Raw genomic sequence first — 57,671 nt, forward strand, 5'->3', positions numbered from 1 at the left:
ATGGTAGCGGCATCCTTTTTCTTGCTTTTTTTGCCAGTAAAAGATATAGCGGACAGCAGGAAATAGCTCCTTAAAAAGTGAATTGTAAAGTAAGAAAAGTTAATTTAATTGTCTAAAAAAAAGCTCCAAATCATTACAACTTGGAGCTTTTTTATATTTGAAATTGAACGATGTTCTTAATATAAACTTGGAAATTTAGATGGATTTGCCTCATTCATCATGCTGTATACTTTTTCGTAAATATCTTCGGCAGAAGGTTTAGAAAAGTAATCTCCATCGGTTCCGTAAGCTGGTCGGTGGGCTTTTGCAGTTAATGTTTGTGGTTTACTATCCAAATGAACATAAGCGTCTTGTTGCTCGATGATTTGTTGTAAAATATAAGCCGAAGCTCCACCAGGTAAATCTTCGTCGATTACTAAAAGACGATTTGTTTTGGCGATACTTTTTACAATATCCTGATTGATATCAAATGGAAGCAATGACTGTACGTCGATAACCTCACAATCAATACCTGTTTCAAGTAACTCATTCGCCACTTGTTCTACTATTCGTAAAGTCGATCCGTATGAAACTAGCGTAATGTCTTTACCTTCTTTTAGGGTTTCAATAACTCCAATTGGTGTTTTGAATTCGCCGTAATTTGTAGGTGTTTTTTCTTTTAATCTATAACCATTTAAACATTCGATTACTAGAGCCGGCTCATCACATTCTAATAATGCGTTATAGAATCCTGCTGCTTGGGTCATGTTTCTAGGAACTAGTACATGAATTCCACGAATTGCATTTATAATCATTCCCATTGGTGAGCCAGAGTGCCAGATACCTTCTAAACGGTGTCCGCGTGTTCGGATTATTAATGGAGCTTTTTGTTTTCCAACAGTTCTATATTGTAATGTAGCCAAGTCATCGCTCATGATTTGGATAGCATATAGTAAATAATCTAAATATTGAATTTCGGCAATAGGGCGTAATCCTCTTAGAGCCATTCCTATTCCCTGACCAATAATGGTTGCTTCACGAATACCTACATCGGCAACACGAAGTTCTCCGTATTTTTCCTGCATTCCTTCTAATCCTTGGTTTACATCACCAATGTTTCCAACATCTTCTCCAAAGATTAATGTTTCAGGATATTTTGTAAATAAGGCATCAAAATTATCTCTTACAATCATTCTTCCGTCCACATCTATGTTATTTGCAGCATATTCGGGTAGAACTTTTTGTACAGAGGATATACTTAAATTAGATTCTGAGAATAAATTACTGCTGAATCTTTCTTGTGTTGTTGCTATGTAAGTTGTAATCCAGTTTGATAATTCGGCTTTACAGTCTTCATTTATAATTAAACGCAATACTTTTCTCGCCACAGATAACATTTCCTTTTTTAGAGGAGATTTTATAGCAGCTAATTCGCTTGTTAATTTTAAGATTTGATCTTTCTTATCACTATTATTTGCAGTAGCTTCTAGTAAAGAAAGCAGTACTTTTTGATCTTGAATAATTGGATCTATAAAAGAGTTCCATGCTTCTTTTTTGGCATCGAGTACTTCTTTTTTTAGTTCCAAGTCAATTTCGTCCAATTCTTCTGGTGATGCAATATTAATAGCAATCATCCATAATCTCATTTGGCGTATACAGTCAAATTCTTTTTCCCAAGCTAGTCTTGCTGCGTTTTTATAACGTTCGTGAGAACCCGAAGTTGAGTGTCCTTGAGGCTGTGTTAACTCATTTACATGAATTAATACAGGAATATGTTTTTCGCGTGCAATAGCTGCCGCTTCTTCGTATGTTGCTATTAATTCGGCATAATCCCAACCTTTTACTCTAAAGATTTCGTATCCGTTTGAGTTTTCGTCGCGTTGGTATCCTTTTAATATCTCAGAGATATTCTCTTTTGTAGTTTGGTGTCTTGCATGAACCGAAATTCCGTATTCATCATCCCAAACGCTCATTACCATTGGTACTTGTAGTACTCCGGCAGCATTTATGGTTTCGAAGAATAAACCTTCGGATGTACTTGCGTTTCCAATGGTTCCCCAAGCAATTTCGTTACCATTAACAGAGAAATTATCTTTTATTTTTATTCCGTCAACGTTTCTATATATTTTTGATGCTTGTGCAAGACCTAATAATCTAGGCATTTGTCCTGCTGTAGGAGAAATATCTGCACTAGAGTTCTTTTGTTTAGTTAGGTTTTTCCATGAACCATCTTCATTTAAACTATGAGTTACAAAGTGTCCACCCATTTGTCTTCCTGCCGACATCGGATCAAAGTCTAAATCGGTATGGCCGTATAAACCTGCAAAAAATTGTTTTGGTGTAAGTTCACCAATAGCCATCATAAAAGTTTGATCGCGGTAATATCCCGAACGAAAGTCACCATTCTTGAAGGCTTTTGCCATCGCCAACTGTGGTACTTCCTTGCCATCGCCAAAAATTCCAAATTTGGCTTTTCCTGTCAATACTTCTTTACGCCCTATAAGGCTACATTCCCTGCTAATTATAGCGATTCTGTAGTCGTTCAAAACCTCGGTTTTGAAATCTTCGAAAGTAAGTGTAGTATTGTTTTTTTCTTTTATCATAATCTGGAATGGGTCATGTTAGGTCACAAAATTACTTAAAAACTAGCAATTATCATAATTCGTTAAAATAAATATAATTTAATTATCTGTATTTAAAAGGGTATAACGGTATGCTTTTTTTGCTGTTTTTTTATGGTTTTATGTAATTATGTGATAATAATTTATGTTTTGTTTAGTTTTTATTTGATTAAAACCATTTTCTGGTAAAAAGATTGGTTAATGTTTTAGGCGATAAAGTGACTACAAATCGTATCTTTTCTCCGTATTTATCTTGAGAAATTTCCCATCCATTGTTAGAATATACCGGAAAATACAATTCAAAATAATCAGGAACAAAGTTTAAGCGGATGCCACTATCGTATATAAATTTTTCTGATGACCCTTTACTTTTTATAAAACCAACGTCTCCATATACCTCAATCCAGTTCCAAAGGGAGTAACTTGCATTTAAGGTCGTAATCCATTGATTTGCATATTGAGGACTTAGCTTAGATTTAAATCCCCCTTCGGCCATTATAAATTGCTGACTGAAAATACCTGTGCTTTCAGATCTTCCATAATAGTTATAATCAAATAAGTAATCGGTCGGTCGGTCTGCGGCAAAGCTAAAATAATCAGAATTGGTAGTGTTGTATAAAAAACTTCCGGCGTACATTCTAAGATTAATCTGGCGGTTGTTTTCAAAAAGTTTTCTAAATTCTATTTCACTGGCAGCTTTTCCAAATCCACTGGAAAATTGAACTTCCGACATAAAATTAAAATGGTTTGTTACCTCGGTTTTAGTATTGAAATATTTTGCATTGAAAACAGAATAATTTGGTTTGGAATTATCTGTTATATAAATACTTTCTTCTCTGTTTACGATAACCTGACGCAATAATATGAGTTGTTTACGATTGTCTCGAAAGTTTTTCTCTCTAATTCGCAATTGTACCATCGGATTTAATTTTAAATACGTTGCGTCTGGTGCATAATGAAAATAAGCTTCCGAAAAAGAATATTTTACATTGAATAAAGTACTATTTCTAAAATTTTGAACAAACGAGAAAACCGATGATCCCGATATAGTTTTGGCTTTTATAGAATAGGCAGGATTAACATCAAAAATAAATGGTTTGTCTAGTATTGTTTTATTATGAAATCGTATTCCCGGAGTAATCCCATCGTAGTAATTATAGTTAAGTGTAGGGATATATATGATTTGATTATAATACGGGTCTTCTAAATCCTTGGCAAAATTAAATTTTATAGGACGATTAGTTGGCGAAAAGCCTTTTAGTGATTTCCAGTTGTTTCTCAAGTTATACTCCGGAACTTCATTATCGTAATTGAGAACAATTTTATCGGCATTTTTTCTTTCTACCGTAAATGTCGTATCCGGATTTTTAGTGTCTATCCATTGTTTAAACACAACTTCTTTCTTCTTAATTCCATACACAGGAATAGGAAGAAAGGTTTCGGTTATATTCCTTATCGAAAATGTTATGCTATCATTTGTTTTCGAAACATTATGAAACTTATAATCTATTATATCTCTAGAGTTTATGATAATATCAAAGAACCAATTGATATTCTTTTTGGCATTGTAGCTTAATAAGCTTTCAAAGTTCACACGACTTACTTGCTCTATCTTGTTAAGCTCGTAAAAATCCTGAATACTTGTTTGTACACTATTATTACCCAAATAATCATCCAGATAACTTAGGCTAAGTCCAGCTCTGTATTTACTGGCAATTTGTTCGTTAAATTTTATCAGCGTGTTTTTAGGATCTCCTAGTGGCTGGTCGAGGTTTTTACGTGCCATAAGCATATAAAAATAGCTGTATTGACCATTAAAGCTTAAATTGGTAATCTTGTAGCTTTTTAATATTTTCATTTTAGAAAGGCTTCCCATCATTTTTTGATCAGGGTAGTTTTCTTCAATGTATTTCATCATGACATATATTTGGATTCCATCATAAATCCAGTTGTCTTTTCTTGGGTCTAAGCGTAAACTGTTCTTTAAAAAAGTACTCAGGTACGTTTTTAAGAACTTAATTTCAAACATAAATTCATCCGGAAACGGATTAATAAATGAAGGCAATTGGTTTAATCCATAAAAAGGATTTCTTTCATAATCTATTTGCGATACAGTAATTTTCCTATGCGGATATTTACCAATGTATGTATTGGTAAAATCCATAATCCTTTTTATTGCAAGAGCTTTTTGAACCTCGTTTAAATTGTTATTCTTTAAATTAGTAGCTACTTCAGTCGAGCCATTAGAATATTTTGAGAAACTGTTTTTAGGTTCAATAAACATACTCAAATCAGTTCTTCTTTTTCCTGAGTAATTGGTATTGGAGTATTTTTCGAATTGTTCTTTCGAAACCATATCCAAGTCTGTAGTAATAGTGTAATTGTTAGGAATTTTTATTTCCACTTCATAATCGGTTGCAGCATTTGCAATATCATCCAGATTATAGTTATTATATTTTATGAAACGATGATTTTCAAATCGCGCAGGGCTCAAAAACCAGTTTTTAAGGTTTAAACTTCCGTTTTGTGCATAACCAAACCTTGTGAATTTATCACTTGGAATTTTAACGATATAAGTAAGATGCAGGACAATTGTTTCGTTTGGAGCCAGTTTCTTATTTAATTTAACAACGATAAAATCAGGGTTTTTTGCTGTTCTTTCCCAAGCCAGAGCACCTTCTTCTTTATCTGTTAAGCTTATAATTGTAGTATTACCTCGTTCTTCGGGTTTTGCAAGATGAAATCCTCTGTAAAATTCATCCGAAAATCGTCTGGCAAGTGGTGTGTTTTTATCCGAAAAAGAATTATTCCAGTCATTAAGGACTATCGAAATTAAAGTATCGTTAGAGATATTATTAAAAGTAATATCTTGTCTAATATTTAATGTTTTTAGCTCAAGATTAACTGCAACCGTCATTTTAGAATGATGTTGTGCGTACTGTTTTATAGGGCTTAATAAAACAAAAATACAAATAGTAATTTTAGAAAGTAACTTCAATGATTATTCTTAAAGATTTAATAACGAAATAAATATACTATTAATTATGAATTAATAAATTTTTATATCGATAAAATAGCATAAAAAAAGCTGTTTTTACACAGCTTTTTTGATTTAAAAATTAGGGCTTAAATCATATTTCTTATAAAATTTATCCAGTGCCTCGACTACTTCATCCTCAGAATCAACGATTTTGAACAAGTTTAAATCATCAGGACTTACTGTGTGTTCTTTTTCAACCAAGACAGTTTTTACCCATTCGATTAATCCCGACCAAAATTCGGTTCCAACCAAAATAATAGGGAATTTTCCAATTTTTTTTGTCTGAATCAAAGTGATCGCTTCAAACATTTCGTCAAGAGTTCCAAAACCACCCGGCATAACCACGAAACCTTGTGAATATTTTACAAACATTACTTTACGAACAAAAAAGTAGTCAAAGTTTAAATTTTTATCATGGTCAATATATGGATTGAAATGTTGCTCAAAAGGCAATTCAATATTCAAACCTACCGATGTTCCTCCGCCTAAATGAGCCCCTTTATTTCCAGCTTCCATAATTCCGGGACCACCACCAGTAATAACACCATAACCAGCTTTACTGATTTTGTATGCAATTTTCTCGGCCAATAAATAATATTTATTATCCGGTTTTGTTCTTGCCGACCCAAAAATAGATACGCACGGACCAATGCGTCCCATGTTTTCATATCCATTTACAAACTCAGCCATGATTTTAAAAATCGCCCAACTATCATTGGTTCTAATTTCGTTCCATGTTTTTTGTTTTAATCTATCTTGGATTACTTTATCTTCGTCATTATCAAAATCTTCTAATCTCATTTTCTTTGTATTAATTTATTTTTTAAAATTGTCACCCTGAGCGGAGTCGAAGGGAGCTATTTCCTGCTATTCATTGCAATCTTTATTGTTTTAAAGAAAAACAATAAAGGATTTTCATTACTATCAGGGCTAGGCTCTATCTTGTCAATCGCCTTTTATCTTAAAGCGGGTACAATATACTAAGATAATTCTTTTTTCAAAAACTGCGCTGTATAACTTTTCTTATTTCTTGTTAGTTTTTAAATTGGCTTTTATCATTTTACCATCTTCTGTTATTGATTTACTTGAAATAAACATTTTATTAATTTCTAAGATAGTAACAAATTTAAGATTATAATCAGTATTTAAAAATTTAGTAACTTTCCCTTTAGTTATTGATGAGTATGGTTCACCAAGTAACTGAATAATACTTTCTAATTCTGTTCTTTCTATATCGTTATAATATAAATTAAAGAGTTTTATTTTATCTTCTTGAGATTTAGTTTTCGATAATAGTTCTTTTAATAATTCTTTACTGATTACTATTTTGTGGTTTATTGACAGATAATGGCAAGCCGTATTTAATAATTCAACACTCCCTAAAAGAATTGATTCTTGGATGTGTCCAATTATTAAAGTCTCATTTCCAGAAGTAGACAATGAACCCAAAAGTTCTAAAATGATTTCACTATCTAATGAGTAAGTTTTTATGTTGTTGAGAAATTTATGAATGTTTGTCTCTAATAAGATTATAAGTAAATTTCTAAAATTATTTTGAATAAAATTATAATTTTCTACGGTCAATATTAATATCTTATTCTCAATTAAAATCTTCATTTTTTCAATAGAAATTTCATTAAAATAAGTTATTCCATTCGAATAAGAATAAGGAATTGTTGAATGTGTCGCTAAAATGGTAAATGTATTTGTCGAAATATTACTTTGTAAAAGTTCACGTGTGAATTTTTGAAGTACTTGTATATCTTCTTTATAATTTTTATCAATTCGGTACTTAAGTTCTTTACTATGTTCATCAGTATTTAAATAGTTTATTAATGTATCGTCAAAACTTTCTGTAGTTTTAAAATAGTGTAATAAATTATTCCAAGAAGTAACAACTTTATCTGCCTCAAGTAAAATATTCCAAATTGAGGTATCCTCTATTGTGGAAAGATTAGTTATTAAATTTTGATTTTTGTAAATAATTTCAACTTTGATTTCTGGTTTAATATTTTGATTTAAAATTTTAATAATTGTTTCTTCAGATTCATTATTGTTAGTTTCTAATTCTTGAAATACGTTTTCTAAATACTCTTCTATATTTTCATCAATATAAGATTTAAGTCTCATGGCTCCTGAGTTTGTAATTGTTGTATAGTTTTCAGATTTCAGTAAGGTAAAGTCTATTTCATTTTCTTTATACAAATATGTAAATAATTCAATCATATCATAATTGATTATATAATTATTATTTTGATAAATAAAATCCAAAATAGTTTTAGAACCCTTATCATTTAATTTTTTAAATTTTATATTATTTTTTGATATAAAAACAGTTATTTCTGTATCTATATCTCTAAATAAATCCAAGCTATCCATCTCCGAAATATAGTTAGAAATGCTATTCCTGATATTTAAACTTTGTAATGTAGATAAATCTAATTTAGAAAACATGAAATTCAAGTATTCTATAAGTTTATCATCTGATAAGTTCGATATTAATTCCTCCCAAATGTTCTGATTAGTGTTTTTCCAATTTTTACATAGGGCTTGAAAGAAAAATTTTTTATTTACATCTTTTGCATAACTTAAATATTCATCGATAAAAGTAACTGGTTTAATTATTTTCGTACTTAATAATGTGATAATTTGATTTAATTGCTTGTCGGTGTTGTTCCTTTCGATGATATAGTCTAAAAGTGAAAAATTTAATATTTCTTCTCGACTAAAATCAGATTCTAAAATGTCGGGAAATAAATTTTCAATTTCTTGCAATTTAAAAACGTAAGGCAAAGGTTTGTTATTAGTGAAACTCTTTAAAAAATCATTGTCCTCTTTAGTAATACTTCCAGGATAGAAATAAGAAATATAATGTGAGTAACTTTCATCGATATGACCATATCTTATTAAAAAATTAATTAAATCATAATTATTAACTTTTGGAGTTACTATGATTTCACTAGTAATTATAGTTTCTTTTCCGTCAATGGTTTCTTTTGTGTTTATACTTTTTTTGTATTGCATACTATCTAAACATTTTTTTAAATATTCATCAGTTACAATATCTTTAATTTTTTTAGTTTTTAAAACTTGTTTTTCACTTTCTAGCTTTTCAATTTCTTTTTTGAATTCGTTTATTTTATTGTGCTTTTTATTTTCAATAATTTCCAAACGTTCTGCATATAATCCAACTTCTGATTCTAAAGTTTTAAAAGAAATTCCACTGTTTTCAGTTACAGCCCCCCCTTGGAACCTATTATAAGTATAGTAATAAATATCATTAAGGTTAGAGAATAAATTAAAATTAGAATCTAATAATAGTTGTTTTATTGGACATTGTGTATTGTTAATTTGTATATTTAGGATGTTTTTGTTTTCACTATTCAATAATTTCCCATAAAATTTTGCTATATACAAACTTCTTAATTCATTTACATTTTGAATTGTTTCTTCTATTGAATTATCAATTTTTGTATTTGCTTTTATGATTTCTTTGTCAATATTAGCAATTGCTTTTTTTATAAGTTTATTTGAATCATTAAATACTGAATTAACGTACCCTTTTTGGCAATTTAAATTATCAAAATCCGTTGGTTCAACATTTTTGTAGATCATCATCGCCAAAAGCTTTGTTTTGTCTAAATCATTACCAATTATTTTTTTGTAAACTTTGTATTCATTATTTATTGAGATTAAAGTTCTTTTGTCAGATAAATAACGAGCAACTTGTTTGATGAATATTTTTGGTATTTCATCTTCTTTAATATCAATTTTATCTAGTAATTCTACGCTAGAATTTGAATAATTAATTACAGGAATAACAGGAATGATAAAATCAAAGAATTTTGCTCTTTCATCTTCTTTGAAGGTGTCATTTTGCACAGCATAGATGAAAGTGATTTTTCTTTTATTCTTTATTGGATCATAGTTATTAATCAAATAGTTTATTTCACGAAGTTTTATAAAAATTTCGGTATTTTTAAATCTGTCCAAATCTTCAATAAAAACAACATTAAAAGTATTTCTTTCAAAAAAATATAGAATTTCATCTATTTCATTTTCAAAGCTTACACTTTTTTTATCATCACCATTTTCTATTTCAGCATCTTGAAAGTTAAATTTGGTTAGCTTGAAATTCAAAATGAATCCCATAATCTTGTATAGCAGATAAATAATTCCTGTTAAAAAATATATTGTATAGATGAAATTACCAACTTTAGAATGAAAATCTAATGACAGATTTTTGGTTATATCATTTAATAAGCTTGGTCTCAAAAAATAAGTTGCTGAAATTAGCCAAAGAAAAATATATACTGATTTTAGTGTTACATTTTTTTGATTGACAATGCGTTTAAATCTTGATTCAGGGATTTTATTTTGTTCAACTTTATAGAACAATTGTTTGAGTATGCAGAATTCAATTTCTTTAATTTGATGTACTTTTTCATCAAATGTCGCTAAAGATATATTTAAGTATTTGTATTCAAAATTTTTGTTTTCAAATGTTTTTAAAATAGAACTTTTTCCAGATCCGTATGGTCCAGTTAATGCTACATTTTTAGTATTTGGATTTTCAATAGAGTATTTTATAATAGCACCATATTTATCTTCTTGCTCATTAAGTATGGAGGGTGTAAAATCTTCATAATTTTGAAGATTAGTAAAGTTTTTAGTTTTATTTAATTTACTTTGCCATTTACTTAATAGATGAATAATAGTTGATAGTTTATTCATCAATAAAATTCGTGTTGCCTTTTTTATTTTTCTTTTACGTTTATTAATTTCACTATTAGGTGCTAACTTATTTAATTCAGAAATTAACAAAACGAATACATTCATAACAATTCAATAAATTAGTTTAATTCTTTTTTCAAAAACTGCGCTGTATAACTTTTCTTATTTTTAATTATTTCTTCAGGTGTTCCTTTGGCAATAAGTTGTCCTCCAGCTTTTCCGCCTTCAGGACCAATATCAATAATATAATCAGCAAGTTTTATTACATCCATATTATGCTCGATAATCAAGATAGTATTTCCTTTGTCAACCAGTTTATTAATCACATCCATAAGAACCCGAATATCTTCAAAATGTAATCCTGTCGTAGGCTCGTCAAGAATATAGAACGTGTTTCCAGTATCTTTCTTGGATAATTCTCCAGCAAGTTTAATACGTTGCGCTTCACCACCCGAAAGCGTTGTGCTTTGTTGCCCAAGTGTAATATAGCCTAAACCAACATCCTGTATAGTTTTTACTTTTCTGTAAATCTTCGGAATCATTTCAAAAAACGGAACTGCTTCATCCACAGTCATATTCAGAACATCTGATATTGATTTTCCTTTATAACGTATTTCAAGAGTTTCTCTATTAAAACGTTTTCCTTGACAAGTTTCACATTCTACATAAACATCTGGCAAAAAGTTCATTTCGATAGTTCTCACGCCCGAACCTTCACAGGTTTCGCAACGACCGCCTTTTACATTAAAACTAAAACGACCAGCTTTATAACCACGAATCATACTTTCGGAAGTCATCGTAAACAGATTTCTTATTTCTGTAAAAACCTCTGTATAAGTTGCTGGATTCGAACGAGGTGTTCGCCCAATTGGACTTTGGTCAATATCGATAACTTTATCAATATGTTCCAGACCTTCTATTTTTTTATACGGTTGCGGTTTCTTTACGCCATTAAAATAATAAGCGTTCAAGATAGGATAAAGCGTTTCGTTTATCAACGTCGATTTTCCACTTCCGGAAACCCCCGTAACGCAAATCATTTTCCCTAAAGGTAATTCTATCGAAACATTCTTCAGGTTATTTCCTGTGGCTCCCGTTAGTTTTAAGAACTTTCCGTTTCCTTCACGACGTTTTGCAGGAACTTCGATTTTCATTTCTCCGTTCATGTACATTGCCGTTATGGTATGGTGCTGCAGAATCTCTTCTGGAGTTCCTTTGCTAATAATTTCTCCGCCATATTTTCCAGCTTTTGGACCGATATCAATTACATAATCGGCACGTTCTATCATATCCTTGTCGTGTTCTACAACAATAACAGAATTTCCTATATCACGCAATTGTTCAAGAGAGTGAATTAATTTTTCATTATCTCTTTGGTGCAAACCAATACTTGGTTCATCTAGAATGTATAATACACCAACTAATTGCGAACCAATTTGAGTTGCCAATCGAATACGTTGAGCCTCACCACCAGAAAGCGATTTAGAACTTCGGCTTAAAGCCAAATAATTTAAACCCACATTCATAAGGAAGTTCAAACGGTCTTTTATTTCTTTAACAACTTCAGAAGCAATTAAAAGCTGCTTGTCTGATAAATGACTATTCAAGTCTAAGAACCATGCGGTCAAATCAGAAATATCCATATCACATAATTCGGTGATACTCTTTTCGTTTATTTTAAAAAATAAAGCTTCTTTCTTTAATCTGGAACCATGACATTCCGGACATTTTACTTCGTCCATAAAGTCTTTTGCCCAACGTTTTATTGTAGTCGAAGCACTTTCGTCATGTTGACTTTTGATGAAATTTGATATTCCTTCAAAATCTATTTTATAATCACGAGCAACGCCTAAATCTTTGGAGTTTACGGTGAATTTATCTTTTCCACCATGCAAAATCATGTTCATGGCTTCCTCAGAAATTTTTTCGATAGGATCGGTAATTTTAAAACCAAACTTCTCGCCAATAACTTCCAGTTGCTTGAAAATCCATGATGATTTATATTCGCCAAGAGGTACAAATCCACCAGCTTTTATAGATATCTTAGGATTAGGAATTATTTTTTTGATATTGATTTCATTAACAGTTCCCAATCCGTTACAATGAGGGCAAGCCCCTTTTGGAGAGTTGAAAGAAAATAAATTCGGTTCTGGATTTTGATATGATATTCCTGTAGACGGACACATTAAATTACGACTGAAATAACGTACTTCATTCGTGTCTTGATCCAGAATCATCAATACATTTTCACCGTGATGCATCGCTGTATTGATGCTTTCCGATAATCGTTTTTGATTGTCAGGAGTATCCTCAATAACCATTCTGTCTACAACAATCTCGATATCGTGCGTTTTATAACGATCCAATTTCATTCCCGTAACCAAATCCTGAACTTCACCATTAACACGAACTTTTAAAAATCCCTGTTTGGTTATTTGCTGGAAAAGTTCGGCATAATGACCTTTACGTGCTTTAATTACAGGAGCAAGAATGTTAATGCGTTTACCATTAAAATCTTGAATAATTAAATCTTTGATTTGCTCATCACTATAGCTAACCATTTTTTCGCCCGTATTATAGCTATACGCATCAGCGCCTCTGGCATATAATAAACGGAGGAAATCATATATTTCGGTAATTGTCCCAACGGTAGAACGTGGACTCTTACTGGTCGTTTTTTGTTCGATTGCAATTACAGGTGAAAGTCCGTCGATTTTATCAACATCAGGACGTTCCAAGCCACCTAAAAACTGTCTGGCATAAGCCGAAAAAGTTTCTACATAACGGCGTTGCCCTTCAGCATAGATAGTATCAAAAGCCAATGAGGATTTCCCTGAACCTGATAAACCGGTAATTACGACCAGTTTTTCACGCGGAATAGAGATATCAATGTTTTTTAGATTGTGAACTCTTGCGCCAAGAACTTCAATAGTATTATTTGTATCTGACATAATTTTTGCAAAAAAGCAAAGTTACCATTTTGATTTGTTCTTTTGATATAACACTATAGAAGTTTGTGTTAAAATAGATTGCGGACAAAATTAATTTACTGTTAGATAATGTTCGTCTAGAAATACTGATTTAATATACGTTGCGATAGCGAATCCGTGTCATCTGCGTTCCATTACGCGCAAAGAAAAAAAAGCCAACTTAAATTAGTTAGCGTTTTCTTTTGCGGGTTAAAATATAATCATCGATGGCTTCTTTAGTAGTATACCAGTTTCGACCTTCTTTATAGGCATCAATTTTTCCTGTTCTAGCCAATAAACTTACATATTCCTGACCATAAGGAACACTTGGTTCACTTACAATATTAGATATTGTTTGGTATTCCGTTTCGTTGCCTGGCATTGCATTCAAGTAAATATTAAGTGTTCTCTCTAGCGCTTGGCACATCAAAAGAATCAGTTTTTGATAATTACCATTATTCGCCTGATTGAGTGCTTCATAGTACTTCTTTCTATCATTTTTTAGGATAATAGCAGGTGGAAAGCCACAACGCATTAATAATAAATTCATACCTAAACGTACAGTACGACCATTACCATCAAAAAAAGGATGTATCCAAACAAACTTATGATGAAAAATTGCTGCCAACTCAATATCATTAAGTTGCAATGGATTTGTATTTATAAAATCGATTAATTCATCAAGATAATCGGAGACTTTATTGGCATTTGGAGGCATAAAATTTGCTCCCGAAATGCGAACGCCACCATTTCGGATGCGTCCTGCAAAATCATCTTCGATAGATCGTAAAACCAATCCATGAAGTGAAAGAATATCGATACTTCGAAGTTTGTAGTTATCATCTACTATCGAATATAAATAATCAATTGCTTTATCATGATTATGTGTTTCAAAATGTTCCCGAAGTGATTTTCCTTTTATGGTAATTCCTTCTTGAATAACCATTTGGGTTTCTCGTAAACTCATAGTATTACCTTCGATACTATTGGAATTGTATGTCCATTCTATCGATAAGCTTTCACGAATTTTATGCAAAGCAATGTTAGGCAATGGTCTGCTGGTTTGCAAATCTTGCCTTTTTTGGTAGAGTCTTTCAAATGTTGATTGAAATTCTGTTCTATATGTTAAGTCTATATTCCACATAATCCCTCAAAGGTACGTCTTAATATCGGATAAACTCCATTTTAACCCTATCCGATATTAAGCTTATTCTATTGTCATAGATCTTAACTTGGTTCTATAGGCTTCTAATGCTATAGATTTGGAAATGAAACCGTAGTATTTTCCATTTCTTATTACTGGTAAGAATGCTACTTTTGATGCTTCAAATTTATTCATGACTGTTTCCATGCTGTCAATAGAAGAAATAGTAGCTGGAGGTGTTTTCATGATATCTTTTATCAGCGTATATTTTACTCTGTAAACATTAAAAATTATTTCGCGGATATCATTAAAATGAACTATTCCTACCAATTCTTCATCTTTGTTTACTACAGCAAATACAACCTGATTAGAATGGGAAATATAATCTACTAACTTACTAAGGTGTTCGTCTGGTGAAACTGTTAGATAATCGGTTTGAATGATTGAATCAATTTCTAAAGTTGATAAAATATTAGAATCTTTATTACTTGTAAATGCATGACCTTTTTGAGCTAAACCTTTTACATCAAGTGAATATTTTTCAAAACGTTTAGAGATAGCAAAGCTAATAGAAGATACAATCATAAGCGGAATCATTAAACTATAACCACCTGTAATCTCTGCAATCAAGAAAATAGCTGTAAGTGGTGCATGAAATAACCCACTTAAAATTCCAGCCATTCCTACCATAGTAAAATTACTAATTGGTAACTGTGTAAGACCCGTTAGACTTATAAATTTTGAAAAGAAATAACCCAAATAAGAACCTAAAAATAGGGATGGGGCAAAGTTTCCTCCATTACCACCACTACCAATTGTTAAGCCAGATGCAAATACTTTTAGCATCATAGTACATCCAACAAAAAGTAATAAAACCCATTGATTGTTTCTAAAACTTGCAAATAAAGTATTGTCTAATAATTTTCCGGGATCACTTTCGGATAGGGTTTTGATACTCTCGTATCCCTCACCAAATAGAGTAGGGAAAATAAAAATTAAAATCGCCAACATCGAAGAACCAAATAAGGCTTTTTTATAAGGACTTAACTTGAGTTTAGAAAAGTAATGTTCTATTCGTTGGAAATTTCGGGCATAATATACTGCTATGAAACCTGTCAATACTCCTAAAAGTACATAAAAAGGAATGTTATGATAATTGAATGTTTGTTGTTGTTTGAAATTTAATAAGATGTTTTCGTCTAGAACAATTGCCGAAACTAAAGCTCCTGTTGCAGCCGAAATCATAATTGGTGTAAATGCCGAAATACTCACATCAACCAATAGAACTTCAATCGCAAAAAGAACCCCGGCAATTGGAGCATTAAATGCTGCCGAAATACCAGCTGCAACACCACAACCAATAAGTAAAGTTCTATCTTTATAAGGTAGTTTATAATTTTGAGCATAATTAGACCCAAAAGCCGCTCCTGTAACCACAATTGGGCTTTCTAAACCTGCCGATCCACCAAGACCTACAGTAAGAGAGCTCGTGATGATCTGAGCATACATTTGTTTTTTTGGAATAATACTTGCTTTCTTGGCAACTGTATATAATATCTGGGAAGTCCCTTTTTCTATAGTTCCGCCTAAAACCCTCTTTACTACAAAAACAGTAAGTAGTATACCAATGATAGGTAAGATACTGTTAATGAAGCTTAATTTTAATATTCCATTAATGTAAGTGGCAAATGAAAAGACGCTGTGTGCAAATGTTTTTAAAACAATCACGGCAAAGGCACACGAAATACCAACCAAAACACTGGACATGAATATAAATTGCTTTTGCGTCAATATAGATTGCAGCATAGCAATAATTGATTCGAATCTCCGGATGTATTTTCTTAACATTATGTTTTAAAAAAGTTATGTAATATTGCAAATTTAGCTTTTAGAACCCATATTATACAATTTTAAAGCTGTTAATCTCTTTAAAGAAATTAACAGCTTCATTTATTGTAACTAAATTAGAACCCAACAGCAGCATCATCTCCTCGAGAATCAGCACCACCTTCTAGCTTTTTGTTTGGTAAAACCAAAATAGCATCTACTTTTCCGATTACAGGAGCATTTTTTTCGTTGATGATATAATTTTTAGATTTTAAGTATTCAAGTGTTTTTGAATCAAAAGCATTTGGTTCAAAAGATATATTGTCTGGCAACCATTGGTGGTGAAAGCGAGGTGCATTTACAGCTTCTTGCATACTTAAATGGTATTCACGTACATTTAAAATTGTTTGTAAAACCGATGTGATAATTGTAGAACCACCCGGAGTTCCTACAACCATATACAGACTACCGTTTTTTTCAACAATTGTAGGAGTCATAGAGCTTAACATTCTTTTTTGAGGTACAATACTGTTAGCTTCATTTCCTACTAATCCAAACATATTTGGTTCTCCGGGCTTTACGCTAAAATCATCCATTTCATTATTTAAGAAAAAGCCCAGTTCATCACAATAATATTTAGAACCATAACCATCATTAAGTGTTGTTGTTGCAGCAATAGCATTCCCAAATTGATCTACGATTGAGTAATGTGTAGTCTCGGTACTTTCGCTGTATTTTACTTCTCCATGTTTTACATCTGAAGATAAAGTAGCTTTATCAAAACTAAAATTTGACATTCTTTGTTTTAAATAATCATCAGCAAGTAATCCTTTTAAAGGAATTTTCACAAAATCCGGATCACCCAAAAAATAACTTCTATCGGCATAAGCTCTTCTTTCTGCTTCTACAATTACCTGAATTGCCTGAGCCGAATTGTGTCCCATTTTTTCTAAATCGTATGGTTCAATCATTTTTAAAATTTGTGCCAGACAAATTCCGCCACTACTAGGTGGTGACATCGAAGTAATTTTTAAATCTTTGTAATTAAAGGTTAATGGTTTTCTCCATTTTGCTTCGTATTGTGCTAAGTCCTTCATGGTGATAATACCACCTTTTTTATTAAGGTAATCAACTAACGTTTTAGCAGTTTTTCCTTTGTAAAACTCATCACGACCATTTTTTTGAATTCTTTTTAACGTTTCGGCAAGAGCGGGATATTTGATCGTATCATTTTCTTTATATACAGTTGCTAATAAAGTGTTTTTACCATTTCTTTCTATAATAGCATCACGATTATTTTCTAATCTTTGTTCTTGTTTTTTGGTTACAATCACTCCTCTTTCTGCCAAAGCAATAACAGGTTCTAATATTGTAGCCATTGGTAAAGAACCAAATTTTTTGTGGACTGCAAAAACACCTGCAATAGTTCCTGGTACACCAATAGCTAGTGGTGTTTCGGTGCTTTTTCCTTTAATTACATTTCCATTTTTATCCAGAAACATATCTTTGGTCGCTGCTAATGGTGCTTTTTCTCTATAATCTAATGATCCTACTTCACCATTTGCTTTTCGGTATACCATAAATCCACCTCCGCCAATATTACCGGCGTAAGGATAGGCTACTGCCAAAGCCAATTCGGTAGCAACCATAGCATCAAAAGCATTTCCACCTTTTTTCATGATGTCGGCACCAATTTTAGAAGCTTCTTCTCGTGCCGAGACAACCATTGCTTTGCTAGTAACTAATCCTGTTGGTTGATTAGTTGTATTCTGGGCAAAAGAGGTAAGAGAGATAAAATAGCATAAAAAGGCAATCTTTTTCATAATGAAAGTAATTTGTGATTAACGTGTTGTTTTAATTCTTCAAAAAAAGCAGTGAATTCTGTTTCGAATTCGGTGTAAAATTCTTTTAATTCCGTACTTGCAAACTGCATTTTTGAAGCGTTTTTTGTTCTGCGATCCATCTGGGTCAGGATATGATTGATTCCTTCGACAGTTTGATAGCTTACGAGCCAATTTTCATGAAACATAATAGGCATCATACGCTGTGTTCTTTCGGTTAAAATACTATGATTCTCAGTTAGAGAATTATAAAATCTCTGAACAAAATCATCAAGCTTTTCATCAGAATATGTTTTCCAGTTTTTGGCCAGGAAATGATCGTAAAAAACATCAATAATAACACCAGCATAATGATGGTATTTTTCATGAAGTTTTTTGGTACTTTGTCTAAAAATTGGATGTGCATCGGTATAGGTGTCTATGGCGCGATGCAAAATAATACCTTTTTGAACTTCTGCAGGAAAACTTTCAAATTGTTTCCCCCGAATTCCATCAGCCATGAAATTGCCAATTTTGATTAAATCATTATCGCCGGAAAGGTATATATGGGCTAGGAAATTCATTTTTTTTTTGGGAGTTACTATCCCGAAGCTTCGGGATTGAGGTGCTAAGTTTCTAAGTTCTCTCTTGTAAATGTATAAAATCTTTTTTAAATCTTTTTTATTATAAGACTTTGCAATATAAACTTAACATTTTAGTTTGTTTTTTTTTAACCTTAGCAACTAAGATTCTTAGTTACTTAGCAACTTTTTTTTTAAATCTTAGCACCTAAGTACTTAAGAACCTTAGTAACTTTTCTATATTTGTAGCAATAACCATAACTCATTAAAATGACTTTAATAAAATCGATATCTGGAATACGAGGAACAATTGGTGGTAAGGTAGGAGATAATCTTACTCCGGTTGATGCAGTAAAATTTGCGTCGGCTTATGGAACTTTTCTTAAAAACAATACTAAAAAGGAAAAACTAACAGTAGTAATTGGTCGTGATGCGAGAATTTCGGGCCCTATGATTCATAATCTGGTAGTAAATACATTAGTAGGTTTGGGAATTAATGTAATAGATTTAGGTCTTTCGACAACTCCAACAGTAGAAGTTGCTGTTCCTTTGGAAAAAGCCGATGGAGGAATAATACTTACTGCTTCTCATAATCCGAAACAATGGAATGCATTGAAGTTGCTGAATGAGAAAGGGGAGTTTTTAAATGGAGCAGAAGGAGCAAAAATTTTAGAAATTGCAGAAGCAGAAGCTTTTGATTTCTCAGATGTTGATAGTTTAGGCGAAATCACGATTAATGATGCTTACATGGATATTCATATCGATGAGGTTTTAAATTTACCGTTAGTGGATGTTGAAGCTGTAAAAGCTGCTAAATTTAAAGTTGTAGTTGATGGTGTAAATTCTTCTGGAGGAATTATTATTCCAAAATTATTAGAATTGATGGGCGTTGAAGTAGTAAAATTATATTGCGAACCAAACGGACATTTTCCTCATAATCCAGAACCATTAAAAGAACATCTTACTGATATTTCGGAATTGGTTGTAAAAGAAAAAGCTGATCTAGGGGTTGTGGTTGATCCAGATGTTGACCGTTTGGCTTTTATTTGCGAAGACGGGGAAATGTTTGGCGAAGAATATACTTTGGTTGCTTGTGCCGATTATGTTTTGAGCAAAACACTAGGAAATACAGTTTCGAATATGTCATCATCTCGTGCCTTAAGAGATGTTACTGTTTCTCATGGTGGAAAATATGAAGCCAGTGCAGTAGGTGAGGTGAATGTAGTAGAATTAATGAAAAAGAATAATGCTATTATTGGTGGTGAAGGTAATGGAGGAATTATTTATCCTGAGTCGCACTACGGGCGTGATAGTTTGGTAGGAGTTGCATTGTTTCTGACACATTTGGCTAACAAGAAAATGACAGTTTCGGCTTTGCGTGCTTCGTATCCGGAATATTATATGAGTAAAAACAAAATTGAATTGACACCGCAAATTGACGTTGATGCAATTCTGGTTGCAATGACCGAGAAATATAAAAATGAAGATATCACTACAATTGACGGAGTGAAAATTGATTTTGCTACAGAATGGGTTCATTTGAGAAAATCGAATACAGAACCAATTATCCGTATTTATACAGAAGCGCCATCACAGGAAAAAGCAGATGTTCTTGCTTTAAGAATTATAGATGAAATAAAAGCAATCGCTGGGATTTAATCCAGTGATATGATTTAATAAAAAATGCCCGAAATTAATTTTTCGGGCATTTTTGTTTTATCTTCTGTGTTTCCATCTTTTGTGTGTCCACAAGTAGTATTCGGGAGCTTCAAGAATTTGTTTTTCTACTTCTTTTAAGTATGCGTGTGTAATTTCAAATCCATCTGCTTTTTTGGGTGTATCACAAATAGGAATAAATGTAGCTTCGTAATAACCACGTTTTACCTTTTTTACTTTTACAAATAAAACGCTCAAATTATATTTTCTTGCCAGCATTTCGGCACCGGTATGAACAGGAACTTCAACTCCCATAAAGGTATCCCAATGAAAAGATCGATCTAGTTTTGGAGATTGGTCACTTGCTAAACCATACATGCTTAAAATTCCTTTTCGTTGGTTTTGTGCCATCAATGGAATTATTTTTTTAGTTTCAACTAATTCAGCATCATATTTAGAGCGTATTTTTCGAACTAATTTATCAAAATACGGATTTACAATTTTTTTATAAACTCCAATTCCTCTAAACTTTATTTGTGCATTTAGGGTTAATAACCATTCCCAACTTGCATAATGGGAAGCAACTAAAACTACGCTTTTTCCTTTTTCTTCATAATCTTTTATGAGCTCGATATTGGTAATGACAAATCGTTTGCGCATTTCTTCTGGCGAAATGGTCATTGTTTTTATCATTTCCAAAAACATGTCACACATGTGTTGGTAGAATTTCTTTTCGATTACCTTTCGTTCTTCAGCATTAAGATGAGGTAAGGCAAGTGCTAAATTCTCCTTAACTGTTTTTCTGCGATATCCCACCAAATAATAAACGATGAAGTAAACGACATCAGAAAATAAATAAAAAATAGGAAATGGTAGTATTGATATAATCCAAAGTAATGGATATGTTAGTATATAAATAAGGAATTGCATGCAGTTTATTTTTTTACAAATATAACTCAAAAATGAATAACGCTATATATTTTAATCGGTAACTGTGGTGTCTGGGAGAATGACTATATTTACATCTCACATTAAATATAGAATATGAATACCATTTTGATAGGGATAATTGTTGCCAATGTTTTAGTTAGTTATAAAGGATTTAATGATCTCGCTTTTTTTAGAAAATATGAATTTCACGTGGGAAGTATTCGTTCCGGGGAGCAAATAAGAATGTTGACATCAGGTTTTTTGCATGTTGATATGACACATTTAATTTTTAATATGCTAACACTTTGGTTTTTTGCGCCAGTAGTTATTCAGTATTTAGGGAATTTTTCGTTTGTATTAATCTATATCGGAAGTTTAGTTTTTGGAAGTCTATTAACGATGATTTTTCATAAAAACGATTATAGTTATCGTGCTGTGGGAGCTTCGGGAGCTGTTACGGGAATTTTATATTCGGCTATATTATTGCGACCAGACATGATGCTTGGGATATTCTTTATAATTCCGATGCCGGCGTATCTTTTTGGAATCTTGTATCTGTTGTATTCTATCTACGGGATGAGAGCTAAGAATGATAATATTGGTCATACAGCACATTTTGGTGGTGCAATTGGAGGATATTTAATAACTTTGATAAAAGAACCTACTTTGGTTTACGATCACACGCTAATGGTTGTCTTGTTGGCGATCCCAATTGTCATACTTTTTGTTATGGCAAAGCTGGGGAAACTATAGTGGCACAACTTTTGAAAAGGAATAACAAAATCAATTAAATAATATAAATATGAAAAAAGTAGCTTTATTTTTAACCCTTATGTTTATGACTATGTCTTACGCTCAAGAAACTAAACAAATTCCCCAAATTAGTGTATCTGGTGAAGGAAAAGTGAAAGTTGCACCAGATCAGGCAACAATTTTAGCAACGATAGAAACCAAAGGAACTATTGCTAAAGATGTGAAAAAGCAAAATGATCAAAAAATGGATGCTGTTTTAAAATTCATCAAAAAAATGAATATTCCAACATCTGATTTTAAGACAAAACAGGTTGCGCTAAATCCACAATATGATTATGAAAAAAAGAAACATAATTATAACGCTACACAGACAGTTGAAATCTTGTTGAAAGATTTAACTAAGTATGATGAGTTAATGGAAGGTTTGGTTGATCAAGGAATCAACCGTATCGATGGTGTTACTTTTGAATCTTCAAAACTGGCGCAACATGAGTCTGAGGCTAGAAAATTGGCTATTAAAGACGCAAAGTCTAAGGCAGAAGACTATGTTTCTGTTTTAGGTCAAAAAGTGGGTAAAGCTATCGTTATTTCAGATAATTCTCAAGGATACCGTCCACAACCAATGTATGCAGCTATGAAATCTATGGCAATGGATAGTACAGGTGGAGCTTCGAATGAAACACTTGCTATTGGAGAAATAGAAATTGTATCTAATGTAAGTGTGAGTTTCGTTTTGGAATAAATAAAATCCTCTAAATAGTAAATCCCGTCATTTGTATAAATGGCGGGATTTTTTTTGCTTGACTATTATGTGTAAGAAAAGTTCTGAATCATTTTATGACTTTTCGAGGGGAGAGCAGGATTCAACTTAAAGCTTGGAACCTCTGTGTTTTCTGCATCTTTATTTTTTTAAGTAGAAATTTATACTAGATTTAATTTGGATAGAAATGAATTGTATTGAAAGAATAAAGATCATTTTTTGTATCTTTATTTTGACAATCATTTTTTGTAAATGGAAGGGAATTATGAGAATTGCAATGTATTGAAAACGATTCTGAAATAATATTTTACGTCTAACTATTGAATATTTTATTTATGAGTATTAATTCTCAAAATGTACTGGATTACCCAAACAACAATACCATTTTTATGGTTTGGAATTTTAAACAGAATGTTATTTTTGGGGATACTTTTAAAAATATTTGTTCCTTAATAACTAATCTTAATAATTCTGCAAAAACTCGTTTTCCAGAATCTAAGGCTAGTGTTGTTATGGGTATTGGCTATGAAGCCTGGCTTTTATTGGACCTGCCTAAACCTCTGCCAAAAGAATTAATATCATTTGTACCTATTACAGGATCTAAGCATACAGCAGTTGCTACTGGTGGAGATTTGCATTTTCATATACGCTCCACCGAATACAGTTTTTGTATTGATGCGGCCTCAGCTATTTCGAATATTTTATCAGGTATTGGTGAAAGTGTTGAAGAAATTCACGGATTTAGATATTGGGACAGTCGGAGCATTTTGGGGTTTGTGGATGGTACAGAAAATCCACATGGATATGATAGACAGCACTTTGGGATAATTGGAGATGAAGAGGTTATTTACAAAGGAGGAAGCTATCTTTTTGTTCAAAAATACATTCATGATCTCAATGCGTGGAAGTCTCTTCCGGTAAGTGAACAAGAAAAAATAATTGGCAGATCAAAAGTAGATGATATCGAAATGTCTGACGATGTGAAGCCATCCAATTCACATTCGGCACTTTCCAATGTTGGAGATGATTTAAAAATTGTACGGGACAATATGCCATTTGGTAATATGTCTACAAATGAAATGGGAACTTATTTTATTGCGTATGCAAGTTTATTTAGTACAACACAAAAAATGCTTACCAAAATGTTTGTTGGTTCTCCAAAGGGCAATTATGATCGGATTTTGGATTTTAGTACGCCCAAAACAGGAGCTCTTTTTTTTGTACCAACTTTTGATATGCTAAGTCAATTTACTGAATAAGTAATTAAACTGAAAAAACTAAAAAAGACCATCAGCTGGATTAATAAAATGAATTAAGATGGTAAAATAATTTTTTGAAATGATTTCATGATTTAATTTATATAATAAGATGGAAGAAAATATTTCTCAATTTAAATATCAGCTTGAAAAAAAAATGCCAAGAACTGGTAATGGCGGTATAACAAGGGGAGCATCTGTAAATGACTTTCCTGCATCTGTAGGTATCGCAGGGGTGAGTATGCATCTAGAACCCGGAACGATACGTGAACTTCATTGGCATGCAAATGCAGCCGAATGGGCTTATGTGGTAAAGGGAAATGTACGTACTACAATTATTCATCCTGATGGCAGTTCTCATATTGATTATTTTTCTCCGGGCGATGTTTGGTATTTCCCAAAAGGATATGGGCACACATTGCAAGGCATCGGAAATGAAGAATGTCATTTTATCCTAATTTTTGACAACGGCAATTTTTCGGAAGATCATACTTTTAGTATTACCGATTTTATTTCAAGTGTTCCTAAAGAGGTGGCAGCAAAGAACCTGAATATTTCTATAGAAGAAGCCGAAAAATTATATCAGGGTGAAGCTTATTTTTCCCGATGCGAAAATCCGACTTTTAAAAACCATTTGCTTTCAAAGCGCAACAATATTGAACTTATATCAACACATAGATACCCATTACTAGCACAACAACCTAAAATATTTGCAGGAGGTAGACAAAGAGTAGTCACGCAAAATGAATTTCCTATTTCTAAAACTTTTTCGGGTTCGTTATTAGAAATAGAACCAGGTGCAATGCGTGAAATGCATTGGCATCCAAATGCAGATGAGTGGCAATATTTTCTAGAAGGTAGTGGAGAAATGGGTGTTTTTTTAGCACAAAGTAATATTGTAATAGACCAGTATGAAGTAGGAGATATAGGTTATGTACCTATGGGGGCAGGTCATTATATAAAAAATACTGGAAGTGTTGTTTTAAAGGTTTTAATTGGACTTAACAGTGGTAATTATGAAGCAATAGAATTAAGTACTTGGGTCGCTTCAAACCCTACTGACATAATAGAAGGCAACTTAGGAGTATCAAAAGAAATGGCGAAAAAGTTTGTAAATAATACTGATGCTATAATTTTAGAATAAATATGTAATGAATTGTTGTTTTTAATCAGGAATTCAAAGAGATATAACTGTTTTAACTAAAAAGATTTAATAGTATAACCTAATCCTTTTATGGTATGAATTAGGTTGTTTTTGAAAGGGGCATCTATTTTTTTCTTAAAATAAAACTTAGTTTTTAGCAACAATCTAATTTATCAATTAATCTGCGATGATAATTTATTTGACCAAGGTGATAACTTAAATGAGCAAACAAATGAACTAGTAGATATTCAGTTGTAGTTGTTTCAGAAAACTTTAAAATTGGATAATCTTTTTGTAAATCTTCATTTGTAACCTTAATAAGAGAATCTTTAACAACTTGGATGGTGTTATTTATGTTTTCAATCAATTCTTTTTTGGGAACGTTTTTTTGAGAAAATTCAAGTTCTCTATTTCTAACATAATTTGTTCTCCCAATTTCTTTTCCAATAAATGTGTTTAAGTTTCCAACTAAATGTAAAGCTAAATTCCCTGCCGAATTAGAAATATTCTTTTCTACGCGCCAAATATCTTCTTCTCTCTTATAAAGTTCAATCTCTATTATTAACTTGTTCAGGTCTCTTTCAAAAAGTGAAATTAATGTTTCTGCATTCATTTTATTTCTTAATTATGTTTTCGGATTTATAATACCAATTTTAGTTTTTTATAATTCAAATTTATTGAATTTACGAATACTTTTAATATCGATGAATATAAAAATCATAACTAATTAAGTGGCGTTCGTTTGCTACTTTTCTTTTGCCGCAGAACCTTGAGATAATTCATAGAGATTTTGGTTTTCGTTCAAAGTGGTATTTACAAGTATCATACAAAAAGGGTTATTGGCTTTGACAATATTATTAATTTTTTTTAGACCTGTATTATAATGAATTAACTAATGTTTTAATTCTTAAAAATTCTAATTATGTAATATCTTTTTTCTGAATGATATTTAATTCCTTATTAAAAGAATTTCTATATTTTTTAATATACTCTGAAGGTTTCATTCCAAACAATTTTACGAACTGTTGACGGAAATAGCGCTGATCTTCTATACCAACCTGAGGGCCAACCTGTGCGATATTAATATTTTCAGTAAGCATAATTACTGCGGCTCTGCGGATTCTGATAGATCTGATGAAAATATTTACGGTTTGTCCCGAAATTGCTTTAATCTTTTTGTAAAGACTTGAATGACTCATACCCATTGCAGCAGAGAAACTCTTTAGGTTAAATTCGCTGTTTTCAAGATTGGCTTCGACAATTTTGATACATTTATCAAGAAACTCTTTGTATTCAGTGGGAACTTTATTTACATTTTCACGAAGTGTAATACTATCTAAGAAATACTTGCGCAATTGCCCTCTGTTTCGAAGAACAGAATCTACTCTTGCCAGCAGTATATCACTGTCAAAAGGTTTGGTAACATAATCATCGGCACCTTCTGTAATACTTAGCAAATGAATGTCATTACTGGTTGTAGCCGTGAGTAGTATTACAGGAATATGGCTCAAATCATCATTTTGCTTGATTTTTTTACATAAATCCAAACCGTTCATGCCTTCCATAGAGATATCACTGAGTACAATATCTGGGATATGTTTTTCTACAAGTTTCAATCCTTCAAAACCATTATTTGCAGAATAAACAATATAGTTTTTGGAGAAAAGTTGCACGAGATAATGATTCATTTCGGGATTGTCTTCAACAATTAGCAATACTTTTTTTGTACTGATTAATGCTGACTGCAGATTTTCTGGATGTGATGGTTGAACTCCTTTTTCATATGTATTTGGTTGAGTGGCAGGCATTCCTTCAAGAAGTTCTTCCACAAGAGGAGACATATGTGGATGATTCTCGTTTATGTTCATTTCTGCAAAATGGCTATTTCCTTTCGGAAGTGTAATAATGAACGAAGTGCCTTTTCCAACTTTGCTTTTACACTTTATTTCACCATGATGTTTATTCACAAAATATTTGGCAATATAAAGGCCTATTCCAAAACCATTGCTGGCTTTAGACTGAATTTGCTTGAATTTTTCAAAAATAGTATCGATATCATTTTCATTGATCCCGCTTCCAGTATCGGATATAATTATCGAAACATCAGCAATATTCTCAATTATCTCAATGGTTATCGATCCTTTATTAGGAGTAAATTTGAAAGCATTGGAGATTAAATTGAACAGTGTAATCTCTATTTTTTCATAATCGCCATATATTTCGGTCGGTGTTTTTTCTTCAATAAATTGATAGTTTAAACTTTTAACAGCTGCCATTTGCGTAAAGCTTTCGTAGATTTCCCGACAAAGTATGTTTAAATTAATCCTCGAAATTTTGAGCTCATCAAGATCCATTTCTGCTTTTCTAAACAGTAGTAATTGATCCGTAAGACTCAATAATCGTTTAGCATTTTTATAGGCAAGATTTAGGTCAAGATCATCCTCAGAGTGGTTTTTCCTTTCAATTGCACTTTTAAGCGGATTTATAATTAAGGATAAAGGAGTACGCAATTCATGAGCCATATAAGTAAACATAGAAAACTGTTTTTCGGCATGTTCCTTATCTTTTTTATGTTCCATTCGAGAAAGTTTTATTTCATAACGAAGTCTTTCCTTGTTTTTGTGATAACCTACATATGCGTAAATAGCACCGATTGCACCGATTAAATAAAATGTATATGCCCACCATGTTCTATACCAAGGCGGAAGGATTTTTACTGTTGCCAGCGTTACTTCATCGGTCCAATTCCCCAAAACATCGGTTGTCTTTACTTTAAAAACATAAGTTCCTTCGGTTAGTCTTGAATAATTTGCTCTGTTACTATTTGAGGTATAATTCCAATCTTTATCCCAGCCTTCTAGAAAGTAAGCGGTATTGATTTTTTCTGAATTGACATAATCAAGATAAACAAAATCAAAACTTAATGCCGATTTTTCATAAGGGAGTTCGACACCGCTTATCATTTCGAGTTTTTTTTCGGTTATGTAAGGACTGTCTAATTTTAAAGACTGATTGTTTACCATCAAATCATTTAATAAAAATTTGCCGGTATTTTTTTTGTCTTTTATACTGTCAGGATGAAAAACATTGAATCCGTTTATACCTCCAAAAATAAATTCTCCTGTAGAAAGTTTCGTACCCGCATTCCAGCTAAATTGATTACTCTGAAGCCCATCAGCAACCCCGAAATTTCTAAAAGTATTATTCTTAGGATTCAATCTTGAAATTCCATGATAAGTACTCATCCATAAATTTCCTTTTTTGTCTTCCAAAAGACGAAGTATTGTATTACTTGAAAGACCGTTTTGAGTGGTATATTTTTTATAAGTACCAGTTTTTCTATTAAATAAAAGCAGACCACCTTCTACTGTACCAATCCAAATGTTTTTATTTTGATCTTCTGTTATGCATCTGATTGTGTAATCAGAATGATAGGTTTTTACTTTTTTTGTTTTTGGTTCTATCTCAAAAAAAGAATTGAATGTTCCGCCCCAGATTTTCCCGTCTTTGGTTTCATAGAGACAAGTAACATCACGTAAAGTGGTACTGTAGCAAATGAATTTATTTTGTTTTTTATCAAATTGATATAATGCGCCTCCATTAGTTACGGCAAGCCATAGCACTTTTTTTGAATCTAAGAAGAGTAGCCATGATTCCTGTTCTGCTTTTTTAGTGTATTGATTATAAATTGAAAAATTTTGAATTGCTTTTGATTTTGGATCGATACGGCATACTCCGCCTTTCCACATAGCCACCCAGATTGCATTATCAGAATCTCTGACTATACTTGTAACGAAATTACTTTGAATTTTTCTGCCACCAGATGATTTTGTAGAGTAGACTTCGTAGGTATTTTGTTTTCTATTCCAGTATCGCATTCCGTCACCATCTGTACCTATCCAGATATTTTTCTTTTCATCTTCGCAAAAAGAAACCATGAAGTTTGCGGCAGGATCTTCATCTTCTTTATTGGTCTGCTGGACTGTACTTTTAAAATGATTAAAATAGAGTGGTTTTTTCCCTATCATGCTTACACCGCCACGCAGGGTTCCAAACCACATTTCTCCGTTTTTACTCTCGAATATATCATAAAGAGATTTACTCTTAAGTAATGAAACAGGGCCATTTGCATGATATAAAACAGGAGTAGACTGTTTTTTTGTAATAGTGTAAAGACCCGCTCCGTCTGTGGCAATCCAAAGTTTATTGTCTTGCTGAAAAAAATCGCGTACTACTGTTTTCTCCAGAAAGTAATTTTTAGAATACGTATTCAGTTTCTCATTATATAAGTAAGCCCCTTCGTCTGAGCCAATCCAGAGTCCTTCATTTGTTAACTTTATACAATTTGCGCCTGCAATTGCATTGCTAAGAAGTGTTAATTTTTTGGATTTAATATCATACTGGCAAAGACCAGAACCTGTTATAAAAACATAGAAGATTTGTTTTTTTGCATTGTAAGATATTGATCTGGCTATATAATTTAATTTTCCATTAAAAGGTATCGCCGTTCCAGTTTGCTCGCCTTCTTTATAAGCAACTATCATCTCTTTTGTTGCGACGAGAATTATATTTTGAGAATGTACAGCAATTATCTCATAAGCAGTAATTTTTAAAGGTTTAGGTTTTTTATCAATTCCTAAATATTTTAATGGAGTAAAGGAGGAACGTTCTGCATTAAAAACAACTGGACCAGCTGTTGTTCCTATCCACAAATTATTCTTATAGTCACCTTCAATACAGCTTATAGCATTTCCTTGAATAGAATTAGGATCAGTATGAATATGACGGTAAATTTTAAAATCATTACCATCATATCTGTTGAGCCCATCAAAAGTTCCAAACCACATATATCCATTTTGATCTTGATATATCGTCGCAACAGAATTATTAGAAAGTCCTGATGAAATATCAAGATGCCTTATCGGGTAATTCTGTCCAAATGCATTTATGTAAAGAAGACTAATAACAAGAAAGGACATTAACTTATTCATAGAATTTTTTTTTAAAAAGCTTCTTGCTCTTTAGATATACGAAAAATACAAGAAATGTGATCTGAAAGCTGGGTCAATTTTTTATATGAATATATGTGAAATCTGTATACTTTGCGAAAATAACGTATTTATTATATAGTGTGTAAAATTAACATTTGTTTTTTACATTAATTACTGGTTGTGATTTCTATGTTTTTTTCTCTTATTAAAGATCAAAATTTTGAGATTCTTCAAGTAAGTGTATTGGTAATGTATTGGTTAAAAAACACAACCTTAATTGATTGTCAAATATATTATTATAATGGATAATTATTCGTTTTGTCATTTTTTTTAGAATAAAAAATTGAAGAATATGTTTTTATTTAGTGTTGTATGCAAGCTTTTACGAAATTGTCCCCTTTTATAAATGAATTTTTCCCTGTCTTAAAAACTTGTTGTATCCTTAATTTGCAAAGTGAGTTGATAAGCTACAACGATTGAATAATAATTTTTTGTTTTTTTATTCAATGTAAGTCAATGAAAACAATCTAACCAATTATCGTAACCAGAAAAACAATTTAAAATGACCAACATTCCAATTAAAATTTACCAAGAGAAACCTTTTCTCATTCCAAAAAAAATAGAATAAGCTTATTTAAGAAGCAGATTATAATCTTTTAGAAACGATTTCTATAGAAACAATTATCCAAAAAAATAAGCCTTGTTTCTTTTAAAGTTATATATCTCTGCAATCATTTTGTAACCAAACACTAATTAAATAAAACCAACTTAAATAAAAACCAATTTAAAAAGTATGAAAAGAATTAAAACCAAATTTTTACTTTTATTACTGCTCCTTCCTTTTGGTGTTTTTGCTCAGAACACAATTAGCGGGGTTGTTCTGGAAAAAAATTCCGGACTACCAATACCGGGAGTAAACGTAAAAGTATCAGGAGGAAATAGTAATACCTCCACAGACTTTGATGGAAAATTTCAATTACCAGGAGTAAAACCAGATACCAAAATTATTTTTTCTTATACAGGTTATACCAATCAGATTATTACGGTTGGAGGGCAGAAAAATTTAACGGTACATCTTGAAGAAGACACCAGTTTATTAAAAGAAGTAGTAGTTCAGGTAGGATATGGAAGCGTTAAAAAGAAAGATGCTACAGGATCTGTTACTGCACTTACTACAAAAGACTTTAATAAAGGAAATAATATTACAACGGAGAATCTTCTTAGTGGTAGAGTAGCCGGTTTAACTATTAATTCAACAGGGGCGCCAGGTTCCAGTTCTCAAATTAGAATTCGTGGAGGAAGTTCTCTTTTTGCTAGTAATGACCCTCTTATTGTAATTGATGGATTACCTCTGGATAATACTACAAATACAGGATCTTCATCGTTTTTGGCTTCGTTAAATCCAGCAACTGTCGAATCAATAACGGTTTTAAAAGACGCTTCGGCTTCGGCAATTTATGGTTCTCGAGCTTCAAATGGTGTAATTATTATAACTACCAAAAAAGGAAGTAAGACCTTATCTGTAGATTATAATGTACAATACGCAGCTGGTACGCTTACTAAAACTGTTGATGTTTTTAGTGCAGATGAATTTAGAAAAGTTATTGCAGACAGAAGATCAGATGATATTGATAAATTAGGGACGGCAAATACCGACTGGCAAAAAGCAATTTATAGAAATACAGGAACGGTTGATCAAAGTTTATCTCTTAGAGGAAGTCTGTTTGATATTATTCCAACAAGCTTAACTTTAGGAAATACAGATCAACAAGGTTTAAGATTGACCAATAATTTCAAAAGAAACACGGTGGGTTTAGTAATGAATCCGGCTTTCTTAGACAATCACTTAAAATTAAAGCTTTCTGCTAATTACTCAAATGAAATAAACAGATTTACAGATGCTGTTGAAGGCGCTGCTATAGGTTTTGACCCAACGCAACCTATAAGAGTTGATGGGGCACCTTATGGAGGATATTTTGAATATATTACAGGTATTGATGCAAACGGAAATTATCCTTTGGTATCTACAGCAGCAAAAAATCCGGTTGCTCAATTATTAAATACAAACGACAGAGGAACCAATAACAGAATTTTCGGGAATTTTGAAATAGATTATAAATTTCATTTTTTCCCTGCTTTAAGAGCAGTTGTTAATGTTGGTTTTGATGAGTCAAATGGGGATAGAACGAGATTGGTTGGCGCCAATGCAGGTTCTGCAGCTTCAAACAACAATATTCCTTATGGAACAAATGAGTATACCGAAGCTACCAGAAAAAATAAATTATTAGACACTTATTTTGTGTATAACAAAACCTTTAGTTCTTTGAATTTTGAATTAACAACGGGGTATTCATATCAAAAATTTCAAAGTTCAAAATTTGAAACAGGTAATATTTTGAATCCGGACTTACCTTCAACTTTCCCTAAAACTACTTTCGATACAGATGTTGTTTTATTGGGATTCTTTGCAAGAACTAATTTAAACTTTAGAGATAAATACTTATTAACGTTATCATACAGGAGAGATGGTTCTTCGAGATTTGAAGAAGCAAACCGTTGGGGAAATTTTCCTTCTATAGCATTTGCATGGAAAATAAAAGAAGATTTCTTTAAAGATAACAATTCTTTATCCGATTTAAAATTAAGATTGAGTTATGGTATCACAGGACAACAAGATATTCCTGAACCAAATGGATATTTGCAAAAATACCAGGTCGGGATAGGGAATTCTGAATATTATTTTGGAGCAAGTCCAGTTCCGGTTGCACTTCCTTCCAAAAGAACAAGCGATTTAAAATGGGAACAAACTATTTCTTATAATGCGGGTCTGGATTTTGGGTTTTTAAACAACCGTTTATCTGCAGGACTCGATGTTTACTATAAAGAATCCAAAGACTTATTGGTAAACGCAGCAATCTCCGACGGTAGTAACTTCTCAAATCGTGTCTATCAAAACGTGGGTAGCTTTACGACAAAAGGGATTGAATTTACTATTAATGCCAATGCTGTTAAAACGGAAACTTTTAATTGGAATATGAATTTTAATATCTCCAAATTCGAAAGAAGGATTGAAAAACTTATAAATGGAACAGATATATTTTTAGGAGATAATATTGCGGGAACAGGAACTCCGGGACAAATTTTTAGAGAGGGATATACGCCTTATTCTTTTTATGTATACAAACAAATGTATGATACTAGTGGAAAACCAATCGATGGAGCTTTTGCAGATTTAAATGGAGATAATGTTAAAAATGACTCCGATAAATACATCTATAACAATCCAGATCCTGATTTTACTTTAGGATTTGCATCAAATATGAATTATAAGAAATTTGATTTTTCGTTCAATTTAAGAGCAAGTGTTGGTAATAGAATTTTTAATGCAGTAGATGCTGCCAGAGCACAATATGATGCCATGGAAAACGGTGGTGTTTTAAGCAATGTTCCTTCATCGATAACACAAACTAATTTTCAAACAACTTCCAATGTTGTCTTATCCGATTTGTATATCGAGAATGCTTCTTTCTTAAAAATGGATAACATTACTTTAGGATACACATTAACAAATTGGTTAAACAGTAAAGCTTCTTTGAGAATATCAACAGGAGTTCAGAATGTTTTTGTAATTACAAAGTATAGCGGTTTAGATCCGGAAATCACTAATAATAATGGTGTAGACAAAACAATTTATCCAAGACAACGATCTATCTTATTTGGTCTTAATCTTAAATATTAATAACGAAGCCATGAAAAAATATTTTTTAATAACAATTATAGTATTAACTACTGCTTTTCAGTCTTGTACTGATGATTTAAACGTGGTTTCCAGAGATGAAGATGTTGTTTCTTCGGATGTTTTATTTTCGACTCCGGACGGATATAAAAAAGCTTTTGCGGGAGTGTATGGAAATTTAACTTTAACAGGAGTACTTGGTCCAGATAACTCTTCGCTAGAAGGGGTAGATGCCGGAACAAGCCAGTTTACAAGATGTTTATTGTACTTGCAGGAATTAACCACAGACGAATTGGTCTGGAGTTATGAGAATGATGGAGGAACAGCCGAATTACAACGTAATATCTGGACACCTGCAAATCCGGTTATTCTGGGAATGTTTAGCCGAACAATGGTTTCTGTATCCTACGCCAATGAGTTTTTACGCCAGAGTACACCCGAAAAATTAAGCGCAAGAGGTATTAACGATGCTACGACTTTGGCCAACATCGAGCTCTACCGAAAAGAAGTGCGTGTTTTAAGAGCGTATGCCTATTATAACATGATGGATTTATTTGGTAAAGCACCAATGTATACCGAAAATGATCCTGTAAATTTTGCTGGTCCTGAATTTAACAGAAAACAATTATTTGATTTTATTGAAACTGAATTAAAAGCTGTTTTGCCAGATTTAAAACCAGCAAGAAGCAATGAATACGGTAGATTAGACCAATCTATGGCACGTATGATTTTGGCAAAAATGTACTTAAATGCTCAGGTATATATTCAAGCCAATCGTTTTAATGATTGTATTACAATGTGTAATGAGATTATTGCAAGCGGTTATGTTTTAAAACCAAAATATCTGGACAACTTTAAGGCAGACAACAATACTTCGGAAGAAATTATTTTCGGAATCCAGTCAGATGGATCAGTTTCTCAAAACTGGGGAGCAACAACTGTTTTAACAAATGGTCAAATTGGGGCATGGGAAAACAATGGTGCCGATTTTGGAGTTGGTGGCTGGACCGGAGCACTTCGTATCAGAAAAGAATTTGCTCAAAAATTTGATGGTACAAAATTCAGTCAAGATGCCAGAAATACTATCGGGAAAGGGGTTCAGGGTGATCCTGTAAAACAAAGATCTATCGATATACTAGACATTGGTGTAAAAACACAAGGCTATATTTTATCTAAATTTTCTAATAAAACTTCAACAGGAGTAAATGGAGTAAGCTCAACTTTTGTCGATACTGATTTCCCATTATTTAGACTTGCTGATGTATATCTTATGTATGCCGAAGCAACTTTAAGAGGAGGAAACGGTACAATTCCTCAAGCATTAGATTATGTAAATGCTTTAAGGATGCGAGCCAACAATAATTCGACAGTAGGAAATATTGTTTTAAGCGAATTAACTCTTGATTTCTTAATTGATGAAAGAGCCCGCGAATTACACTGGGAAGCACATAGAAGACAAGATTTAATCCGTTTTGGAAAATATACCGGTGGATCTTACAATTGGGCATGGAAAGGAAATTCTTCAAAAGGGATTTCGATTCCTTCTTATAGAAGTATTTTCCCTATTCCCGAAGGATCATTGGGAGCCAATAAAAATTTGACTCAAAATGCTGGTTATTAAAAAAACTCTTTTAACAATATAAACGATACGAAAATGAAACATATTTATAAAATTTTTATAGCTATTGCCTTAATCACAGGATTATGGTCTTGTGAAAATGAAGAAAATCTAATGATTTTAGAGCCTCAGGAAGCTGCTTTTTCAATCATTACGCCCGATACTGGTTCTTCGATTATTCTTAATAAAGCAACTCCCAGTAATACTGCTTTGACTTTAACCTGGGAAAAGGTAAATTATGGAACTCCAACAATTGTTACTTATACCATACAATTTGCAGCTAGTAATACTGAATTTGCAGCCCCACTTGATATTTCATTTTCTACGACTACTCATGGTACAATGACAGTTGCCGAACTTAATGCAAAGGCACTTGAACTTGGACTAGAGCCAGATGCAGAAGGAACTATTGATGTAAGAATTAAATCGACAGTAGGAACAACTGGTTCTGAGCCAAAATTTTCAGAACCTATTACAATTATTGTTACACCTTACAAAGGCGTTTTTCCTAAAATTGACTTGTATTTAGTAGGACCGGGTACCGCAGCAGGATGGAGTGTTACCAGCAACAATATGCCTATTTACAGAGATACCAAAGACAATACAAAACACTATTATACAGGATATTTTAATAAAGATGGTTTTAAATTAATCGAGCAAATTGGTTTCTGGGCTCCGGCTTACGGAACTAATGGTGACAAAGTAATGTATAGAGCTACCGAAAACGATACCGATCCGGGAGTTTTCCCAACTACAGCTGCCGGTTATTATACTTTTGAAATTAATCTTGAAGATTTAACATATAAAATTGCTCCTTACACAGGGCCAATGACAACCTATGCTACAATTACTTTGACTGGATCTGTATTAACAGGAGATGATGCTGGCTGGAATATGGATGTTCCTTTGGTACAATCAACATTTGATGCGCATATCTGGAAAGTTACTCAAACTTTAAAAACCGGAAAAATGAAATTTAAAGCCAATAACAGTTGGGATGTAAGTTGGGGTGATGATGGTGGAGATATCCTTGTTGATGCTGGAAAATACGATATATGGTTCAATGATCTGGATGGTCGTTATATGTTCATTCCTACTCCATAAATAGGATAAAAGATAAAGATAAGCCTCAATGATATCGATTTGAGGCTTAATCTTTACGCAAGAAGGGTTTTATTTAAAACTCAAAATCACCACAATACAACATATAAATTTCGATCATTATAATTCATAGTTATGAAAAAATATATAAAATTTCTTGGTCTTTTTGCCTTGGCAGTAATTCAATTTTCTTGCTCAGGTAATGATTCCTCAGATGCACAAGCTATCCCGCCAGATGCAAATGATACTTTCATCAGAGCCTCGGATGTTTCTTTTCTTCCTCAAATGGAAGCTTTGGGCACTAAGTTTTACAATAATGGTAAAGCAGAAGAGATGCTTACAACACTTAAAAATGCAGGTTGTAATACAGTCCGAATTCGTTTATGGAAAAACCCTGCATTTGGGTATTCTGGTTTAAGTGAAGTGAAACAATTAGCTCAAAAAGCAAGACAAACTGGTCTTAGAGTTTGGTTAACAGTACACTATTCAGATACTTGGGCAGATCCGGGTGAGCAAACTGTTCCTCAGGAGTGGAAAAATTTGTCTTTTGCAGATTTAAAAGCGGCAGTTTCGTCTTATACTTCAACAATTATGGAAGAAATTAAGCCTGATATTATTCAAATTGGTAATGAAATCAATAGTGGATTACTATGGCCACAAGGAAATTTAATCGATAATGAACAACAATGTATTGCTTTACTAAGTGCTGCCAGCGCAACAGTGCGTAGTAAATCTCCAGGCACAAAAATAATGATTCATTATGCAGGTGTAAATGGCGGGGCTACAGATTGGTTTTTTACCAAAATGAAAAGTGTAGATTACGATTATATTGGATTATCGTATTATCCTGTTTGGCACGGTAAAGATTTAACAGTTATAAAGAATACAATTGATGCTTTAGGAAAAAAATTCAGTAAAAAAGTCCTGATTGCAGAAACTGCTTATCCTTTTACCTTATTACACAACGATCAAACTAATAATATTGTAGGTACAAACGATCAATTGGTTCCTGGATATCCTGCAACTCCTGCCGGACAAAGAACTTTTGTTTTTGCAATTAAAAATATAGTAAAAGCATCAGAATACGGACAAGGATTTGCGTATTGGGGCGGAGAATGGGTGGCTTTTAAAGGGCCACAATCTCAAAGTGGCTCTACATTCGAAAATCAAGCTTTATACAGTTTTGACAACAATGCCTTATCAGTAATGCAAGCTTTCAGTAAAGACTAAAATATGAAAAAATCACTTAAAGTTGTATCTTTTTTAATGATAATTGCCGTTCTATTTGCTTCATGCAAATCTAAAATAGCAAGTGAAAAAAAATCTTTTTCAAAAGGAGCAGATGTAGGCTGGCTGCCACAAATGGAAGCAACAGGCTATAAGTTTTATGATGCAGACGGTTCTCAAAAAGACTGTCTGCAATTATTAAAAGATCGTGGTATCAATACAATTCGTTTGCGCGTTTGGGTAAATCCAAATGATGATAAAGCAAGTGGACACTGCAGTCCGGAAGAAACAGTTGTCATGGCAGTTCGTGCGCAAAAAATGGGAATGCGAATCATGATTGATTTTCACTACAGCGATTCCTGGGCAGATCCCGGAAAGCAAAAAAAGCCCGCTGCATGGGAAAATCATTCTTTTCCCGAATTGCTAAATGATGTATATAAACATACTTATGATGTTTTGAAATTATTAAAAAATGCTGGAGTAACCCCCGAATGGGTTCAAGTTGGAAATGAAATTCCAGGCGGTATGCTTTGGCCAGAAGGAAGTACAGACAACTTTGGTCAACTGGCACAATTACTAGATAAAGGGTATGAAGCAACTAAGGCGATTGACTCCAAAATTAAAGTTATTGTGCATTTGGACGAAGGAAATAAAAATGAAAAATTCAGATGGTTTTTTGATAAAGCCACAGAACACAATGTAAAGTATGATGTTATTGGGTTATCGTATTATCCGTATTGGTTAAAAAGCGATTACAAAGAAAGTATCACCGATTTAGAAAATAATCTAAAAGACATGGCTTCACGCTACAATAAAGAAGTAATGGTAGTAGAAGTTGGTGGCGATTATACATTAGTTGAAAACACCAATGAAATGCTTGAAGCCACTATAAAAGCAGTGAAAAATGTTCCCGATAATAAAGGCTTAGGTGTAATTTACTGGGAACCAGAAGGCGAAAAAAGCTGGAGCGGTTACCAACTAAATGCTTGGTTGGACAACGGAAAACCTTCACCGGCACTTGATGCTTTTAAAGAATAAATCACAATTAACTGATGCTTAAAAATCAGTATAAGCCATTTAACAAATTAAGAATATTTAAAACTTAATTTCTAAATGGTCAAAAAATAAAATGAATATGAAATTAATTTTTAAATCAATCTTTTTCTTGTTTCTAATCACTTTTTCTTTTGGAAAAGTTCAGGCACAATCTCGTACAAAAATCAATTTTGGTGCCGATTGGGAATTTAAAAGAGAAGAAGGTTCCTCTCCAAATTGGGAAAAAGTTACAATTCCGCATACCAATCGACTTGAGAAATTAGTAGTAATTAAACAGTTTCAGGGAACTTCGTGGTATCAGAAAAAATTCAAAACTGAGGCTTCAAAAGATCAAAAAACTTTTTTGTACTTTGAAGGTGTTATGCAGGAAGCTGATGTTTGGATTAATGATAAAAAAGTAGCAAATCATAAGGGTGGTTATTTACCTTTTACTGTTGATGTTACACCATACTTAAATTCAAATAATGAAAATACGATTAAAGTAAAAGTCAACAATGAAGACAATCCGGATTTTTTACCTGGAAAGCCTTTGAAAGATCTGGACTTTAATTATTATGGAGGAATCTATAGAAATGTATATTTAATTAAAACTTCCAAATTATATATTACAGATGCCGTTGCTGCCAATAAAGTAGCTGGGGGAGGAGTATACGTTAATTTTGAAAATATAGGTAAAGATGAAGCTTCTGGAAGTATTCAGGTACATTTAAAAAATGAATTTGAAAGTGATAAAAATACTTTTTTGAAATTTATTTTAACCGATAATAAAGGAAAAAAAGCAGAATTTAAATCTGAAAATTTTGCTATAAAATCAAACACTGATTTTACTTTGGTACAAAAAATTTCGGTTAAAAAACCAAAATTATGGTCTATAAAGAATCCTAATTTATACCAATTAGAAGTTCAGGTTATTTTGGATAATAAAATTGTTGATTCTAATTTATTAAAAGTTGGAATCAGAAAGTCTGAATTAAAAGCTGATGGGTATTATTTAAACGATAAAAAAATATATCTCAACGGAACCAATGAACATCAGGAATATCCATATTTAGGATATGCAATTTCTGATGAGGCGCAATATCGTGATGCTGTAAAAATTAAGAATGCCGGCTTTGATTTCGTTCGATTGTCACATTATCCTCATGCAGAAGCTTTTTTAAATGCTTGCGACGAATTAGGGATTTTGGTTATGAATAGTTTAACTGGATGGCAATTTTTTGGTAATGAAACTTTTCAAAAAAATGCGTATCAGGATATTCGGGATATGGCAAGGAGGGATAGAAATCATCCAAGTATTATTTTTTGGGAATCCTCGCTGAATGAGACAGAAATGAGTGAAACCTTTATGAAAGAAGCTACTAAAACGCTAAAAGAAGAATTACCATTTGCTCATAATTATAGTGCAAGCTGGATTGATAATGAAAATTATGATTTATTTATTCCTGCACGTCAGCATGCAAAAGCACCTGATTATTGGACAAAATACAGCAAGGGAAATCGTAAAATTTTCATTGCCGAATATGGCGATTGGGAATATTATGCACAAAATGCCGGTTTTAACCAAACTGAGTTTTCGAATTTAAAAGAAGATGAAAGAACTTCCAGACAATTAAGAAGTAATGGCGAAAAACGCTTGTTACAGCAAGCATATAATTTTCAGGAAGCTTCTAACTCCAACCGAAAAGGGGCAGAAACTATTGGAGAAGCCAACTGGTTAATGTTTGATTATAATCGTGGTTATAGTCCGGATCTGGAGAGTTCAGGAATTAGTGATATTTTCAGAATTCCAAAATTTGCTTATTATTTTTATCAAAGCCAGCGTGATGCCAATGTAGTTCTGGATAAAAAACTAGCGTCGGGACCAATGGTTAATATTGCAAATTACTGGACAGCAGAATCGCCTTTGAATGTTACTGTTTACAGTAATTGTGATGAGGTAGCTTTATATTTAAATGATCTTTTGGTTGCCAAAGAAAGACCATTCATTGGTGGCAATAGTGACAAATTACAACACGCTCCTTTTATCTTTAAAATAGAGAAATTTAAAGCAGGAACGTTACGAGCAGAAGGTTTTATTAATGGAAAAAAAGTAGCTTCAAATGTGGTGAGAACCCCGGAAACAGCTTCAAGAATAGAGTTGAGTTATGACATTTCATCCAAAGCTGTTAATCCGGAATATCCCGATATGGTTTTTGTTTATGCCAAAATCACCGATGCAAACGGAACAGTTATCCCAACAGCAACCAGCGAAGTAACTTTTGCTTTAAGCGAAGGAAATGCAGAGATAATAGGTCAAAATCCAATTAATGCTGAAGCTGGAATTGCAACTATTATTCTTAAAACTAAGGATCTAAAAAATAAAATTGTACTTAAAGCTTCGTCAGGTCAATTAAAAGACAGCACTATTTCAATTACAAAATAATAATGCAATAGTAAAGACATCCTTTTGAGAGGATTCTAAATTAATTAAAAATTCAGGTATATAGCTGCTCTAAATTAATTATGGAAGCTATATACTTGAATTTATTGTATAAAAAACATTCGAAGTTCAGTTTTAACAAAGGATAAATCTTGTTTTATAATGAGGTTATTACCGCTATAACCTGAAATAATAGCTTAATAAACTGCAATTTTCCCTGTTTGTATTTCGCCTAAGCTTGTAATTATTTTATAGATATAAATTCCCGCTGCAGTATTTTTTAGATTGATAGTATTGCTTTTTGAAAGTAACGGAGATGTAATGGTATTTTGTCCGCTAATGTTGTACAAATAAAAAATAGCGTTTTCCTCTTTTTTGGCTTCAATATTTAATTCTTCATTTTTGCTTAAAAGCGTAGGATGGACAAAAAACAAATCATTACCTATATAATTAGTATTAAGAATTAGAGAACTTATTTCATTATTGTTTTCTAAAATTAGATTGATTTTATATTTATTGCTGCCTTTTATTGGGGCAATATCAAGAAAAGAAAATGTCTTTGAATTGATATCATTTATGGTATTAATAACACCTTCGGCATTATTAATTATTTTTATTAAGTCAATTCTTTTGATATTATATAAACTGAAAAGACTGGCGTTAATCCTTACTTTGTCCTCCTCATAAATTTCTGCCAAAGCTAATTCGAAATAACAATTTGAGTTTTGTGCATACTTTAATGTTGACTCACTTTTTATTCCTTCGCTATTTTCAAATACTGGAATAACAGTGTGAATTTTTTCATCTGTATAAGTATAATTAGCGTTTGTTGTTTGTTCCTTAAATTCTAAATTATCTCCTATGAGTTGGTAAATATTAAACGAAGTAACATCGGCTGGTTTATCCCAATTAATCTCGGTTGTGCCATCACAAACTAAGCTTGTACGGATATTTAAATCATAAGAAATCGTAAAACTATCAGAGATATAATCGGTATTATTAATGTTCATTTTTAATTTGGCTTTTGAGAATTTTTTTTCTGTAGGAGTATAAGTAAATTGTTCGCTATCTAGATTTATACCATTTGCGATAATTTCCCAAGTCTGCCCATTATTGTAACTAATAGATAATTGTCCAGGGAAACCAGAAAATGAAGAATTCCATTTAAAAGGGGAGATCGTCTTACCATCATAGGGGAAATTATCATTATTGACAGGGTAATTCCATTCAAATTGATTTTGTAATTCATATTCGTAAGCGATGCTGTATTCTTGAGACGCATTCGAGACGTATGCACCAATGATATTGATAGTATAAGACCCGGAAACAGGGGTTTCAATAGTCACTTGTTCTATATTATTAATTTTATCTTTTCCTCTTACAGCTTCCTGCAGAGGTGCATCAGGATTAAGAATCCATGGTAAAAAAGTAGTATTTTCAGCCGAAATAACCTCTATATCTAAATCGTTTACCAAACTTATATTACTATTGATTGCAGCGGGCAAATCGTTCCAAACTAATGTTATTTTTAAGTTTTTTGCATTTGCAGGAAGGGTAATGGTATGTGAATTTGTCTGACCAGATGTCAAATTACCAGATATAATTCTATTTTCGCTGATCGTTTTTAAGCTTTTATCAGCATTGATATTACCATAACCATAGGTAAAATCCGGACCTATGTTGCCTAAATCTTTTGCGCTATTAATTAAAATTGCTTTTGTAAGGGCATTTGTCAAAGGGGTATTGTTTATCGTTTTATAATGTTGTTTCATAAGCGTAATAATTCCTGTAGCTAATGCTGTAGAATTTGAAGTTCCTTGTGTGCTAAAGGCTACTAACTCTGGTTTTATTCGGCCGTCATAGGCTGGACCTTTTGAAGAAAACGGCATAATTACCTCGTTTTGATCAATACAACCCAATGCGATACTATTTTTGGATTGCTTGAAATTACCAGTAATAGATTTATAACCTTGAAGACCACTATTACCGGAGGAAAAACAATGAGTTAAATCGGTATTTAAGAATAATTGCGAGTCATAAGCATTAGCGAGCGAACCATAAAAATTCTCAATCACTGTACCGTAGGAATGATTTTGGGTCGTAGCACCTTGTAAAGTTTCTATTTCATCAGGATAGATATTCAAAAAATCAGACGATTGTAACTTAGCCTTTTGAGCGACGCCTTTTCCTAGTGCAGAACTATTTCCTAATCCGGAAACTATAGTTGCCATAGCCGTCGCATGGCTCGATACAATAGCCGATTGTGTAGGGGAAAGAATGTGCTTATTTAATAGATCAATATCATTTACATCAAATAAATCATCTTTGATAGCTACAATTTGATTTTCGCCTGTTAAAAGAGGAAAATTAGTATTGGCTTTATTTATAGCATTGACACTAAAATTTTGATCTATTATTTTAGATTCACCTTTTGGTTGCAGTGATTCTTGCGAAATAGAAGACACACTGTTCAAATCTATAATTTCATCTATAATTTTTTTGGAATCACTTTTTATGATTACAAGATGGTTATCTAATATTTTGATATCAGAAATATTCATTGATTTCAAGTCGGTAATTAATGCATTGATAGTATCAGTTGCAATTATATACTGCTTGTCTTCCTTATGATCTGAAAAATTTGATGGTAATTTCCATAAACTATTAACTGGGAGAATTTTTTTTGAAGGTTGATTAGATCTTAAACTTTCATTTTCAACAATGCAAAAAGTACTGTCGAGTTTTTTTACAATCTTGTATTTGTTGTGATGTGCATTTTCTAAAGATGTAAAATAGTATTTCTCAAATTTTATTTCGTTTTCTTTTTTTATGTATCGTTTCCATTTTTCAGAGCTTTGTGAGAGGCAGGTTGTCGTTATTATAAAGAGGAGAAAAGTAATTTGTTTCTTCATTTACTGTAGATATTAGGGCAATTATAAACATTTTTATTAATGGTAAATGGTACAAAAATTAACTATTACAGCTGTTTATCACTTTTTAATTTAGATAAAATAAAGATGAAATTGTACTTAATGATTTCTTTTTGAAATATTTATCCATTGTAGGTAAGTCAAAGTTATTAAATTATTTGTAAAAATTTTATGAGTTTTTATTTCATTTAGAATCTCCAAAATCTACATGATAATATTTCCTTTTTATAACCTTGTTTTTATTTTTAATGTGGTACAAAATTGTAAAATCATTTTTTAGCACATGCTGGACAAAATAAAATATTAAAACAGTTTTATTATGTGTAATAGGTTGATTTGTATTCGATTATTGATTTTACTGGGCTTGTAGCAATAGTCAGATAATTAGCATTAAAAACTCATATAAAATAATATAACAAAAAGCGTTAAATTTGTTAAATAATTATTTCATAAGTATTTTAAGATTAAAATTTTTATAAATTTGAGAATGAATATTTTGTAAAGCCCCTAATTTTTCAACTTATTTTAATAACCCAAAACACCTACTTATGAAAAAAATTAAATCAATTTTAGCCTTGTCATTTATAGCGCTAACAGTATTGTCCTGTAATAAAGAAGATGCACCAGGTCAATCAAATCAAGAATCTCTTAAAGTAACACCGGAAGTGTTAAATAAAATTAGTTCACTTTCACTGAATACTTCAGATGTTAAAGTGATTAAAAATACCAAACTAGATGGTACTACTGAGGATGCATTCCTGATAGAAGGAGATATCATCATTACTCAAGATCAATTAAAGAAAATGGATCTTCACGGAGGTATTACCACAGAACAATACCGCACTACTAATCTAGTGTCTGCTCCAAGAACTATTAAAGTGGTTGGATTAACAGGGACTGGTACAGCAACATCTCTAAGTGCAAATATGATTACTGGATTGCAAGCTGCCGTAAATAGATACAATAGTTTAGGATTGTCTATTAACTTTACACTAACCTTTAGTTCAAGTACTGCTGGTGCAAATATTGTTGTAGCAAGACAGGTTGGATCTGCCGGTGGAGTAGCTGGTTTCCCTTCAGGAGGGGCACCTTATAGTTCAGTTACATTATATTCTGGATTAGATACTTATTCTACAGGTGTAAATGCTCACGTAGCTGCACACGAAATAGGTCACTGTATCGGTTTACGTCATACAGACTGGTTCAGCCGTCAAAGTTGTGGACAGAATGCAAGCGAAGGAACAGCTGGTGTTGGTGCAATCCTAATCCCGGGAACACCTTCAGGATATGATGCAACCTCTTTTATGAGAGCTTGTTTCAGTTCAAGCGAGACTGGAGCTTTCAATGCTAATGATGTTACAGCTCTGAATTATTTATATTAGAAGTTGAATTTGAATTAGAGTTGTCTTTACAAAATACCAGAGGCTGTTTCATAATTTGTGAAGCAGCCTTTTTTTATTGGATGTCTTTGCTAAATCGTTTGTTATTTTAATATTCTAAATGATATCTAATTAGAAAATACAGCAACTTGTTAGGTAATGAGATTGTAAATTTTTTAAGGTTTTTGAAAAAACACATAGCTTAGGAACAGTTTGTTTTTTGTGGTGCTTTGTGAAAATATCAAGTTAACAGCTATTTTAAAAAAAAGCAGGAATTCAAAGGAGATATAATTATCTTAACTAAAAAGATTTAATAGTATAACCTAATCCTTTTATGGTATGAATTAGGTTGTTTTTGAAAGGGACATCTATTTTTTTTCTTAAAAAACTTATATAGACTTCTACAATATTAATATTCATATAAGAATCATTATCCCAAACATTATCCAAAAGTTGCCACCGCGTTACGATAGTCTCTTTATTTCGGGCAAGAAAATAGAGTAATCTAAATTCTTTGGGAGTCAAAGTTATTAATCGGCGTGCTCTTATTACTGTTTTGGTATTTCCGTTAATCTCTAAATCGTTTATTGTTATTATATTATTTTCATGAGTTGATCTACGATTCAAAGCATTTACCCGAGCATCGAGTTCATCAAAATTAAATGGTTTTGCAATATAATCATCGGCACCGGCATTGAGTGCAGTTATAACATTTTCGGAACTTATAAGACTTGTTAAAACCAAAATAGGGACAAAAATTTTGCTTGCACGTAATTTTCTACATATTTCAAATCCATTTGTTTCTTGGGGGATTATATCTAAAATTACAACATCATATTTATAATTATGAATCATTTCTAAAGCAGTATTTCCATCAATAGCAATGCTTACGTCGTTATTATTCTTAACGAAGCCTTTTTGTAAAGCAGACAAGAGAATAGGTTCATTTTCAACTATTAGTAATTTCATATTAGTAGATTGTTGAAATGGTTTAGTTTTCCTATACAAAGGGGTAAATAGGCGTATAGATATGCCTAGTAGATAAAAGAGTATTTAGGTATATTAATGGGTAATATTTACATGTATAAGTATAAATAAAGCGAGTTAAATTATTATTTTTTAACTCGCTTTATTATTGTTGTTTATTGTAAGAATAATTATAAAGATATGATTAGAACTTCAGTTCTTCTATTTAATTGGTGTTCTGCTTCTGTACACTTAACACCTTTTTTACACTTATTTTTTAGATGAGTTTCTCCATATCCTTTTGCAGATATTCTTTTTTTGCTAATTCCTTTTTTATTTAAATAGGTAACTGCAGAACGAGCACGTTTTTGAGATAAATTCATGTTATAGGCGCTTTTACCTCTTGAATCGGTATAGGAAGAAATTTTGATATTATCGTTTGGATGTTTTTTTAGAAACTCCGCAAGTTTGTCTAAAACAGCTGCTGCATCTCTGCGGATGTTAAATTTGTCAAAGTCGTAATAAATAATATATGTTTCTGTTACATCTACTATTTCCTCTTCTTTTACAACAACTACTGGTACTACAGGTGGAGTTACAATTACAGGTACAATATTACAAGTGTAAATATCATCATTTCCATGACCACCTTTTCTATTGGAAGTAAGATATCCTTTGGATGTATCGGTCATAATTAGATAAAAATCATCTGTAGAGGAGTTTACCGGACTTTTTAAGTTTATGGGTTTTGTCCATTGGTCTTTTTGTCCAGTTGTACTAAAGATATCTAAACCTCCCATACCTGGAAGTCCATCACTTGAAAAATATAAGATGTTATTATCTCCCAGAGTAGGAAATTCTTCGTCTTCGGGAGTATTGATAGTTGGTCCACAATTCTTTGGTGGTGACCAACTTCCATCTTTGTTTTTCTCGCTATACCAAAGGTCAGTTTTTCCAATTCCGCCTGTCATATCACTGCTAAAATATAGTGTATTACCATCTTTACTAATAGCAGCATGACCTACAGAATAGGAGCTGGGGTTATTATAAGGAAAAGCAATTGGTTGCTGCCATGTTCCGTTTTTTAAATCACTACTGTAGATTTCAAGTTTTCGCGCACCGTAAAAATTATAGTTTGGATCTTTAGTATGTGAAATCTTGTCTGGATTGGTTACTGTAAAATAACCAGTGTTATAATCGGAAGTAAAGGCTATTGGGCCTACATGGTATTTAAAATCATTCAGCTCTTTTGAAAATTGTGTAATGGTTGGTGTCCCCGAAGACTCTGATGAAAATTGGTAGAGCTTTATATAGGAACGACCAGTCCAGCCATATTTCCTTTTATTGATTTCTTTTCCAAACAAAGAGTTACGTAAAGAATCGGAAGTAAAAATGATGCTTTTGTCTTTATATACCGTTGCTCCCCATTCTGATGCCGATGTATTGATCTTACTAAGATTAGTCACCGTATTAGAAGTAGGACGTTTTAACCACATCACAGCCGAATCACAACCCATAATTCGGGCTGTGATATCCTTAGTATCTTTTTGCTTATATTGCGCATAGACTTCTTTGGCTTTTATATAATTCCCTTGATTTTTTAAGACATCTCCATAAAGAAGAAAAGAATTTGCAGTAGCATCATTTCTTTGTGTAACGGCTTGATACCATTGTGAAGCTTTATCATAGTTATCCATTTCTTTATAACTATAAGCTAGTTTTTCAAGCGTAACAGTTTTTACGCTTTTTTTACGAGCCAGTTTTTCATAAATAGGAGCTGCCAAATCATATTGATACCTATCGAAATGCTCGTTGGCTACTTTTATTTCTGGTTTTCGATCCTGGGCGTTTGCACTTAGACTGGTTATCACCAATAATAGTGCGACGTAGTATTTTATATATCTATACATATTACTTTTTGTTAGGTTAAACCACTATTAAAAATAACGCGGGCTAATAATACGTTCTGCTCTTTTCTTATTAAATAACAAGAAACCGATTGATATTTCATGTGAGCCTTTTTGATAATTATCTAGTTGACTAGTTGTAAAATCATAGGCATAGCCAATTCGAAGACGTTCTGTAAGAAAGAAGTCTGCCATAACGCTTACAGCATCTTTTTGTTCAAGACCGCTTTGAAGATTGTTTTTGTTCCATATCTTTATTGCAGAGCGATATGATCCTCCTACCCAAACTCTGTCGGCCAGTAATAAGAAAATATTGTAATCAATATTGGTAGGGCCTTTAAGATCATCTTTAATCATAATCGAAGGTTTAAGCTTTACATCTTCGGATAATGTGACCATGAATCCGGTAGTCAAATAATAATGTGGTACTTTTTTGGTAACCAGATAGTCATAGTTATTTTTTCCTGCGAATGCATTATCGTAAATGTTACTTGGAAAAATATCTATGGCAGAGAATCCTACATAAAATGAAGGAGTATAGTAATAAACTCCAACATTTGCATTAGGCTTTGTTGTACTAACTCTTCCTTCGGGAAGATTTGGATCTCCCTGATCGGTAGGAGATAATCGGTCTCCACTTATAGAGTATTGATTGACCCCTACACCTAAACCAAATGATAGTCGACTATCATCTTCTGCGTTTAGTCTTATTCGGTATGCATACGAAGCATAAAAAGAGACGATATCTTGTGGACCTACTCGATCCCAGGTAACCTGTGCGCCAAGTCCTACTGTTTTATTTCCCAGTAAATTGGCCAAACCATCAACTGTCAATGTTCCTGTTTCGGGTGCTCCCGGAAAACTAACCCATTGTTTTCGGTAGGTTGAATTGACATAGATATCTTCTTTATATCCAGCATACGCCGGATTTACACTTAGACCATTAAAGACATACTGACTAAACTGTATATCTTGCTGCGCAATTGCCATTTGGCTTGAAGCTGTTAACCATATTAATAGTAAACATAACTTTAATTGCATTACACTGTCCTTTGTCATAATATATGATTTTTTATAAGAGCCCCGAGAGCTTCGGGGCTCACTCTTTTTCTGTTATTTCAATACCTCAATCCATCCGTTATAATCTTTATTCCCATCGGTTGTTTTGAGTTTAAAGATGTAGTAATACGTACCTCCACTTAATCCGTTTGCATTCCAGCTATTGTCGTAGCTGTCAGAACGATATACTTGATTACCCCATCGGTTGTAAATGATTAGGGGAGAACCTGGATAATATTCTAGTCCTTTGATAACGAATTTGTCATTATATCCATCGCCACCAGGTGTAATAACATTCGGAATGACAATTTTAGGTAACGCTGGCGGAATTGGATTACTTGAACAAGTAGTACAAGGTCCCGGAGTTGGATCTGGAGTTGTACTGGTTGCTGTAACTGAATTGACTAGTGTTGCTCCTGTAAAAATTGCAGGTGTTTGCACAGTTACTTCATAGATAGCTGTAAGTCCGTTACCAAGTACAAGCAAAGTTTCATTAAGATTGCCAGTTCCGGAAGCATTTGGATAGGTAACTCCTGTTGAGGTGATTGCCGTCCAGCTACTTATTGTGGTTCCTGTAGGTGCGTTATCTACTATATTCACCGAGTCGGCAGCAGCAGGTCCCTGATTGGTTACTGTAATACGGTATACCACAGCCTCACCCGGAACAAATGTTGTTTGTGTCGGATCTTTTAGTGTTTTTACTGTATTAAGGTGTGCTTCAGGTACAACTTTAGGGCTAGGATTAATAGGATTTGTTGAACAAGTAGTACATGGTCCCGGAGTTGGGTCCGGAGTTGTACTGGTTGCTGAAACCGTATTAACTAGTGGTCCAGTGAAGTCTACAGGTGTTAGAACCGTTACATCATAGATTGCTGTAAGGCCATTGCCCAATGTAAGCAGCGTTTCATTAATATTACCGGTACCCGAAGCATTTGGATAAGTTACCCCTGTTGCAGGAACGGCAGTCCAGTTGCTTATTGTAGTTCCTGTAGGCGCGTTATCTATGATATTTACTGCTGCAGCATCACTAGGTCCGTTGTTGGTTACAGTGATACGGAATACTACACCTTGTCCTGCAACAAAAGAAGTTTGTGCCACATTTTTAAGTGTTTTTACAGTATTTAAATGTGCCATTGGTGTTGGAGGGATCGGATCGGTTGTACAATTTGTACAAGGTCCTGGATTAGGATCCGGTGTTGTACTAGTTGCAGTAACAGAGTTAACCAAAGTTCCAGTGAAGTTAGATGGCGTTTGAACTGTTACCTGATAAGTAGCAGTTAATCCATTTGGTAATGTCGCGATAGTTTCGTTTAAGTTACCAGTTCCTGAAGCATTCGGATAAATTACTCCTGTTGCAGGAACGGCAGTCCAGCTGCTTATTGTGGTTCCTGTAGGTGCGTTATCGGCAATGTTTACAGCTGCTGCATCACTAGGTCCGTTGTTTGTTACATTAATTAGGTAAATTACAGCTTGTCCGGGAACAAAAGATGTTTGAGTTGGGTCGTTTAGTGTTTTTACCGTAGTTAAGTGTGCCATCGGTGTTGGAGGGATTGGATCGGTTGTACAATCTGTACAAGGTCCCGGATTAGGATCCGGAGTTGTACTAGTTGCAGTAACAGAGTTAACCAAAGTTCCAGTGAAGTTAGATGGCGTTTGTACCGTTACCTGATAAGTAGCAGTTAATCCATTTGGTAACGTCGCGATTGTCTCGTTTAAGTTACCAGTTCCCGAAGCATTTGGATAAGTTACTCCTGTTGTAGGAACGGCAGTCCAGCTGCTTATTGTGGTTCCTGTAGGTGCATTATCTGCAATGTTTACAGCCGCTGCATCACTAGGGCCATTATTGGTCACATTAATTAGGTAAACCACAGCTTGTCCCGGAACAAAAGATGTTTGAGTTGGGTCGTTTAGTGTTTTTACCGTAGTTAAGTGTGCCATTGGCGCTGGAGGGATTGGATCGGTTGTACAATCTGTACAAGGCCCAGGATTAGGATCCGGAGTTGTACTAGTTGCAGTAACAGAGTTAACCAAAGTTCCAGTGAAGTTAGATGGCGTTTGAACTGTTACTTGGTAAGTAGCAGTTAATCCATTTGGTAAGGTTGCGATTGTCTCGTTTAGGTTACCAGTTCCTGAAGCATTTGGATAAGTTACTCCTGTTGCAGGAATGGCAGTCCAGCTGCTTATTGTAGTTCCAGTAGGGGCGTTATCGACAATGTTTACTGCACTTGCATCACTAGGTCCATTGTTTGTCACATTAATTAGGTAAACCACAGCTTGTCCCGGAACAAATGATGTTTGAGTTGGGTCGTTTAGTGTTTTTACCGTAGTTAAGTGTGCCATCGGTGTTGGTGGGATTGGATCGGTTGTACAATCTGTACAAGGCCCGGGATTAGGATCCGGAGTTGTACTAGTTGCAGTAACCGAATTACTCAATGTACCAGTGAAGTTAGATGGCGTTTGAACTGTTACTTGATAAGTAGCAGTTAATCCGCTTGTTAATGTAGCGATTGTTTCATTCAGGTTACCAGTTCCTGAAGCATTTGGATAAGTTACTCCTGTTGCAGGAACGGCAGTCCAGCTGCTTATTGTGGTTCCTGTTGGTGCATTATCTGCAATGTTTACAGCACTTGCATCACTAGGTCCGTTATTTGTCACATTAATTAGGTAAACCACAGCTTGTCCCGGAACAAAAGATGTTTGAGTTGGGTCGTTTAGTGTTTTTACCGTCGTTAAATGTGCCATCGGTGTTGGTGGGATTGGATCGGTTGTACAATCTGTACAAGGCCCTGGATTAGGATCCGGAGTTGTACTTGTTGCAGTAACAGAGTTAACCAAAGTTCCAGTGAAGTTAGATGGCGTTTGAACCGTTACCTGATAAGTGGCAGTTAATCCATTTGGTAACGTTGCGATTGTCTCGTTTAAGTTACCAGTTCCTGAAGCATTTGGATAAGTCACTCCTGTTGCAGGAACAGCAGTCCAACTACTTATTGTGGTTCCTGTTGGTGCATTATCTGCAATGTTTACTGCACTTGCATCACTAGGTCCATTATTTGTCACATTAATTAGGTAAACCACAGCTTGTCCCGGAACAAAAGATGTTTGAGTTGGATCGTTTAGTGTTTTTACCGTAGTTAAATGTGCCATCGGTGTTGGAGGGAGCGGATCGGTTGTACAGTCTGTACAAGGCCCTGGATTAGGATCCGGAGTTGTACTAGTTGCGGTAACCGAATTACTCAATGTACCAGTGAAGTTAGATGGTGTTTGAACGGTTACTTCATAAGTAGCAGTTAATCCACTTGTTAAGGTAGTGATAGTTTCGTTCAGATTACCAGTTCCCGAAGCATTCGGATAAGTAACACCTACTGATGGAACAGCTGTCCAACTACTTATTGTAGTTCCTGCAGGTGCATTATCTACAATATTCACTGTAGACGCATCACTAGGCCCATTATTTGTCACTGATATTTGGTATATTACTGCTTCACCTGGAATAAATGATGTTTGCGTCGGATCTTTTCTGGTTTTAACGGTTGTTAAATGTGCCATTGGTGTTGGCGTGATCGGATCGGTTGTACAATCTGTACAAGGTCCTGGATTAGGATCCGGAGTTGTACTAGATGCTGCAACAGAGTTAACCAAAGTTCCAGTGAAATTAGATGGCGTTTGAACCGTTACCTGATAAGTAGCGGTTAATCCACTTGGTAGCGTCGCGATAGTTTCGTTCAGGTTACCAGTTCCCGAAGTATTTGGATAAGTCACTCCTGTTGCAGGAACGGTTGTCCAACTGCTTATTGTAGTTCCAGTAGGCGCATTATCTGTAACGTTCACAGCACTTGCATCACTAGGTCCATTATTGGTTACATTAATCAGGTAAATCACATCTTGACCCGGAACAAATGTTGTTTGAGTTGGGTCATTTAGTGTTTTTACCGTAGTTAAATGTGCCATTGGTGTTGGAGTGATTGGATCACTACTACAAGTTGTACAAGGCCCTGGATTTGGGTCAACAGTTGAGCTACTAGCTGTAGCTACGTTTACCAAATTGATCGTATAGTTGGCAGGTGTTTGGATCGTTATGTCATAAATTGCAACAGCACCATTAGGTAAATCTGCAATTGTTTCATTAAGATCTCCAGTACCTGAAGCATTTGGATAAGTAACACCTGTTGATGGAACAGCAGTCCATCCGGTGATTGTTGTGTTATTCGGAGGTGTATCCTGAACATTCACACCCATAGCATCACTAGGTCCATTGTTGGTAACAGTTACTCTATATACCACAGATTCACCTGGAACAAATGTAGTTTGAGTAGGATCTTTAATCACTTTTACAGTGGTAAGATGTGCTCTTGGACTAGGTGTTGGTGTCGATGTAGAACTGTTATTACCTGGTGTAGGATCATTTTCAGTACCGTCAATAGTAGCAGTATTGGCATAAGGACCAGTAGCATTTACTGTAGCGGTAATGGTTATGGTAGAACTTGCTCCATTGGCTAGTGCCCCAATATTCCATATACCCGTTGCAGGATCGTAAGTAGTAGTACCCGGAGGGGTTGAACTTACATAAGTATACCCGGCAGGTAATAGATCCGTTACTGTAATTCCAGTGCCATCGCTAGGTCCATTATTAGTCGCTACCAGAGTAAACACAGCATTACTTCCTACTGCAGGAGCAGGATTATCAACAGTTTTTACAACAGATCGGTCTGTGCTTGCAACTGGTGTCGGAGTAACGTTAGAACTGTTATTGGTTGCGTTCGGATCATTTTCTGTACCGGCAATCGTGGCAGTATTAGTATATACACCAGACGCATTTACTGTAGCAGTGATGGTCATGGTTGAGCTTGCACCATTTGCCAGTGCACCAATGTTCCATAAACCACTTCCAGAATCATAAGTTGTTCCTGTTGGTTCAGTTGAACTTACATAGTTATATCCAGTTGGCAAAAAGTCAGTTACAGTAATACCGGTACCATCACTTGGACCATTATTAGTTGCAACAAGGGTAAATACTACATTGCTTCCTACAGCTGGGGTAGTATTGTTTACTGTTTTAACCACTGATCTGTCTGTAGTTGGTACAGCAGTTGGTGTTGATGTAGAACTGTTATTACCAGGAGTTGGATCATTTTCTGTACCTGTAATAGTTGCCGTATTTGCATACGGACCTGTTGCGTTTACAGTTGCCGTAATGGTTAAGGTAGATGTTGTACCATTTGTCAGTGTACCAATAGTCCATAATCCACTGGAAGGATCATAATTTGTACCCAGCGGAGCATTGCTGCTTACATAGGTATATCCCGCAGGAAGTTGGTCGGTTACTGTAACTCCGGTACTGTCGCTTGGTCCATTATTGGTGGCTGCTAGACTAAATACTACATTACTGCCTACAGCAGGATTAGCATTGTCTACAGTTTTAACCAATGAACGGTCTGATGTTGGAACCGGTGTTGGTGTTGATGTAGAACTGTTATTAGCAGGAGTTGTATCATTTTCATTTCCGCTGATAGTTGCTGTATTGGCATAATTGCCAGTTGCAAGTACAGTAGCAGTAATGGTTAGAGTTGCAGAAGCACCATTAGCTAGTGCTCCAATAGTCCATATACTGTTAATTAAATCAACAGTTCCTGTTGTAACATTAATACCTGTAGTGGTATATCCTGTTGGTACAGCATCATTTACTATAACTCCTGTGGCGTCACTAGGTCCATTGTTTGTAGCCACTACTGTAAATACTACAGTGCTACCCACAGGTGGATTTGCATTATCTACGGTTTTAACCACAGCCAGATCCGTAGTAGGAGTAGGCGTTGGTGTCGATGAAGAGCTGTTATTACCAGGTGTTGGATCATTTTCGGTACCGTCAATAGTAGCTGTATTGCCATAAGGACCAGTAGCATTCACCAGAGCAGTAATTGTCATGGTTGAGCTTGCTCCATTTGCTAGAGTACCAATGTTCCATATACCTGTAGCTGGATCATAAGTCGTAGCTCCTGGCTCGGTTGAACTAATATAGGTATAGCCTGCAGGTAAAAGATCGGTTACAGTAATTCCTGTTCCATCACTTGGACCATTATTGGTTGCAACCAATGTAAATACTACATTGCTACCCACAGCTGGATTAGGATTATTTACTGTTTTAACTACAGATCTATCTGTACTTGCTACAGGTACCGGAGTAGCTGTAGAAGTATTATTTGCTGAGTTCGGGTCACTTTCATTTCCGCTAATGGTTGCCGTATTGGCATAAACACCAGTAGCGTTTACTGCAGCGGTAATGGATAAAGTACCAATGAAATTATTTGACAGATTACCAACGGTCCATATACCAGTTCCAGCGTTGTAAGTACCAGTATTAGCAGTTGCTGAAGCAAAAGTATAACCAGATGGTAATAAGTCATTTATCATAACTCCAGTAGCATTACTTGGACCATTATTATTTATGGTTAAAGTAAATACAACATTAGTGCCTACAGCAGGAGTTGCATTATCTACTGTTTTGTTTACAGCAAGATCTGTAACAGGTGTAGGTACTGGTGTAACTGTAGAACTATCGTTGTTAGGAGATGGATCATTCTGTGTGCCATTTATAGTGGCTGTATTAGCATAAGGACCTGCAGCATTAACTACAGCAGTAATTGTCATGGATGCAGTTCCATTGGCTAAGATTGAACCAATTGTCCATATACCAGTTGCTGGGACATAATCTGTTCCAGCGCTTGAGCTTTGGAAAGTATATCCTGCAGGAAGTAAATCGGTTACAGTAATACCCGTTCCATTACTAGGGCCGTTGTTACTTGCAGAAAGTGTAAATACAACTGTATTGCCAACAGCAGGGGCTAAATTATCTACTGTTTTTACAATTGCCAAATCGCTTTCGGTTGTAATGGTAGTAGTTACCGAACTACTATTATTGCTTAGGTTATAGTCATCAATTGCTGCCGATGAAGTTACCGTAGCATTATTACTCATAGTAGTAGCACTTGGTGATGGATTTACTGTACCAGTTACATTAATAGTAATGTAATTTGCAGCACCAGCTGCGATATTACCTGTTAAGTTGATGGCATTTGTAGTTCCGTTACCACTACCGCTAAATGAAGCTGAACCGCTTATTGAAGCATTCCAACTCACATTTTGTACATCGGCAGGGATTAAGTCCTGAATAGTTAAACCTGTTACATCCAATGGACCATTATTACCGATTTTAATCGAATAAGTAATTGGGCCACCTGCAATTGCACTTGTAGGTCCTGATTTTTGAACAAACAAATCGGTTGATTGATTAACCGAAGTAGTTACAGAACTTGCTGGTGCACCATTTGGAGTTGTTACAGTTACTGTATTAGTAAATGTAGTTGGTGTACTGGCATTTACAGTACCTTGAATAACCAGGGTTAAGTTGGCATTTGGAACACTACTTTGACCAGGAATAAATATTCCGGGAACATTAATATTGGGCGTAGTTCCAGATTGAGCAGTTGTTGAGCCGCCAATACTTGCACCATTATTAGGTGTAATTGTCCAACCTGTAACTGTTACAGATGTTGGAACGTTATCAACAAGTACTGCATCATCTACATCTGGATTACCCGCATTGGTTACTACAATAGTGTAGGTAATAGGATCGTTGATATTTACGATTGCAGGTCCGTTTTTAGATACACGTACGTCCTGAGTACTATTTACTACAGTATTAATTGTACTACTGGCTGAGGCTGGATCGGGATCTGTTACAGGACTACCAATTGGGAATGTAGCTGTAGCAGTGTTACTGAAATCTGGATCCGTAGTAGCGGGATCCACAGTTCCGTTAACAACAATGGTAACAACTCCGACTTCGGATGGAATATCTCCAGTTATATTGATATTACCAGCACCAGATGGGCTGCTTATTGTAGCTCCTCCAGAGGTAGTGGCGGTCCAGGTAGGTGATAGTACTTCATCAGGAATGACATCTGTAATTATTAGCCCAGGAGAATCACTAGGACCATCGTTTACAATACGAATCGTATAAGAAATTGCATCACCGGCACCAATATTGGCAGGACCGGATTTGGTCACTCTG

The 57,671-nt window shown here is 33.6% G+C and carries 29 protein-coding genes (1 of these 29 running past the window's edge); 12 read left to right on the forward strand and 17 right to left on the reverse strand.

Translation table 11 applies throughout. From position 1 onward, the window contains the following. Window positions 1-176: 176 nt before the first annotated feature. The 9 genes from OIU83_RS21155 to OIU83_RS21195 all read right to left on the reverse strand — a co-directional run bounded on the left by OIU83_RS21155 (window position 177) and on the right by OIU83_RS21195 (window position 18,718). The gene (locus tag OIU83_RS21155) at window positions 177-2,582 is read right to left on the reverse strand and encodes an alpha-ketoacid dehydrogenase subunit alpha/beta (protein ID WP_264208258.1); all 2,406 of its coding nucleotides are present in this window, start codon (window positions 2,580-2,582) and stop codon (window positions 177-179) included. 187 nt (window positions 2,583-2,769) lie between these two features. Then, a complete protein-coding gene (locus tag OIU83_RS21160; protein ID WP_264208259.1) occupies window positions 2,770-5,517 on the reverse strand; it encodes a gluzincin family metallopeptidase in 2,748 nt (915 codons plus the stop codon). A 195-nt stretch (window positions 5,518-5,712) separates the two neighbouring features. Then, a complete protein-coding gene (locus tag OIU83_RS21165) occupies window positions 5,713-6,441 on the reverse strand; it encodes an LOG family protein (protein WP_264208260.1) in 729 nt (242 codons plus the stop codon). Between the two features lie 222 nt (window positions 6,442-6,663). Beyond that, on the reverse strand, window positions 6,664-10,479 hold the full coding sequence (locus OIU83_RS21170) for a YobI family P-loop NTPase (RefSeq protein WP_264208261.1): 3,816 nt from the start codon (window positions 10,477-10,479) through the stop codon (window positions 6,664-6,666). Window positions 10,480-10,493: 14 nt separating this feature from the next. Then, window positions 10,494-13,325 carry an excinuclease ABC subunit UvrA gene (uvrA, locus tag OIU83_RS21175; RefSeq protein WP_264208262.1) on the reverse strand — a complete coding sequence of 944 codons (2,832 nt, stop codon included), beginning with the start codon at window positions 13,323-13,325 and terminating at the stop codon, window positions 10,494-10,496. Window positions 13,326-13,533: 208 nt separating this feature from the next. Continuing rightward, window positions 13,534-14,487: a Fic family protein gene (locus OIU83_RS21180; RefSeq protein WP_264208263.1), complete on the reverse strand. Its 954-nt coding sequence runs from the start codon at window positions 14,485-14,487 to the stop codon at window positions 13,534-13,536. Between the two features lie 63 nt (window positions 14,488-14,550). Further along, window positions 14,551-16,335 (reverse strand): chloride channel protein, encoded by a 1,785-nt coding sequence (locus OIU83_RS21185; RefSeq protein WP_264208264.1) that lies wholly within the window; start codon window positions 16,333-16,335, stop codon window positions 14,551-14,553. Window positions 16,336-16,451: 116 nt separating this feature from the next. Then, the gene (ggt, locus tag OIU83_RS21190) at window positions 16,452-18,137 is read right to left on the reverse strand and encodes a gamma-glutamyltransferase (protein WP_264208265.1); all 1,686 of its coding nucleotides are present in this window, start codon (window positions 18,135-18,137) and stop codon (window positions 16,452-16,454) included. Beyond that, window positions 18,134-18,718: an acyl carrier protein phosphodiesterase gene (locus OIU83_RS21195; protein ID WP_264208266.1), complete on the reverse strand. Its 585-nt coding sequence runs from the start codon at window positions 18,716-18,718 to the stop codon at window positions 18,134-18,136. The genes ggt and OIU83_RS21195 overlap by 4 nt, the downstream gene beginning before the upstream one ends. A 267-nt stretch (window positions 18,719-18,985) precedes the next feature. On the opposite strand from OIU83_RS21195, the gene glmM reads away from it, so the two are divergent. After that, window positions 18,986-20,374 (forward strand): phosphoglucosamine mutase, encoded by a 1,389-nt coding sequence (gene glmM, locus OIU83_RS21200; RefSeq protein WP_264208267.1) that lies wholly within the window; start codon window positions 18,986-18,988, stop codon window positions 20,372-20,374. Between the two features lie 57 nt (window positions 20,375-20,431). Here the strand turns inward: glmM and OIU83_RS21205 are convergent, their stop codons facing one another. After that, on the reverse strand, window positions 20,432-21,301 hold the full coding sequence (locus OIU83_RS21205) for a lysophospholipid acyltransferase family protein (protein ID WP_264208268.1): 870 nt from the start codon (window positions 21,299-21,301) through the stop codon (window positions 20,432-20,434). Between the two features lie 114 nt (window positions 21,302-21,415). On the opposite strand from OIU83_RS21205, the gene OIU83_RS21210 reads away from it, so the two are divergent. The 4 genes from OIU83_RS21210 (at window position 21,416) to OIU83_RS21225 (ending at window position 25,214) form a co-directional block, all read left to right on the forward strand. Then, entirely contained in the window at window positions 21,416-22,054 is a 639-nt protein-coding gene (locus tag OIU83_RS21210) for a rhomboid family intramembrane serine protease (protein ID WP_264208269.1), read from the forward strand. A gap of 49 nt (window positions 22,055-22,103) precedes the next feature. Continuing rightward, on the forward strand, window positions 22,104-22,796 hold the full coding sequence (locus OIU83_RS21215; RefSeq protein ID WP_264208270.1) for an SIMPL domain-containing protein: 693 nt from the start codon (window positions 22,104-22,106) through the stop codon (window positions 22,794-22,796). Between the two features lie 353 nt (window positions 22,797-23,149). Further along, window positions 23,150-24,073, forward strand: coding sequence for a Dyp-type peroxidase (locus OIU83_RS21220; RefSeq protein WP_264208271.1), 924 nt, complete (start codon window positions 23,150-23,152; stop codon window positions 24,071-24,073). Between the two features lie 109 nt (window positions 24,074-24,182). Continuing rightward, a complete protein-coding gene (locus tag OIU83_RS21225; RefSeq protein ID WP_264208272.1) occupies window positions 24,183-25,214 on the forward strand; it encodes a cupin domain-containing protein in 1,032 nt (343 codons plus the stop codon). 154 nt (window positions 25,215-25,368) lie between these two features. Here the strand turns inward: OIU83_RS21225 and OIU83_RS21230 are convergent, their stop codons facing one another. Both OIU83_RS21230 and OIU83_RS21235 read right to left on the reverse strand, forming a co-directional pair. After that, window positions 25,369-25,827, reverse strand: a complete 459-nt coding sequence (locus tag OIU83_RS21230; RefSeq protein ID WP_264208273.1) for a DinB family protein — start codon at window positions 25,825-25,827, stop codon at window positions 25,369-25,371. Window positions 25,828-26,134: 307 nt separating this feature from the next. Continuing rightward, on the reverse strand, window positions 26,135-30,205 hold the full coding sequence (locus OIU83_RS21235) for a hybrid sensor histidine kinase/response regulator transcription factor (protein ID WP_264208274.1): 4,071 nt from the start codon (window positions 30,203-30,205) through the stop codon (window positions 26,135-26,137). A 793-nt stretch (window positions 30,206-30,998) separates the two neighbouring features. Between OIU83_RS21235 and OIU83_RS21240 the strand changes: the two genes are divergently transcribed. The 6 genes from OIU83_RS21240 to OIU83_RS21265 all read left to right on the forward strand — a co-directional run bounded on the left by OIU83_RS21240 (window position 30,999) and on the right by OIU83_RS21265 (window position 41,365). Then, on the forward strand, window positions 30,999-33,944 hold the full coding sequence (locus tag OIU83_RS21240) for a SusC/RagA family TonB-linked outer membrane protein (protein WP_264208275.1): 2,946 nt from the start codon (window positions 30,999-31,001) through the stop codon (window positions 33,942-33,944). Between the two features lie 10 nt (window positions 33,945-33,954). Beyond that, the gene (locus OIU83_RS21245; RefSeq protein WP_264208276.1) at window positions 33,955-35,562 is read left to right on the forward strand and encodes a RagB/SusD family nutrient uptake outer membrane protein; all 1,608 of its coding nucleotides are present in this window, start codon (window positions 33,955-33,957) and stop codon (window positions 35,560-35,562) included. A 33-nt stretch (window positions 35,563-35,595) separates the two neighbouring features. Beyond that, window positions 35,596-36,663, forward strand: coding sequence for a SusE domain-containing protein (locus tag OIU83_RS21250; protein WP_264208277.1), 1,068 nt, complete (start codon window positions 35,596-35,598; stop codon window positions 36,661-36,663). 132 nt (window positions 36,664-36,795) lie between these two features. Continuing rightward, window positions 36,796-37,890, forward strand: coding sequence for a glycoside hydrolase family 53 protein (locus OIU83_RS21255; RefSeq protein WP_264208278.1), 1,095 nt, complete (start codon window positions 36,796-36,798; stop codon window positions 37,888-37,890). Between the two features lie 3 nt (window positions 37,891-37,893). Beyond that, the gene (locus OIU83_RS21260; protein ID WP_264208279.1) at window positions 37,894-38,925 is read left to right on the forward strand and encodes a glycoside hydrolase family 53 protein; all 1,032 of its coding nucleotides are present in this window, start codon (window positions 37,894-37,896) and stop codon (window positions 38,923-38,925) included. A gap of 97 nt (window positions 38,926-39,022) precedes the next feature. Beyond that, the gene (locus OIU83_RS21265) at window positions 39,023-41,365 is read left to right on the forward strand and encodes a glycoside hydrolase family 2 TIM barrel-domain containing protein (RefSeq protein WP_264208280.1); all 2,343 of its coding nucleotides are present in this window, start codon (window positions 39,023-39,025) and stop codon (window positions 41,363-41,365) included. A 194-nt stretch (window positions 41,366-41,559) separates the two neighbouring features. Here the strand turns inward: OIU83_RS21265 and OIU83_RS21270 are convergent, their stop codons facing one another. Further along, on the reverse strand, window positions 41,560-44,274 hold the full coding sequence (locus OIU83_RS21270) for a S8 family serine peptidase (protein WP_264208281.1): 2,715 nt from the start codon (window positions 44,272-44,274) through the stop codon (window positions 41,560-41,562). Between the two features lie 566 nt (window positions 44,275-44,840). Between OIU83_RS21270 and OIU83_RS21275 the strand changes: the two genes are divergently transcribed. Then, window positions 44,841-45,674 carry a zinc-dependent metalloprotease gene (locus OIU83_RS21275; RefSeq protein ID WP_264208282.1) on the forward strand — a complete coding sequence of 278 codons (834 nt, stop codon included), beginning with the start codon at window positions 44,841-44,843 and terminating at the stop codon, window positions 45,672-45,674. Between the two features lie 297 nt (window positions 45,675-45,971). On the opposite strand, the gene OIU83_RS21280 is transcribed toward OIU83_RS21275, so the two are convergent. The 4 genes from OIU83_RS21280 to OIU83_RS21295 form a co-directional block, all read right to left on the reverse strand. Next, a complete protein-coding gene (locus OIU83_RS21280) occupies window positions 45,972-46,640 on the reverse strand; it encodes a response regulator transcription factor (protein ID WP_264208283.1) in 669 nt (222 codons plus the stop codon). Window positions 46,641-46,828: 188 nt separating this feature from the next. Further along, the gene (locus OIU83_RS21285; protein ID WP_264208284.1) at window positions 46,829-48,547 is read right to left on the reverse strand and encodes an OmpA family protein; all 1,719 of its coding nucleotides are present in this window, start codon (window positions 48,545-48,547) and stop codon (window positions 46,829-46,831) included. 27 nt (window positions 48,548-48,574) lie between these two features. Next, window positions 48,575-49,603, reverse strand: coding sequence for a PorP/SprF family type IX secretion system membrane protein (locus tag OIU83_RS21290; RefSeq protein ID WP_264208285.1), 1,029 nt, complete (start codon window positions 49,601-49,603; stop codon window positions 48,575-48,577). A gap of 54 nt (window positions 49,604-49,657) precedes the next feature. Next, window positions 49,658-57,671, reverse strand: partial view of a T9SS type B sorting domain-containing protein gene (locus tag OIU83_RS21295; RefSeq protein WP_264208286.1) — the 3' portion only. The gene runs 3,302 nt beyond the window's last position; only the last 8,014 of its 11,316 coding nucleotides appear in the window; its start codon lies off the right edge, out of view; the stop codon is at window positions 49,658-49,660.

The sequence above is a fragment of the Flavobacterium shii genome (assembly GCF_025847235.1).
Classification (GTDB): Bacteria; Bacteroidota; Bacteroidia; order Flavobacteriales; family Flavobacteriaceae; genus Flavobacterium; species Flavobacterium shii.

Excerpts from the sequence above, each read along its gene's own strand:
- OIU83_RS21260 (WP_264208279.1), top strand. The coding sequence starts at position 37,894 with ATGAAAAAATCACTTAAAGTTGTATCTTTTTTAATGATAATTGCCGTT.
- OIU83_RS21155 (WP_264208258.1), bottom strand. The coding sequence starts at position 2,582 with ATGATAAAAGAAAAAAACAATACTACACTTACTTTCGAAGATTTCAAA.
- OIU83_RS21280 (WP_264208283.1), bottom strand. The coding sequence starts at position 46,640 with ATGAAATTACTAATAGTTGAAAATGAACCTATTCTCTTGTCTGCTTTA.
- OIU83_RS21265 (WP_264208280.1), top strand. The coding sequence starts at position 39,023 with ATGAAATTAATTTTTAAATCAATCTTTTTCTTGTTTCTAATCACTTTT.
- OIU83_RS21235 (WP_264208274.1), bottom strand. The coding sequence starts at position 30,205 with ATGAATAAGTTAATGTCCTTTCTTGTTATTAGTCTTCTTTACATAAAT.
- OIU83_RS21170 (WP_264208261.1), bottom strand. The coding sequence starts at position 10,479 with ATGAATGTATTCGTTTTGTTAATTTCTGAATTAAATAAGTTAGCACCT.
- OIU83_RS21225 (WP_264208272.1), top strand. The coding sequence starts at position 24,183 with ATGGAAGAAAATATTTCTCAATTTAAATATCAGCTTGAAAAAAAAATG.
- OIU83_RS21180 (WP_264208263.1), bottom strand. The coding sequence starts at position 14,487 with ATGTGGAATATAGACTTAACATATAGAACAGAATTTCAATCAACATTT.
- OIU83_RS21240 (WP_264208275.1), top strand. The coding sequence starts at position 30,999 with ATGAAAAGAATTAAAACCAAATTTTTACTTTTATTACTGCTCCTTCCT.
- OIU83_RS21185 (WP_264208264.1), bottom strand. The coding sequence starts at position 16,335 with ATGTTAAGAAAATACATCCGGAGATTCGAATCAATTATTGCTATGCTG.
- glmM (WP_264208267.1), top strand. The coding sequence starts at position 18,986 with ATGACTTTAATAAAATCGATATCTGGAATACGAGGAACAATTGGTGGT.
- OIU83_RS21220 (WP_264208271.1), top strand. The coding sequence starts at position 23,150 with ATGAGTATTAATTCTCAAAATGTACTGGATTACCCAAACAACAATACC.
- uvrA (WP_264208262.1), bottom strand. The coding sequence starts at position 13,325 with ATGTCAGATACAAATAATACTATTGAAGTTCTTGGCGCAAGAGTTCAC.
- OIU83_RS21245 (WP_264208276.1), top strand. The coding sequence starts at position 33,955 with ATGAAAAAATATTTTTTAATAACAATTATAGTATTAACTACTGCTTTT.
- OIU83_RS21230 (WP_264208273.1), bottom strand. The coding sequence starts at position 25,827 with ATGAATGCAGAAACATTAATTTCACTTTTTGAAAGAGACCTGAACAAG.
- OIU83_RS21165 (WP_264208260.1), bottom strand. The coding sequence starts at position 6,441 with ATGAGATTAGAAGATTTTGATAATGACGAAGATAAAGTAATCCAAGAT.
- OIU83_RS21160 (WP_264208259.1), bottom strand. The coding sequence starts at position 5,517 with ATGACGGTTGCAGTTAATCTTGAGCTAAAAACATTAAATATTAGACAA.
- OIU83_RS21270 (WP_264208281.1), bottom strand. The coding sequence starts at position 44,274 with ATGAAGAAACAAATTACTTTTCTCCTCTTTATAATAACGACAACCTGC.
- OIU83_RS21290 (WP_264208285.1), bottom strand. The coding sequence starts at position 49,603 with ATGACAAAGGACAGTGTAATGCAATTAAAGTTATGTTTACTATTAATA.
- OIU83_RS21205 (WP_264208268.1), bottom strand. The coding sequence starts at position 21,301 with ATGCAATTCCTTATTTATATACTAACATATCCATTACTTTGGATTATA.
- OIU83_RS21285 (WP_264208284.1), bottom strand. The coding sequence starts at position 48,547 with ATGTATAGATATATAAAATACTACGTCGCACTATTATTGGTGATAACC.
- OIU83_RS21195 (WP_264208266.1), bottom strand. The coding sequence starts at position 18,718 with ATGAATTTCCTAGCCCATATATACCTTTCCGGCGATAATGATTTAATC.
- OIU83_RS21275 (WP_264208282.1), top strand. The coding sequence starts at position 44,841 with ATGAAAAAAATTAAATCAATTTTAGCCTTGTCATTTATAGCGCTAACA.
- OIU83_RS21250 (WP_264208277.1), top strand. The coding sequence starts at position 35,596 with ATGAAACATATTTATAAAATTTTTATAGCTATTGCCTTAATCACAGGA.
- OIU83_RS21210 (WP_264208269.1), top strand. The coding sequence starts at position 21,416 with ATGAATACCATTTTGATAGGGATAATTGTTGCCAATGTTTTAGTTAGT.
- OIU83_RS21255 (WP_264208278.1), top strand. The coding sequence starts at position 36,796 with ATGAAAAAATATATAAAATTTCTTGGTCTTTTTGCCTTGGCAGTAATT.
- ggt (WP_264208265.1), bottom strand. The coding sequence starts at position 18,137 with ATGAAAAAGATTGCCTTTTTATGCTATTTTATCTCTCTTACCTCTTTT.
- OIU83_RS21215 (WP_264208270.1), top strand. The coding sequence starts at position 22,104 with ATGAAAAAAGTAGCTTTATTTTTAACCCTTATGTTTATGACTATGTCT.